This is a genomic window from Pseudomonas sp. NGC7 (genome assembly GCF_047159675.1).
Taxonomy (GTDB): Bacteria; Pseudomonadota; Gammaproteobacteria; order Pseudomonadales; family Pseudomonadaceae; genus Aquipseudomonas; species Aquipseudomonas kermanshahensis.
On record NZ_BAAFZY010000001.1, the window covers coordinates 5,302,492 to 5,356,781 of the forward strand.

Below are 54,290 nucleotides of genomic sequence, written 5' to 3' on the forward strand. Positions count from 1 at the left end.
CTACCTGGACGACCGTATCGACATCGGCCGCTGGACCATCACCCCGGGCGTACGCTACGAGATGATCGACTCCGAACAGAGCAACACGCTCAATGGCCAGCGTTACCAGGGCAGCTACAACACCGCGTTGCCGGCGTTGAACGTGATGTACCACCTCACCGACAGCTGGAACCTGTATGCCAACACCGAGGGTTCGTTCGGCAGCGTGCAGTACAGCCAGATGCCCAACCGCGTCAGCAGCGGTGAAGTAAAACCCGAAAAAGCCCGCACCTGGGAAGTCGGCACCCGCTACGACAATGGCGACGTGCAAGCGGAGATCGGCGCGTTTCTGATCAACTTCGACAACCAGTATGAAAGCAACCAGACCAACGATTCGGTGATTGCACGCGGTGAGACCCGTCACCAAGGCATCGAGACCAGCATCCGCTATGCCCTCGACGGCCTGAGCCCGTCACTGGCCGGCTTCGACGTGCATGCCAGCTACGCGTTCGTCGATGCCACCATCCGCGAAGACGGCCCGAACAAGGGCAATCAGGTGCCGTTCTCTTCACGGCACAAGGGCACCTTGGGCGTCGGCTACACCGAAGGCCCGTGGCAGTTGGACCTGGATAGCAGCTTCCAGAGCAGCCAGTATGCCGACAACGCCAATACCGGCGAGGAAAGTGCCGATGGCAGCACCGGGCGTATCCCCGGCTACATGCTGGTCAGCACCCGCGCCGGGTATGACTTTGGCCCGCAGATGTCGAACCTGAAGGTGGCGGTAGGCGTGAAGAACCTGTTCAACCACGAGTACTACACGCGTTCGTTCGACGACAACAACAAGGGTAAGTATGTGGGTGAACCACGGACCCTGTACGTGCAGACCTCGGTAGCCTTCTGACGAAACCCGGGGGTCGCTGCGCGGCCCTCGCCTTGCAGTTGCAACAAGAAATTTATTTTCAAAAAGGGCTTGAAATCATTCCGCCGTTGCCTGACCTTAGAGTCAAGAGGCGCAGAAATTCCAAGGGTCTCAAGGGCCTAGGCACGCCTCCATGCGAGCAAGCTGAATAAGGATTGAATCATGCAAATCCAGGTCAACAGCAGCAACCATATCGAAGGTAACGCCCGGCTCGACGAGTGGGTCCGCAGTACGCTGGAAAGCTCACTGGAACGTTACGAGGACGACCTCACCCGCATCGAGGTGCACCTGCGCGACGAGAACGGCGCCAAGCCCGGACCGCATGACAAACGTTGCCAAATGGAGGCTCGCCCGAAAGGCCACCAACCGATTTCCGTGACCCACACCGCCACCTCGCTGGACCAGGCGGTCGATGGCGCCGCCACCAAGCTCAACCACGCGCTTGAACACTTCTACGGCAAGTTGCGCAGCAAGCGCGGCGTGCTGGAGCTAAGTGACCCCGACGCCTGAGGGTGGTAACAAAACGCCCGGCCTAGTGCCGGGCGTTTTCGTTTCTGTCGATCAACGGCGCTGAACCAACGCGCGCTCATGCCGGTCAACCCCTGCACTCAATCGCTGCAGAATGCATGACCATGAACAACCCCTTCGCACAGATCAGCGCCGCCTTCGCCCCCGAGTACCGGGTCAACCTGAGCATCGTCGACCTGGATGGCAGCATCATGCTCACCCTTGCCGACGACGCTGGCGTGGTCGCCAAGCGCCTGATCAGCCAGGCTCAGCGTAACGACCCGGTGCGCTTGCAGCGGGTCATCGACAGCATCCGCCTGGGCCTGGCCATCGAACTGAGCCAGAACCCGATGCAAGTGCTCGCCGCACTCACCCGCGATGCGCAGCATGCACCGCGTCATTTCGTGGCCAACTGAGGGCTACTTGCCCTCGTCCACTTCCTTGCCATTGGCATCCAGCACCTTGGTCGAGGGGTAACGGTACGACGCGTAGCGCACCACCAGGATCGAGAACGCCAGCAACAGGATGCCACCGCACAGGTACAACAACCCCTCGTCCGGCGCCTTGTGGTGCGACACATCGCCGATCAGCAGGCGCGTCAGTGCGGTGATCGCCACGTACAGCAAAAAGCGGATGGGCATGTGGTTGGTCTTGAAGTAGATCCCGACCATAGCCCCCAGCTCCAGGTAGATGAACAGCAGCAGGATGTCATCGACACTGACCCCGCCCTTGCCGAGCATGTCCAGGAAGGTCATCACCGCCGCGTAGGCGGTGATGGCGCCAATGCCGAATAGCGCCAGATAATGGAATGCCTCGACGCACAGGTTGCCCAGCGAGTCAGCCGAGCCGTGCAGGCCCTTGCGCAGCTTTTCAGCCCATTTGATGTTCACGATTGTCCCATTCCCCGATACGCCATGAAGGATGATGCGTCACCTGTGTGACGCTTGTGCCATGCAGTTAAAGGGCCAGGCCCTCGCCTTGGAAGGCGACCGATTGCCGCAAGGCACCTGTGGGCTACGCTTTTGCCGGAAGATTCTGGTTGCGCAACGATGCCCAATGCCATTACTGTATAAAGATACAGTAAAACGCAACCCAACCAGCAAAAAGGCATAGAGGTGATGAATGGCCGTCGAAGTGGTGTACCGCAGCAGCCGCGACCCGGAGCGCTTGTTCATGGATAAGGCCGAAGCAGATCGTCACGACAAGATGCTCGAACTGGCCGAGCGCCTGGCAGAAGTGCTGCACAAGGCGGTGCCATCGCTGACTGAGCAACAGGTCGAAGAAGCCGGTATCTACATGGCCAAGAACCGCGACGTGTTCGCACGGGCGTTCAAGAGCCAGCCAGATGCGTTGGCAGAGTTGCTCGAAGGCCAAGCCCAGTAAGAGCAGCCTTGGGCTGCTCCTACAGGGGAAGCGTCAGGCTTAGCCGTAGAGCAGCCGCTCTGCGAGCATCTGCGCCACCCGCGCCGGCGAGCGCTTCTCTGCCTGGGCATGGCCAAACACTTCGGTGAGCCGCGTAGGAATGCGCGCCAGGTGCGCGGTGATGGTCCCCAGGTCTTCGCCCCGATGGGTCAACGCTACGTAGATCAGCCCACCGGCATTGATCACATAGTCGGGCGCATACAGTATCCCGCGCGATTCCAACTGGTCGGCAACCTGCAGGGTGGTCAGCTGGTTGTTCGCCGCCCCCGCCACCGCCGCACAGCGCAGCTGCATCACGCTCTGCCCGTTCAGCACAGGCCCTACGCCACACGGGGCGAAGATGTCACAGGGGGTGCTGATCAAGGCATCGTTGGTCACCGGGTGGGCATTGAACTGCTCGACCGCCAACCGCACCCGCCCGGGGTCCAGGTCGCTCACCAACAGCTCTGCACCCGCCGCGTGCAGTTGCTCGGCCAAGGCATAGCCGACGTTGCCCAGCCCTTGTACGGCCACCCGCAAGCCTTCCAGGTTGTTACTGCCCAGCCGTGCTTTCGACGTGGCGCGGATGCCGGCGAACACACCCATGGCGGCATGGGGCGAAGGGTCCCCCGAGGCTGTTGTGCTGGTCACATGCGGCGTGCTCTGCGCGATGCAGTCCATATCCACCGTCGAGGTACCGCTGTCCACAGCCGTGATGAAGCGCCCCTGCAAGGTATCGACGAAACGGCCGAACGCCTCGAACAGCGCAGCGCGGTTTTCCACATGGGGGTTGCGCATGATCACAGCCTTGCCGCCGCCCAAGGCCAAACCGGCCAGCGCGGCCTTGTAGCTCATGCCCTGGGCCAAACGAATCGCGTCGACCATGGCGCTCTCGTCATCGGCGTAAGGCAGGTAGCGACAACCGCCCATGGCGGGGCCCAGCTGCTCGCTGTGGATCGCCACCACCGCCTTCAGCCCCGTTGGCGGGTCGATGAACAGGTGCAGCGATTGGGTACGGGTGCTTTGCATTAGCGCGAACATCGACGGGCTCCCCAGCGAGGTGCTCCTATCAGTATAGGCAGGCCCAAGTACGGGAAGCCTCGGTCAGACCACTGGACGAAACCGCGCGCCACAGCTAATAGTTAAACGTGTGTGGAGAAGCCCCATGAAGCCACGTCAAGCCTGCCTGGCCTGCCTGGAACGCGAGCCCGTCGCCCTGCTGGAAGCCGCATTGTGGATGGCCGCCGAGCACGACCGTAGTGTCGAGCCCGCGAACAGCCTTGCCCTGCTGCACGACCTGCACCGCGAGATCAGCGCCAACCTGCCGATGCTGCCCCTGTGCGAACTGGCCCAGCCGCTGCTGCGCCAACTCAATGCACTGGGCTTTCAACAAGATGAATATCACCCGTTGCGGCCGCACGCGGCGATGATGGACAAAGTGCTGCAGCGCCGCCGTGGCCAGCCATTGACCTTGGCCATCCTGGCCTTGGAGCTGGCTGGGCGCCTGTCGATCCCGCTTGAAGGCGTTGCATTTCCCGGCCATTTCCTGCTGCGCGTGCCCGGCGCCGACCACCTGCTCGACCCTTGCGGCGGCAGGCGCTTGTACCCCAGTGATTGCCGCGACCTGCTCGCCCGCCAGTTCGGCCCACACGTGCCGCTGAGTGCAGAGCACATGCGCACGGCCAGCCCTCGGCAAATGCTGCAACGCCTGTCACGCAACCTGCGCCAATTGCACATCAGCAACGACAACCACCTGGCTGCGTTGATCGACGCCGAACGGGTAATGCAGCTGGGCCCGGTGCAAGTCAGCGACTACACCACCCGCGCATCGCTCTACCAGTTTCTGGATTGCCCGCAGGCCGAACGCTTCGACTTGGAGCATGCCCTGCTACTCACAGAAGACCCGGTCCAGCGCCTGAAGCTTTCCGAGCGGATCGGCAAACTCCCGACGGTGAACCGTTCGATTCACTGAGCCGGGGTATCCGGCTGCTGCGAAGGATGCGCCTGGATGAACGCCGGGTGTTGGGCTGCCAGGGCGGCGACCCGACGAATGCGCGGGTAACCGCCGAGGTCGATGTTGAACCGCTCGGCAGCGTACACCTGCGGCAGCAAGTAGACATCCGCCAAGCCCGGCGTGTCGCCAAAGCAGAAGCCGTGGTCGCCGATCAGTTGCTCGACCGCCGACAGCCCTTGGCCGATCCAGTGCGCGATCCACTGGTTGACCTGAGGCTCGTCCTGCCCTGCCTGGCGCAGCTGGTTAAGTACGCTGACGTTGTGCAATGGGTGGATATCGCAGCCGATGATCGCTGCCACACCACGCACCTTGGCCCGCGCCTCGGCCGTGTCCGGCAGCAGCGCAGGGTGTGGATAAACCTCTTCCAGGTACTCGATGATCGCCGGTGACTGCACCAACAGCGCACCGCTGTCGGTGCGCAGGGCCGGTACACGGCCCTGCGGGTTCACGGCGACATAGTCCGCACCGCGCTGCTCGCCCTTGAGCAGGTTGACCGGCAAGGACTGGTAACCCAGCCCCTTCAGCGCCAGCGCGATGCGCACCCGGTAGGACGAGGTGGAACGGTAGTAGGTGTACAGCTCCATACCCCTGCCCCCTCAGTTGGCTGCGATGACTGTGCCGCGGCATTCGCCGAAGCCGATGCTGGCCACGCCATCACGCGTGCAACGGGCACGCAGGATGATTTCGTCGCCGTCTTCGAGGAACTTGCGCACCTCACCGCTGGCCAGCTCCACCGGCTGCTTGCCGCCCTCGGTGATCTCTAGCAGGCTGCCAAAAGAGCCTGGCGTTGCCCCCGACAGCGTGCCCGAACCGAACAGGTCGCCCGGTTGCAGTTGGCAACCGTTGACGCTGTGGTGGGCAACCATCTGCGCCACGGTCCAGTACATGCTGCGGGTGTTGCTCAGGGTCAGCCGGTGAGCCGCAATGCCTTGCTCGCGCATGCGCTCGGTCAGCAGCAGCACTTCCAGTTCGATATCGAACGCACCCTTGGCCTGGTCACGTGCATCCATCAGGTAGGACAGCGGCTGCGGATCGCCTTGCGGGCGCGCCGGCTGCGCAGTGCGGAACGGCTCCAGGGCCTCGGCCGTCACCACCCAGGGCGAAATGCTGGTAATGAAACTCTTGGACAAAAACGGCCCCAGTGGCTGGTATTCCCAGGCCTGGATATCACGCGCCGACCAATCGTTGAGCAGGCAGAAGCCGGCGACATGCTCGGCGGCATCACCCACCGGGATCGACTCACCCATGTCGTTGCCCTGGCCAATCCAGATACCCAGCTCCAGCTCGTAGTCCAGTCGCGCGCAGGGCCCGAAGCTTGGCTCGGTGTGCCCGGCCGGCAGGGTTTGGCCTTTGGGGCGGCGCACATCGGTACCGGAGGGGCGAATGGTCGAAGCGCGACCGTGGTAACCGATTGGCACATGCTTGTAGTTGGGCAGCAGCGGGTTGTCCGGGCGGAACAGCTTGCCGACGTTCTTGGCGTGTTCGATGCCGACATAAAAGTCGGTGTAGTCACCGATCTTGGCGGGCACATGCAGTCGGCAATCCGCGGCGGGGTAAAGCGCCGCTTTCAGCGCCGACTGGTGTTCGCTGTGTTCGCCGAGCAGCGCCAGCAGGCGCTCACGCAGGGCGACACGGGCGCCACGGCCGAGGGCGAAGAAGGCGTTCAACGCACCACCGCGGGTAGCCTCCACCGCAGCCTTGGCCTCGCCGTCGAACAACCCCGCAGCGAGCACCGCTTCCAGGTCAAGGATGGCATCGCCGATGGCCACGCCGCAGCGCAGCGCTTCACCCGGCCGACTGAAGATGCCCAACGGCAGGTTCTGCAGCGGGAAATCGCTGTGCCCGTTGGCATGCTCGACCCAGCTACGGGTAATGGCGGTCTGGTTCATGGGTTATCTCCGGTTCGGGTTGAAGGTGCTCGGCAAGGTGGCCCAGCAACTATCGTAGTCGGCCTGCAATTGCGGGCATTCGAGCGCATGGCGGCTCGGGCGCAGCACTTGGCTGGTCTCGAACATGAAGGCCATTGTGTTGTCGATCTTGTGCGGCGCGAGGTCGGCGGCGATGGCCTTGTCGCAAGTCTCGGCGTCGGGGCCATGGGCGCTCATCACCCCGTGCAGCGAAGCCCCGCCCGGCAGGAAACCCTCGGCCTTGGCATCGTAGGCACCCTGGATCAGGCCCATGAACTCGTTCATCAGGTTGCGGTGGAACCATGGCGGACGGAAGGTGTTCTCGGCCACCATCCAGCGTGGCGGGAAAATCACGAAGTCCATGTTGGCCAGGCCATGCACGCTGGTGGGCGACGTCAGCACGGTGAAGATGGACGGGTCCGGGTGGTCGAAGCTGACCGTGCCGATGGTGTTGAAGCGGCGCAGGTCGTATTTGTAGGGCACGTTGCTGCCATGCCAGGCGACCACGTCCAGCGGCGAATGCTGCAGCTCGCAAGCCCAGTGTTCGCCGAGGAACTTCTGCACCAGTTGCACCGGGCCCTCGGCTTCTTCGTAATGTGCGACCGGCGTGAGGAAGTCGCGCGGGTTGGCCAGGCCGTTGCTGCCGATGGGCCCTAGGTCCGGAATGCGCAGCGGCGCGCCGTGGTTTTCGGCCAGGTAACCACGCGCCTGGCCATCGAGCAGCTCGACGCGAAACTTCATGCCCCGTGGGATCACAGCGATTTCCAGCGGCTCGACGTCCATGACCCCAAGCTCGGTAGCGATGCGCAGGCGGCCCTGTTCCGGCACCAGCAGCAGTTCACCGTCGGCATTGAAGAACACCCGCTCCATGGAGCGGTTGGCACTGTAGATGTAGATGCTCACGCCCGCCGGTTTATCTGCGGGCGCGTTGGCCACCATCGGCACCCAGCCTTCGATGAAATCGGTGGGCTCGGCAGGGATGGGTTGCGGGTTCCAGCGCAGGCGGTTTGGGGTGACGGCGCCCAGCGGCCCACTCAGCGGCTGACGTGCCAGGCGCTCGAAGCGTGGGTGCAGTGCAGACGGGCGTATGCGGTACAGCCAGGTGCGGCGCAACTCACTGCGGGTCATGGTGAACGCCGTGCCCGAAAGCAGTTCGGCATACAAGCCGTAGGGGGCTTTCTGCGGCGAGTTCTGCCCGACCGGCAATGCACCTGGCAGTGCTTCGCTGGCGAACTCGTTGCCGAAGCCGCTCAGGTAGTGAAGGTCGGGGGACGTGTCGCGGTTCATCGATGCCTCCGGGCTCTGGCAGAGCCGTTGCTGGCAGCTGGCTGCTGGGGTGGCAGCACGTCTGCATTGTTTTTATCGTAATCAGATTACGAATAACGTAATTTGCTACGGGCAAGGCGTCAAGCTATAAAGGCGCGACTCGACGAATCCGGATACCTATGCCCATGGCCAAAGCCAGCTCACCCACCGATAACGGCAAGCAGAAGGTCCGCTCGGCGGAAGTCGGCACCGATATCCTCAAGGCACTCGCCGAACTCTCCCCTTCCACGTCGCTGTCACGCCTGGCGGAGCATGTGCAGATGCCCGCCAGCAAGGTGCACCGCTACCTGCAGGCGCTCATTGCCAGCGGCTTTGCCGAACAGGATGGGGCCACCAACCACTATGGCCTGGGGCGTGAGGCGTTGCGCGTGGGGTTGGCGGCATTGGGCAGCATCGATGTGCTGAAGATTGCGGCGCTGCCGTTGTCGCAGCTGCGCGATGAGTTGAACGAGAGCTGCTTCATTGCCGTCTGGGGCAATCAGGGTGCGACCGTGGTTAGCATCGAGCCTGCTGTGCGTGCGGTTACGGTGGTTACCCAGATCGGGTCGGTGCTGCCGCTGCTCAGTTCGTCCACCGGCCTGGTGTTCGCCGCCTACCTGCCGGCACGCGAAACTGACGAGTTGCGCGACCGGGAGCTGGCAGCGCTGCAGCACAGCGCCAGCGATTATGCGGCCGTGCTGGAGGGGATCCGTGAACGTGGCCTGCACCATGTGCATGGCCTGTTGATGCCGGGTGTGGATGCGCTGTCTGCACCGGTATTCAACGCTCTGGGGCAGATCGCTGCGGTGATGACCGTGGTCGGCCCGACGTCGATTTTCCATGCCGACGAGCACGGGCCTGCGGCGCAGCGGCTGCTGGCTGCAGCGCGTGATACCAGTTGGCGGATGGGGTACGCGGCTGAAGGGTGAGCGGGTGGCCACTGTTGCCCGAAACGTAAAGGTGAATGTCGTAAGCGGCTATTTTTCCTACAGGATCAAGCGCTTATTCTTAACTCACTGGCCGGCATGAAGGGCACTACCCCCCCCCGCCCTTCAGGCCCGCGAGGTTCACCGACGTAGATTTTGAAGCTCCTTGATCTAACGTCTCGATTGGCCGCTGCGATTGCAGCGGCCTTTTTTTTGCCTAGTGGTTGTTAGGTGATAGCGTTAGGGACGCCGAGGGTATGGCGCTAAAACTCATGCCAGGCACTGCAAAAAACTCAGCGGCTGCTCACGAAAGGCCAGGTAATGCCGCAATACCTGCATCGGTGCTTCGGTATGCGGGTAATGGCCAATACCCTGCAATTGCACGGTATCGGGCTCCGGCACCAGTTGCCGGTAACGCTCGACCATGCGCGCACCGGAAACCGGGTCGACCACGCCGTTGATGAAGCGCAAGGGCACCCCGTCACGTTGCAACGCGCCCACCCAACGCTCGCGGTGCAGGGTGCGCTCCGGCCAGTAGCCGGCCAGCTTGTGCAAAATGCGCGTGCCGCGGTTGGCGGCGATCAGGCTCCAGCAATCGTCCAGTGCGCTTTCACTGGGGTGGGTGCAGGGGCCATAAACCTGGGTCACGTTGCGCACCAGGTCGTCACGCCCGAACGAGCGCCCTACCAACCAGCCCAGGCGGCTGAGCAGCAGCTTCTGGATCAGCAGCATGCGGCAGCTCTCGGGGAACAGCCCACTGTTGAGAAACACGCAGCTGGCGATGTCCGCGCGCTGTTCGTGGTGCCGCGCCAGCAGCTCCTGGGCCACGCTGCCGCCGTAGTCATGGGCCATCAGGTGCACAGGCTGGTTGACCTTAAGGTGGGCGAGCAACGCTTGCTGAAGGTCGGCCTGTTCCATCAGGCTGTAAGCGTGATTGACCGGTTTGGCGGAGTCGCCAAAGCCCAGCATGTCGCAGGCGATCAGCCGAAAACGCTGGGCCAGCGGCGCCCACAGGTAGTGCCAGTCCCAACTGGCAGTGGGGAAGCCATGCAACAGAAGCAGGGGCTCTCCTTGCCCTGCGGTCCAGTAGCGGATGCTCTGGCCCCGGAAGGTAAAACTCTGTCCCCGGGTACGCCAGACGCACAATGGAATCTCGGCCAAAGGCATCAGATCGGTCCCGGTGAAGTTGTGTTGACGGAATAGGGCAAGGCTGCGCTCATTGCATGTCACCTCGGCACTTACATGTGCTCTCTATGTCGAGGCAGAGTCTAGCCAGCCGCCCATGGGCTGAAACTTGCGTTGCCAGCCAGCTTGATGACCTTGCGAGTCAGTGGCACGAACGGTCAGAGGAGCATGGCCAGCAGCGGTGCGGCGAACAGGTTCAGCAGCCCGGTCAGGACCATGACCAAGCCGGCCACGGAGCCTTCTTCGCGGCCCACTTCCTGGGCCCTGCTGACCCCAGCACCATGCGCCCCGACCCCGAACAACGCACCCCGCGCCAAGGGTGTGCGCAAGGGCAACCAACGCAGCAGCACCCCGCCGAACATCGCGCCAAGTACCCCGGTGAACATCACGAATACCGCGGTCAGTTCCGGCACGCCGCCGAGGTCGTGGGCCAGCGGCATGGCGAACGGCGTGGTGATTGAGCGCGGCACCAGCGACAGGCTGATTGCATTGTCCAGCGCCAACAGGTGAGCCAGCCCCCAGGAGCTGGCGATCGAAGCGGTGCTGCCGGCCAGCATACCCATCAGCAATGCCGGCCAGTGGCGCGCCAACATAGCCCGCTGCTGCCAGATTGGCACCGCGAATGCCACGGTGACCGGGCCCAGCACGCCCATCAGCCAATGGGTGTTGCGCGCGTACTCGGCATAAGCGGTGTGCAACGGCACGGCCACCGCCAGCAGCAGCGCAGGGACCAGGATCAGCGGCGACAGCAGGTAGCGCCCGCTGCGCCGGTACAGCCAGCGGCTGCCCAGGTAGGCCAGCAGGGTCAGCGCCAACCAGAACAGCGGCATGGGTTCAAGGCTCATGGCGCAGCCTCCAGCGGCACACCAGTTCGACGGTGAGCGCAGTCACCACCATGACCATCAGCGTGCTCACTGCAATCACCAGCAGGATGCGCCAGCCTTCCTCGCGCACCAGGGTGCCGTAATCGAGCAGGCTCATCAGCGCCGGAATGAAGAACAGCAGCATTTCTGCCATCAGCCAGCCAGCGCCCAGCTGCAACGTGGCCGGCTTGACCACTCCGCTGGCGAACAGCAGCAGAAGCAGCGCCAGCCCCATCACGCCACCGGGGATGGGCCAGCCGAGCCACACAGCCAGCTGGCCACCGAGCAGGAACAGGGCAAACAGGATCGCCAGCTCGACGAGCAGGCGCAGGGCTTTTTTCACTAACGCGGGTTTCATGGGGGTACTTCCTCGACAGGCCCTCATTTTAAGATTTGCCTGCCTAGGCCAGAAGCGAATTGTTAGACTGATCAGCATTCCAAAACGGAATTGCGACCATGGAATTCAAACAACTGCGCAGCTTCATCGAAGTGGTGCACCGCGGGGGCTTTACCCAAGCGGCGCAGACCCTGCACATCAGCCAGTCGGCGGTAAGCAAGCAAGTGGCTCAGCTGGAGCAAGATGTAGGCCAGCCACTGCTTGAGCGGCAGGCTTCGCAGCTGCACCTGACCGCCGCCGGGCGCATCGTGCTAGAGCGCGGCGAAGCGTTGTTGCGCCAGCGCCAGGCATTGCTCAGCGAACTGGATGACCTCGGCCAGATGGCACGCGGCGAATTGCGCCTGGGCTTGCCGATACTGGGCAGTGACGCCTTATTCGCCGGCCTGTTCGCTGAATACCGGCGACGCTACCCCAACATCTCGATTCAATTGCTCGAAGGCGGCAGCCGCAGCGTCGAGCAGGCGGTGCGCAGCGGCGAGCTGGAGCTCGGTGGCAGCCTGACGCCCAGTGACGAAGCGTTCGCGTTCCAGCCCTTTTGCAACGAGCCACTCGATGCCCTGCTACCGGCCGGGCATGCGCTGGCTGGGGAGGCTGGCGTGCATTTGCGGCAACTGGCCGATACGCCTTTTTTGCTGTATCAGCGCAGCTTCGTGCTTAACGACCGGCTGCTCAAGGCCTGCCAGCAGCAGGGTTTTACCCCGAAAGAAGGCGGGCGCAGTGGCCAGGCGGACTTCCTGGTGGCGTTGGTGGCAGCCGGCCAAGGCGTGGTGTTGCTGCCCCGCGTGGTGGCAAAGGCGCTGGAGCGCCCTGGGGTGGTGCGCTTGCCACTGCAGTCGCCGGAGGACCTGCGTTGGGATATCGCATTCATCTGGCGGCGGGGGGCGTACCTGTCACGGGCGGCGCAGGCGTGGCTGGCGTTGTTGCGTGAGCGTGAGGTGCAGCGCTGAAGCGGTAGGAGCGGCCTTGCGCCGCTCCTACAGGCGTCAGGCCTTCAGCGCCTGGGCAAATTCTGCCAACCACGGTTCGGCATCGGCTTCCGGGGTCACCGTTTCGCTGGCATCCAGGCGCAGCATCGGCTGCACTTCACGTACCCCCAACTCAGCGAACAACTCACGCATCTGCTCGCCGCCGCCGCAATAGGTATCGCCATAACTGGCGTCGCCCAACGCAATCACCGCGCCCGGCAGGCCACGCCAGGCGGCGGGCAAGGTATCGCGAAGGGTGCTGTACAGCGGCATGAGGTTGTCCGGCAGCTCGCCCATGCCGGTGGTCGAAGTCACCGCCAGAAAAGCCTGCGGTGCAAAACCTTCAAGGTCCTGCAGGGTGGCACGTGCAGCATGCCAGGCCTCAAAACCTGCGGCCTTGAGCAACGATTCGGCATGACGGGCGACTTCTTCGGCGGTGCCGTATACCGACCCGGAAATAATGGCGACTTTCATCGGGAAGAGGATTCCGAAACTGAGTGAAAACGTAGGATACTAGCATTCAACGCTGGCAAAAGGCCGCCCCTACCTAAGTACCAGCCCCTGCCTCTTCGCCCAATGGCCCGAACATGATCAACGCGCAACTGCTGCAATCCATGGTCGATGCGTCCAATGACGGGATCGTGGTCGCTGAACAGGAAGGCGAAGACACCATCCTGATCTACGTGAACGCCGCCTTCGAACGCCTGACCGGCTACACCCGTGACGACATTCTTTATCAGGATTGCCGCTTCCTGCAGGGCAGTGACCGCGACCAGCTCGGCCGTGCGCGCATTCGCAAAGCCTTGGCCGAAGGCCGGCCATGCCGAGAGGTGCTGCGCAACTACCGCAAAGACGGCAGCGCGTTCTGGAACGAGTTGTCGATCACACCGGTGAAAAGCGACGCCGACCAACGCACCTACTTCATCGGTATCCAGAAGGACGTCAGCCGCCAGGTCGAGCTGGAACGCGAACTGGCCGAAATGTGCGCGCGTCCGAAAAACGACCTACGCTCCTGAACCAAACGCGCTACGCACGGTCAATCCCGTTGAAGAAATCGCCACCTCCGAGTTCGATCATGCAAGCAGATGCGCTCCTGACCCAGGACGAGCTGGATTTCATACAGAACATGCAGCATTCGCCACAACTGAACCTGGCTGACTCGATGTCCAGCCTGCTGGTCAATGGCGACCGCCGGATCCAGACCTTGCTCACCCGTTTGGTGGCCAACGAGCAGGTAACCTTGCAGGCGCAGTTCAACAACCAGCAGATCAGCTTTCCGCTGCAACTGGTGGAAGACGAGTTCCATGCCCTGCATCTGCAGCTGGGTTCACCGGAAATCTACGAAGACGGCCCGATGCTACGCCCATGGCGCTTGTCCATGGACCAACCAAGCGCGTTACTGGATGCACACGATCAGCCGAGCGGCCTGTGGGTTCGCGAAATTTCGTTCAAGGGCGCGCTGGTCGAGATCCGCGACCTGGCGCAAGCCCCTGCACGTTTCGAGTTGCATTTCGCACCGGCCGGCATTGCCCCCATCGAGCTGCACGGGGTGCTGCGCCGACGCATTGGCCCTGACCTGGCAGCCTACGATTTAAGCCGCAGCCCGGTCGAAGAAATCGAGCGCCTGCGCGGCTATATCCTGCAAGCCCATCGTCAGGCGCACCCAGAGCTGCACAGTCAGGTGTCGAGCTGACCGGCCAGAAACTGCCGCAACCGCTGACGCATCACGCTGCTCTCTGCCCCCAGGCAGGCCACCGGGCTGCCTGCCAGGCTGTCCTGGGCCAGTTCGGCCACTTCACCGGCAAGCAATAACGGGCATTCCAGGCCAACCACCAAGCGCTCGAGGCGTTTGCTCAATTCCACGGTGGGCGCCTGATTGGAGAACAACACCAAGGCATCAGGCTTGAGACGCTCGCAGATCAGCGTCAGCTCCTGCAGGGGTTGCCCAGGCGCCAACAAGCTCACCCCCACCTCGTCACTGCCCAGCAACAAGGCGGTTACCAGCAGCTCCAGTTCGTGACACGGCCCCGGCAATGGCGCCAGCAACACCGTGCGGCTGCGGGCCATGCGCGCCAGTTGAAGTCGCACGAACACCCGCCCGCGCAAGAACTGATCCAGAAACAGCCATTCGCTGGCCTGCCCAAAGGCCCGCGGACCGTAACCACCCTGGCCTGCTGCCAGGTCGTGCCACACCGGCATGAAGATATCGCCGAACACTTGATCCAGGGTATGGCCAGCGAACACCTGATCGAACAAACGGTGAAGGCTCGCGCTGTCGAAGCGCTGCACCGCCTCGAGAATCTGCTGCTGCCAGGCCAGGCGCACGTTCATCAGGTCGCTGCTTTGCTGCACCTGCGCCTGGCACCGCACCAGGATGCTACCCACCTTGCTCACCGCCACGCCACGCTCCAGCCAGCCCAGGATGCTGCGGATATCGTCGATATCAGCCTGGGAGTACAGACGATGGCCACTGGCGGTGCGGGTTGGTTGAATGAGGCCGTAGCGACGCTCCCAGGCGCGCAAGGTGACCGGGTTGACGCCTGTCAGTCGGGAGACTTCCCGAATCGGGAACAGCTCCTGATGTTCCAGGCCCGCATCGACTGCCGAGCTACGTCCCTGTTTGTTCATCTGCACTTTGTACCCTGTGTGCCGAAGTTGAACCTGTATGTTACTACGACAGCATAGGCCGCCGGTTAACAACCGTTTGCCAGCCAACACTTGCCGAACACTGCAATATCGCGATAATTCGCGCCCGATTCTTGCATGCACGCTGGCGTCGCCCACCACCCCGGGCGACGCAGCCAAGGGGCCAGCTACCCGCCAGCCCCGTCGTCAGGAGATACACGATGTCTACCCCACCCGTCACCTTGATGGTGTCGCGCCGCGCCGCCCATGGCCGCTACCAGGACCTGCTGACCTGGCTCCATGAAGGCGAGCAACTGGCCACCGACTTCCCCGGCTACCTCGGCTCCGGCATCCTGGCACCACCCCGTGACAGCGATGAATTCCAGATCATCTTCCGCTTCAGCGACGAACCTACCCTGCACGCCTGGGAGCACTCCGCTTCGCGCAAGGCCTGGCTGCAACGTGGCAACGGGCTGTTCGAGCGCCCCAAAGAGGCGCGTGTCAGTGGTATCGATGACTGGTTTGGCACCCATACGGTGCAAAAACCGCCGCGCTGGAAGCAGGCCGTCGCCATCTGGCTGGCCTTTTTCCCCGTGTCGTTGCTGTTCAACCTGCTGTTCGGCCATTGGCTGGCAGGCCTCGACCTGGTACCACGGGTGATGCTCAGTACCCTGGCCCTGACGCCAGTGATGGTCTACCTGTTCATCCCCCTCTCCACCCGCTTGCTGGCCGGCTGGCTGAACCCTGCTGCGCCCACCCCTGCAGCGCTGCGCAGCCGCTGAGGGCTGGTCTACAAGAGGGAAACAGTTCGGGTATGCTGGGCGGCAACGAAAGGACAGACAAGTTGACCGCCCCGAACATGAACAGCCCAATTCTCGTTACCGGAGCCAGCCAGCGCGTCGGGCTGGCCCTTGCCCTCGAACTGGCCCAGGCCGGCCATACTGTGATCAGTGCCAGCCGCAGCTTCCAGCCGCAGTCCGTACACCCCAACATCGTGCAGTTCCAGGCTGACCTGTGCCTGGCCGCCGACCGCCAGGCGCTTATCGACTACCTGCAAGGCAACTACGACGGCTTGCGCGCGATCATTCACAACGCCTCGCTGTGGCTCGACGATGGCCTGGCCAACCTCGACACCATGTTCCGCCTGCACGTCGAAGCGCCCTACCACCTCAACCTTGCCCTGGGCGAGATGCTCGGCAAGGCCGGCAGCGCGGGCAAAGCCGACATCATCCACATCTGCGACGAAACGTCTTCGCGGGGTAGCAAGAGCCACATCGGCTACGCCGCCACCAAAGCCGCGCTGCAGAACATGGTGCTGTCGTTCGCCGAAAAATATGCGCCCCAGGTGCACGTCAACGGTATCCTGCCTGGGCTGCTGATCCTCAAAGAAGGGGGCGATGAAGCCTACCGCCAGCAGACCTTGAAAAAGGCCCTGCTGGAATTCGAACCCGGCGCCGGCCCGCTGATCGAGACGGTCAAATACCTGCTCGAAAGCCAGTACAGTACCGGTAGCCAGGTGGTCATCAACGGTGGCCGCCACCTGAAGAATCGCATGACCTGAGAGAAGCCCATGACCCCGCAACAACAGCTCGAACTCGAAGCCGCCGCGTTCCGGCGCCTGGTCGAACACCTGCAGAAACGAACCGACGTGCAGAACATCGACCTGATGAACCTGTCCGGTTTCTGCCGTAATTGCCTGTCCAAGTGGTACAAGGCCGCGGCCGACGAGCGTCAGGTCGACCTGAGCCTGGATGACGCCCGCGAAGCGGTGTACGGCATGCCCTACGCCGAGTGGAAAGCCCAACACCAGAAAGAAGCCAGCGCCGAACAACAAGCGGCGTTCGAAAAAGGAAAACCTCGTGACTGATCTGAACACCCTGCGCGCCAGCCTGGCCAGCGGCGAACACGTCTTTGCCGACACCTTGGCCTTTATCGCCGCCCACTACAGCTACCAGCCGCAAGCCTTCAACAACGGCGGTGTGGAAAACGCCGCAGGGCAGAACGAAGGCTCGTGCAAGACCCTGGGCCTGGCCCTGCTGGAAGGCTTGAGCGATGAAGAGGCCCTGCTGGCCTTTGGTGAGCATTATCGCGATGTCGTGGCAACGCCAGAGGGCAGTGACCATGGCAATATCCGGGCGCTGATCGAGCATGGCCTGGCGGGTGTGAAATTTACCGCGCAGCCGCTTTCGCGCAAGGCTTGAGATTGCTGGGGCCGCTGTGCGGCCCTTTCGCAGGCAAGCCAGCTCCTACAGGGGCAGCACAGGCCTCAGATATTGCCCAGGCCCTGTGAGGGGCAATCAGCTGATGATCTGCCCCGGCCTGTTCGGCGGCAATTCACCGAACTGCAGCCATGCCAGCGCAATCGGCCACAAGCGCTCGCGAAAGCGGTCATGGAAAAACGCGAAATGGCCTATTTCCTCGACCGAGATATCCACAGGCGCAATGCGCAGGTGCTGGCGCTCGGCCCCCTGCAAATACCCTAGCAACCGCTCTGTCGCCGCCACAGTGCCGAATGGGTCATCGGTGAGGCTGATCGCCAGCGTCGCCGCCCGGACGTGCGCAAACGGCACCCTCTGCAACCTGCGCCCGCTTGGCCGGTGCTCGTAGCGTGGCGTACGGGTAGTCCAGTCGTGCACCACGCCCGCCGGGGTGTCTTCCATCCAGCCCAGGCGCTTGCCGGGGAAGTAGCCGAAGGCGTGGGTCAGCAAGGGCATCACCACATGCCATTTGCCGAACAGGCGCCAGCGCTGATCCGCCGCATAATCGCGCCAGTAGGCGAACTGCGCGCCCACCATCACCACCCGCCTGACCCGGCCAGCAGACGGCGCCAGCCCCACTGCGCAACCGCCAAAACTGTGCCCCACCACATCGATGGGCTGGCCGGGGAATGCCTGTTCGGCGTGTGTCAGCATGGCTTCGAAGTCCAACTGCCCCCAATCGCTCCAGGACGCCTGAAAACCACGCAGTGTTGGCGGCCGAGATTCGCCGATGCCGCGGTAATCGTAGGTGAGCACATCGCAGCCCTGGGCGAACAGGTAGTCGGCAAACCGCGTGTAGTAGCGGCAACGCACCGAAGTGGCGGCGTTGATGATCACCAGCGGGCGCTGGGGATTGGCCTGGGCGTGGCGCCAGCAGAAGCCGCCGAGGCTGTAGCCGTCGGCTGCGGTGTGGCGAAAGGCGATGGCGGGTTGGGTGAGGCTGCTCATGGCGCACATCCTGTTGTTGTGCGCCAACGCTAGCAAAAAAATCGGGGGCTGTACCGGCCTCTTCGCGGGGCAAGCCCGCTCCCACAGGTCTCCACGGCTCTTTGGCTCAGTGGATACCCTGTGGGAGCGGGCTTGCCCCGCGAAGAGGCCGGTACAGCCCCCGACTTTTCAGCCTTGCTTACAGCTCGATGCAGTCGAACTCTACGTCGGTAGCCACGTCTTCGTCGTAGTTGACGTCAGCGCGCTCGAAGCCGAACAGGTTGAGGAACTGCTTCTTGTAACCGGCATAGTCGGTCAGCTCGAACAGGTTCTCGGTGGTGACTTGCGGCCACAGCGCCTTGCAGGCGTTCTGTACGTCGTCACGCAGTTCCCAGTCGTCCAGGCGCAGGCGGCCTTTCTCGTCGACCTCAGCCGCAGCGCCATCGGCGCGGTACAGGCGATCACGGTACATGCGGTCCAGTTGGTCCTGGGTACCTTCGTGCACGCCTTTCTCCTGCATGATCTTGAAGACCATCGACAGGTACAGCGGCATCACCGGAATAGCCGAGCTGGCCTGGGTGACCACCGACTTCAGCACGGCCACGTTGGCGCCGCCTTTGACTTCGCCGGCCAGTTTCTGGTCCAGGCGCAGTGCGGTTTCGTCCAGGTCCTGCTTGGCCTGGCCCAGCGCGCCGTGCCAGTAGATCGGCCAGGTGATGTCGCTGCCGATGTAGCTGAAGGCCACGGTGCGGGCGCCTTTGGCCAGCACGTCGGCACCGGCCAGGGCATCGATCCACAGCTGCCAGTCCTGGCCACCCATGACGGTGACGGTGTCAGCGATTTCCTGCTCGGTAGCCGGCTCGATGCTGGCCTCGATGATGGTGTCCTTGTTGGTGTCGATGGCGGTCGACTTGTACGGCTGGCCAATTGGCTTGAGCGCCGAACGGATCACTTCACCGGTCTTCGGCAGCTTGCGCACCGGGGACGCCAGGGAGTAGATGACCAGGTCGACCTTGCCGCCCATTTCGTTCTTGATCAGCTCGATGACCTTGGCACGGGCTTCATCGGAGAAGGCGTCGCCGTTGATCGACTTGCTGTACAGGCCCTCGGCCTTGGCGAACTTGTCGAACGCGGCAGAGTTGTACCAGCCAGCGGTACCGGCCTTGGTCTCGGTACCTGGTTTTTCGAAGAACACGCCCAGGGTGTCGGCCTTGAAGCCGAACGCTGCGGTAATGCGCGCTGCCAGGCCGTAGCCGCTGGAAGCACCGATCACCAGGACCTTCTTCGGGCCATCCTCGCGCACGCCCAGCTTGCGGGTGGCTTCGATCTGGTCACGGACGTTGAGCTCGCAGCCCTTCGGGTGGGTCGTGGTGCAGATGAAACCGCGGACCTTAGGATGAATGATGGCCAATGTCTGTACCTCGTCAGGTTTATGCCAGGGAAGCGCCGCCACGGGCGATTCCGATTGATCAGAGGGTGAGACTACCCCCGCAGGTTATCGGACACATCTTACGGGGTGATTCGGGGGGATTCAAAAGCGCGCTCGTTGGCATCAGCCTTCAATCTTCGTACTCGGTCTTGATTTCCGGGTCTTGCCAGGTGCTTTTATCGGCTGTGGTGCATTGGGTGGCGGCGAATGCTGTGCTGCTGCCGATCAGGAGAGCGCAAGCGTGCCCGCGTCATTCATTTGTTTTCCAGATCAATCCAAAAGAAAAACAAACTTAACAAATGAACCAAACCCACCGATGCTGACTGCATCCTGCCCTTGCGGCGCTCACCCTTGCACGGAGAACAACAACATGAACGACGTGGTCATCGTCGCCGCCACCCGTACCGCCATCGGCAGCTTCCAGGGCGCCTTGGCAACAGTGCCCGCCGTCGACCTCGGCGCCGCCGTGATCAAGCGGCTGCTGGAACAGACACAACTGGACCCCGCCCAGGTCGACGAGGTCATCCTCGGCCAGGTGCTTACCGCCGGCGCAGGCCAGAACCCGGCGCGCCAGGCCGCGATCAAGGCCGGCCTGCCCTTCAGCGTGCCCGCGCTGACGCTCAATAAGGTCTGCGGCTCGGGCCTGAAAGCCCTGCACCTCGCGGCCCAGGCCATCCGCTGCGGCGACGCCGAGGTGGTGATTGCCGGCGGCCAGGAAAACATGAGCCTGGCCCCCTACGTCATGCCTTCGGCGCGCACGGGCCAGCGCATGGGCCACGGCCAGCTGATCGACAGCATGATTACCGACGGCCTGTGGGATGCCTTCAACGACTACCACATGGGCATTACCGCCGAGAACCTTGTGGATAAGTACGGCCTCAGCCGTGAGCAGCAAGACGCCTTTGCCGCCGAGTCCCAGCGCAAGGCCGTGGCCGCGATTGAGGCGGGCCGTTTCAAGGACGAGATCACCCCCATCGTGATGCCGCAGAAAAAGGGTGAGCCCAAGGTCTTCGAACGCGACGAACAGCCCCGCCCGGACACCACCGCCGAATCGCTGGGCAAGCTGCGCGCGGCCTTCAAAAAAGACGGTAGCGTCACGGCTGGCAATGCTTCCAGCCTTAATGACGGCGCCGCCGCCGTGCTGCTGATGAGCGCCACCAAGGCTAAGGCCCTGGGCCTGCCGGTGCTGGCCAAGATCGCGGCCTATGCCAGTGCTGGCGTAGACCCGGCGATCATGGGCATCGGCCCGGTCTCGGCCACCCAGCGCTGCCTGGACAAGGCTGGCTGGCAGCTGGCGGACCTGGACCTGATCGAAGCCAACGAAGCCTTTGCCGCGCAGGCGCTGGCGGTGGGCAAGGCGCTGGAATGGGATGCGGCACGGGTGAACGTGAATGGTGGGGCGATTGCGCTGGGCCACCCGATTGGGGCATCGGGGTGCCGGGTGCTGGTGACCTTGCTGCACGAGATGATCAAGCGTGATGCGAAGAAAGGGCTGGCCACGTTGTGTATTGGTGGTGGCCAGGGTGTGGCGTTGGCGATCGAGCGCTGATCAGTCATTGATGCCAGCAGGCCCGGCCCCTTCGCGGGGCAAGCCCGCTTGTATGGTTAGACTTGAAGGGGTGGTGGGACTAAATGCCCGATTCTGACTGTTCGCAGCAGTACAGACCGTGGGTCGCGTAGCATTCGCCCTGATGAAAAATCAGGACGAATATGTCACCAAAGCGAGCAAACCGGCTTGCTGAAAACCATAGAATCTCCCACAGGTAAAGCACAAACCTTGAGAGCTGTGCTTAACCTGCGGGAGCCACAGCTAAAGCATAACCTTGAGAGCTTTGCTTAACCTGTGGGAGCCACAGCTAAAGCACAAACCTTGAGAGCTGTGCTTTACCTGTGGGAGCCACAGCTAAAGCACAAACCTTGAGAGCTGTGCTTTACCTGCGGGAGCCACAGCTAAAGCACAACCTTGAGAGCTGTGCTTTACCTGTGGGAGCGGGCTTGCCCCGCGAAGAGGCCAGGCCTGCTTACTCAGAACCGCTCATCGGCAATGGCCGGCAAGGTCAACTCGCGCACATAACTTGATGCCGACAGCTCCAGCATCGTCCGCACCATCAGCACCACATCGTGCAGCGGAATCAACCCGCCCTCCCCCCGCGCCGCAGCGTCGGCAACTGGCACATTTAGGCCATCCTCGGTGTTCAGGTAACCCAAATTCAGGCAAGTCACACCCAGGCGCTGTTCGCGATACCCCTCACGCAAAGCCTCGGCAATCCCGCGCAGGGCGAACTTGGACGCAGCAAACGTCACTTCAGGGCGCCCGCTCTGCGGCAGGCCTGAAGTGGAACCGGTAAGGATGATCCGTGGTTTCTCGCTTTCCAGCAGCATCGGCAGCAAGCGCTTGATCAGCAGGACAGTGGCTGTGATGTTGCAGTCGACCATGCGTTGCAGCTCTGGGTCATGATCGTCCAGGAAGCTGTAGTGTTCTGAAAACGCCTCGGCCTCCCACAGCCCGAGGTTGTAGATGAGGGTATCCACCCCACCCTCGGCCAGCGCCTGGGCAACGGCCTCGACGGCGGCAGCCGGCTGACCGAGGTCGGCCGCAATCCACTGCACCTCAACCCCCTTGCCGACCACCACCCCTTCGGGGCGCGAGCGGGACACACCTATCAGCGTATCGCCCGGCTTGCCCAGCCCTTCCATGAAGGCCTTGCCCAGCCCCTTGCTGGCGCCGACTACCAGAACTCTCATCGCATCACTCCCTGTCGAGTACGTTTCGAGCCGGCATTATAAGCACCTCATCACACGGCAAGGAGGCGTTAGGCAGCCGCCACGTCAAAAGCCTCTGGCGCTTTGACGGCGTTGGCCAGCACGGCCACTTGCTGGCACTTCTGCACGGCCAGGCCCACCGAGCTGTGCAGCAGCGAGCAAGACGGCGCGACCCACAGGCGGTCACCCAGGCGTTCGGCGGCGTGCTGCAGGACGGTAACGGCTTTTTCCAGGTCGCCGGCCGTGTCGTCATAGCCGTTGACCAAGCCCAGCGACAGGACCTTGTAGGCGGGCAGGCGGTCGAGGATGGTGGGGTATTGGTCTGGGGCACGCATCAGGTCGATGTGCAGGCCATCGACTGGCAGGTTGGCCGCCAGGCCGAGGTTTTCTTCCAGGCCACCGAAGTAGGTGGTGATCAGTTTCTTCAGCGGTGCGCGCTGCAGGATGTTGTAGACGCGCTCGTAGGCGTTTTTCCAGTCCTGCGGCAGGTCGAGCACCAGGATCGGCTCGTCGATCTGTACCCACTCGACGCCCTGCGCGGCCAGGCGATTGAAGATTTCGTCGTACAGCGGCAGCAGCCGATCGACCAGTTCCAGCTTGTCGAAGTCGGCGCCTTGGGTGGTGCCCAGCCACAGGTAGGTCAGCGGGCCGATCACCACGGGCTTGACCGCGTGGCCCAGGGCCTTGGCTTCTGCAACCTCTTCGAACAGCTGCTCCCAGCTCAGGGCGAACTGCTGATCGGCGCTGAACTCAGGTGCCAGGTAGTAAGCGTGGGTGTCGAACCACTGGGTCATTTTCTGGCCACGTGCCATGGCGAACAGGGTTTGCAGGGTTGGCTTGGCACCGTCGTGGCTGCGCAAACGCTCGGGCACAACGCCGAAGGTCAACGAGTGGGTGAGCACCTGGTCGCACCAGGCGAAGTCGCCCACGGGCAGCAGGTCGATACCTGCGTCTTTCTGTTCCTGCCAGTGGGTGACACGCAGATCACGGCCTACCGCGCGCAGCCCGGCTTCGTCGAGCTCACCGTTGCAGAAGGCTTCCTGGGCGTTTTTCAGTTCGCGATCGTGGCCGATGCGCGCCAAACCCAGGTTATGTGCCAGTGCCATGTCTTGCCCCTCAGAACGCATAAATGATTAAGGGAAATTTTCCCGGCATCGAGTCTTTGAGACAAACTCATTTAATTTGAGATGAAATCAAGATTTACTCATGTTCATGCAAGGTCTGTAGGAGCAGCCTTGTGCTGCGAAGAGGCCCTTACGGCTAATACATCTCTACCCGGCATACGGGCCTCTTCGCAGCGCAAGGCTGCTCCTACACAGAAGCGCGCGAAAATACCGGTGCAGAGTACGGGGATGTCTTGTTCAGAGCAGCGCGCTACGCATGCGGACATGACCCTCTCGACCATTTGCCGCACAATGCCACCCTGCCCCAATTCGGTGCCCGATCCATGAGCCTGCTGAAAACGGCGCTGCACGAAAAAACCTTCGTCTGCGTCATGGAGTTCGTCCCCAAGCCGTCGTCGGAACGCTTCGCCGCCATGCAAGCGATCATGGCCCGTGGGCACCTGTGTGGCTGGCCGATGACGGTGGCCATTGGTGATCGCGTTGGCAGCCCGCTGGACATGTCGCCCCTCGACGCCCTGGCCAGCTTCAGCTCGCCCGTGCCGGCTTTGCCGCACTTCTCGGGCAAGGACCGCGAACGCCACCACCTGCTCGCGCAACTGCAACGCATGGACGCCGATGGGCTGGACCAGTTACTGCTGCTTACCGGCGACCGCCTGCCCGGCCATCAACCTGGGCAACGCCCAGTGCGCTACCTGGAATCGGTGGCCGCCCTGCAGATCGCGCGCCAAGCCTGCCCGCACTGGCTGCTGGGTGCGGCGCTCAACCCGTTCAAGTACTGCGAGGAAGAAGGGGGGGCGCAGTACTTCAAAGCCGAGAAAAAACTCGCTGCTGGGGCCGATTTTCTGACCCTGCAACTGGGCTTCGATGCCAGCAAGCATCAGGAAGCCCAGGCGTGGATGAACCGTCAGCCCAACCCTAAACCTTTGCTGGCGTGCCTCATGAGCCTTACCCACGGGCGCGCCGCCATGCTCGATCACGTGGCCGGGGTGACGGTCAGCCCGTCCATGCGCGACATGCTCGAAGCCGAGGCCGCCGTGTCCAAGGCGTACGCACAGGCGCGCAGCGTTGACCGTCTGGCCCTGCAGGTCATCGGTGTGAAGTTGATGGGTTACGCCGGTGTGCACCTGTCGGGCATTCACGAACTCAAGCAGTTGCTGGCCCTGGAACAACGCCTCGAACATTGGCAAGCGCAGCTCCATTCGCTGGAGCAGTGGGCGCCCGCCTGGGCCGCAAGCTGGCAGGTGCACGGCCTGCCAGCCGTGGTCTTCCACCCCCCAGCAGCGAGCTGGCGCCAGGGCGAGTCGAAGGTCAGCGCGTCGAGCACAGAAAAAGCGCGCTACCACCTGCTGCACGCCTTCCATGCCCTGCTGTTCAGCCGCAACAACTGGCTGAGCAAGGCATTCGGCTGGGCCGTTCGCCAACCGCTGTGGGCCTCGGCCTCGGGCGCCCGCGTGCTGCACGGGGTGGAACGTGCGGTGAAACGCCCATTGCTGGGATGCGACACCTGCGGCCGCTGCCGCCTCGAAGACACCCTCTACATCTGCCCGGAAACCTGCCCCAAAGGCCTGGCCAACGGCCCCTGCGGCGGTACCTCGCTGAACCGCTGCGAATTCGGCGACCGCGAGTGCATCCACAGCGTCAAATACCGCACCGCCAAGGCCGTGCGGCAAACTGCCGTGCTGACGGAGCGCCTGATCCCGTGCATCGAGGTGCAAACCCGCCACCGCAGTTCATGGCCGGCCTGGTTCGCGGCTCAGGCACCTCAGCGGCTCAAGGCTTGCTCAAAGCCTCGAACCCAGCCCGAATCGTAGCCTCGGGCAGTTCGTCAGCAATGAACACCATCACGCTTTCGCGTGCCTCGCCTGCTGCCCACTCGGCATCCCAGTCGAAGCCGTACAGTTTCAGCACGCCCTGAAACACCAGGCGACGGTCTTCGCCGGCAATGTTCAGCACGCCCTTGTAACGCAGCAACTGCTTGCCATGGGTTTCCAGCAGTTCGTTCATGAAGTCGCTGAGCCGGTCGATGTCCAGCGGGGTGTCGGTGCGCAGCACCAGGGTGGAGATACGGTCGGGGGTGGCCGGTTTGAGCACCGGGCGCAGGGTGGGTTTAAGGCTGGCGCCCAAGTCGGTATTGAGGTTGAAACCGCGCACATCAAGCAGCTCGGCCAAATCGATTCGCCCGTGCTCGACCACACGCACAGCGGCACGGCCGTTGATGCGCGACAGCCGCTCGCGCAAGGCCTCCACCGCCGCAGGCTCGACCAAGTCAGTCTTGCTCAGCAACAGCCGGTCGGCAAAACCCACCTGGGCCTGGGCGATGGCCTGGGTCAGGTGCAGCTCGGCATGGGCGGCATCGACCAGGGTGATGATGCCGTCGAGGATGTAGCGGTCACGCAGGTCCTCGTCGATGAAAAAGGTCTGTGCCACCGGTGCCGGGTCGGCAAGGCCGGTGCACTCGATCACCAAGCGGTCGAAGGCGATCTCGCCAGCGTCCAGGCGTTCCAGCAGCAGGTACAGGGCTCGGGTCAGGTCGCCATGGATGCTGCAGCACACGCAGCCGTTGGCCAGGGTCATGACTTGCACCGGCTCGTCACCCAGCAGTTGGCTGTCGATGCCAGCCTCGCTGAACTCGTTTTCGATCACGGCGATCTTCAGGCCGTGCTCGGCTTTGAGCATGTGTTTGAGCAAGGTGGTCTTGCCGGCACCCAGAAAGCCGGTCAGTACAGTGACGGGGATAGGCGTTTGCACACGATGTACTCCTGAAGCTGAAAATGACTGTGGGAGCCCAGTTGCCCGGGCTCCCACAGGTTCACAGGTGTTGCAGGGTCAACAGCACTTGGGCCCGGACTTGCCACCGTAGCGCGCTTCCTGGCGTTCGCGGAAGAACGCCTCGTAGCTCATCACCGGTTTGTCCGGGTGCTTGTTCTGCATGTGTTCGACATAGTTGTCGTAGTCGGGCATGCCGACCATCAGGCGGGCTGCCTGCCCCAGGTACTTACCCAGTCGACCCAGGTCGTTGAACATAGCTGCAGTCCTCTCGTTTACGCGTCAGGCAGCGCCTGGAACGGGGTTTCCTTATCGGTGCGTTCCTTGCGGCCGAGGGCGGCGTAGCCGACCTTGATGGCGAAGAACAGGATGCTGAAGACCACCAGCAGGAACAGAATAGTCAGGCCCGCGTTGGTGTAGGCGTTGAAGATCACGTGCTGCATCTGGCCGATGTCCTTGGCCGGGGCCAGTACCTGGCCAGCGTCCAGGGCGGTGCTGTACTTCTTGGCCAGGGCCAGGAAGCCCACGGCCGGGTTCGGGTCGAACAGCTTGATCAGGCCCGCGGCAGTGGTGCAGATCAGCAGCCACACAGCCGGCAGCAAGGTCACCCAGATGTAGCGCTGGCGCTTCATCTTGATCAGCACCACGGTACCCAGCATCAAGGCGATACCGGCCAGCATCTGGTTGGAGATGCCGAACAGCGGCCACAAGGTGTTGATGCCACCCAGCGGGTCGATCACGCCTTGGTACAGCAAGTAGCCCCAGAGTGCCACGCAGCCGGCGGTGGCGAGCAGGTTGGCGCCCCACGATTCGGTGCGTTTCAGGGCTGGCACGAAGCTGCCCAGCAGGTCTTGCAGCATGAAGCGGCCGGCACGGGTACCGGCGTCTACGGCGGTCAGGATGAACAACGCTTCGAACAGGATCGCGAAGTGGTACCAGAAGGCCATGGTATTTTCACCCGGCAGCACCTGGTGAAGGATCTGCGCGATACCCACCGCCAAGGTTGGCGCACCACCAGCACGAGCCAGGATGGTGTGCTCGCCGATGTCGCGGGCGACCGCTTCGAGCTGCTCAGGGGTGATCAGGAAGCCCCAACTGCTGACCGTCTGCGCCACCGACGCCACGTCGGCGCCCACCACGGCGGCCGGGCTGTTCATGGCGAAGTACACGCCCGGCTCGATCACCGAGGCGGCGACCATGGCCATGATGGCGACGAACGATTCCATCAGCATGCCGCCGTAGCCGATGTAACGGGCGTTGGTTTCGTTGTCCAGCAGCTTGGGCGTGGTGCCCGAAGAGATCAGCGCATGGAAGCCCGATACTGCACCACACGCAATGGTGATGAACAGGAACGGGAACAGGGTGCCCTTCCAGACCGGGCCGGTACCGTCGGTGAACTGGGTCAGGGCCGGCATTTTCAGCTCAGGCGCGATGATCAGGATACCGATGGCCAGGCCCACGATGGTGCCGATCTTGAGGAAGGTCGACAGGTAGTCACGCGGTGCCAGTACCAGCCAAACCGGCAGTACGGCAGCGACGAAGCCATAACCCACCAGCATCCAGGTGATCTGCACGCCGGTGAAGGTGAACGCCGGGCCCCAGACCGGGTCTGCAGCGATCACGCCGCCAAGCCAGATCGACGCCAGCAGCAGCACTACGCCGACCACCGAGATCTCGCCAATGCGGCCCGGGCGGATATAGCGCATGTAGATGCCCATGAACATCGCGATCGGGATGGTCGCCATCACCGTGAACATGCCCCATGGGCTCTCAGCCAGGGCCTTGACCACGATCAGCGCCAGCACCGCGAGGATGATGATCATGATCAGGAAGCAGCCGAACAAGGCGATGGTACCCGGGATGCGGCCCATTTCCTCGCGCACCATGTCGCCCAGCGAGCGGCCATTGCGGCGGGTGGACATGAACAGGACCATGAAGTCCTGCACCGCACCGGCCAGCACCACACCGGCGATCAGCCAGAGTGTGCCGGGCAGGTAGCCCATCTGCGCGGCGAGTACCGGGCCGACCAGCGGGCCGGCGCCAGCGATGGCGGCGAAGTGGTGGCCGAACAGGATGTGTTTGTTGGTCGGGACGTAGTCCAGGCCATCGTTGTTGAGCACCGCCGGCGTGGCGCGCCGAGGGTCGAGTTGCATCACCTTGGTGGCGATGAACAGGCTGTAGTAGCGATAGGCGACCAAGTAGATGGCCACTGCCGCGACCACGATCCACAAGGCGTTGATCGCCTCACCGCGACGCAGGGCAACCACACCCAGCGCGCAGGCCCCTATGACTGCCAGCGCCAGCCACGGAATATGGCGTAGCAGGCTATTATTGTTGTTCATGGTTTGCTTCCAGCTAGTGGATTGGAAAGACCGCCTATCGAGTCTAGGGCGAGTCATCGCGCATTGCCACACTTGCTTTGGTCTAGAGCCTCTGCGGCCAGATTGCGGTACCTGATGTACCTACCATACTCACTATAGTCAGGTTGTCACCCGGAGAGTCCGCCCATGAGCGATCACGACGAACGCCGCCGTTTTCAACGCATCGAGTTCGATGCAACGACCGAATTGCGCCAAGGCCTGCAGCGCTGGCCGACGAAGTTGCTGGACGTTTCACTCAAAGGCCTGCTGGTGGAGCGGCCGGCGAACTGGGAAGCGGACTTGACCCAGGATTTCGAGGCAATTATCCACCTCGACCCTTCCACGCGGGTAGAGATGCAAGTGGAACTGCGCCACGAAGAACCCTCCCGCCTGGGCTTCGTTTGCCTCTACATCGACATCGATTCGATGACCCATTTGCACCGTCTTGTGGAATTGAACGTGGCCGACAGCACCGAAATGATGCGTGAGCTGCGTGAACTCATCGAATAATGGGATCTTTTAGCTAGCTAACATCCTCCCCACCCCGTGTTTCCTGTCTACCCAGACAGCTTTAAGCCTGGGTAGCAGTGCTTTGTACACACCCCTCTAGTACAGCCTCTGTCGACTTGGTACGCGTTCTGCATTGGGCTCTAGCACACCTTGCGAGCCTGCTTGTTCGCGCTCCGATCAAAATATTGTATACAATTGTTGTGGCAATCATTTGTAGGAAGTGTCTACAGTAGCGGCACAACAATAAACGCAGAGAGCCTGCTCCATGACTACGTCCCCTAGCACGTCTCCCGCCAAGCGCCCCGAGGATGAAAACCTCGGCCTTGGGGCCAACTTGGCCTATGGTCTGCAGCATGTGTTGACCATGTATGGAGGGATTGTCGCGGTACCCCTGATTCTGGGGCAGGCCGCAGGCCTGAACGGTGCCGAGATCGGCATGCTGATCGCCGCCTCGTTGTTTGCCGGTGGCCTGGCCACCTTGCTGCAGACGCTGGGCCTGCCGTTCTTCGGCTGTCAGCTGCCGCTGGTGCAGGGCGTGTCGTTCGCTGGCGTGGCAACCATGGGCGCGATCCTCAGCAGCGAGGGCGGCGGTGGCCTGCCAGGTGTGCTGGGCGCGGTCATGGCGGCCTCGTTCATCGGCTTCCTGATTACCCCCGTGTTTTCGCGCATCACCAAGTTCTTCCCGCCGCTGGTGACCGGCATCGTCATCACCACCATCGGCCTGACCCTGATGCCAGTGGCCGCACGCTGGGTGATGGGCGGCAACAGCGCCTCGCCGGAGTTCGGCAGCATGGCCAACATCGGCCTGGCGGCGCTGACCTTCGCCATCGTCTTGCTGCTGAGCAAGCTGGGCAGCGCGACCATCTCCCGTCTGTCGATTCTGCTGGCCATGGTGGTAGGCACCTTGATCGCCTGGGCGCTGGGCATGACCGATTTCAGCAAGGTCACCCAAGGCCCGATGTTCGCCTTCCCCACGCCGTTCCACTTCGGCATGCCGGAATTCCACATCGCCGCGATCCTGTCGATGTGCATCGTGATCATGGTGACCCTGGTGGAAACCTCGGCCGACATCCTCGCAGTGGGCGACATCATTGAAACCAAGGTCGACTCCAAGCGCCTGGGCAATGGCCTGCGTGCCGACATGGCGTCGAGCATCCTGGCGCCGATCTTCGGCTCGTTCACCCAAAGTGCCTTCGCCCAGAACGTCGGCCTGGTGGCCGTGACCGGGGTCAAGAGCCGTTATGTGGTGGCCACCGGCGGCGTGATCCTGGTGGTGCTCGGCCTGCTGCCGATCATGGGCCGGGTGATTGCCGCGGTACCCACCCCGGTACTGGGTGGCGCGGGCATCGTGCTGTTCGGCACCGTGGCGGCCAGCGGCATCCGGACCCTGTCCAAGGTCAGCTACAAGAACAACGTCAACCTGATCATCGTCGCCGCGTCGCTGGGCTTCGGCATGATCCCGATTGCCGCACCGACCTTCTATCACCACTTCCCGAACTGGTTCGAGACCATCTTCCACTCCGGCATCAGCTCGGCGGCGATCATGGCCATCCTGCTGAACTTGATCTTCAACCACTTCACAGCCGGTAATTCGGACCAGCAGTCGGTGTTCGCTGCGGCCTACGAGCGCACCATCCAGTACTCGGACATCTCTGCACTGCGCGATGGCGACTACTTCAAGGAGGGCAAGCTGTTCGATGCCGAGGGCAATGAAGTGCCGATGATGGAGCTGGACGAGCATGGCAACGAGGCGCCCAGGCGCAGTGCGGTTGCCGAGCATTGACCGCTGATTGAGCGGTTACGCGGGGGGAGCCGATGCGCATCGTCGGCTCCCCTTTTTGTTTGCCTGTGCCGGCCTCTTCGCGGGGCAAGCCCGCTCCCGCAGGGTGTACTTGCCCATAGATCCCCCAAGGGTTGTATTGGTGTCCAACTTCTTGGGGGCAGTCCAGGGAATTACAGGTTTGCAGTCCACCTTGTGGGAGCGGGCTTGCCCCGCGAAGAGGCCGGCACAGGATTACTCGAACAGCGCGTCCAAGGCCTGCTCCAGCCGGGTCACGGCAATCACCTGCAAACCCGCAGGCGGCTCCTTCGGCGCATTGCCCTTGGGCACGATGGCCCGCTTGAAGCCGTGCTTGGCCGCCTCTTTCAACCGCTCCTGGCCGCTGGGCACCGGCCGCACCTCACCCGACAGGCCAATTTCGCCAAACACCAGCAGCCCATGGGCCAACGGCCGGTTGCGCAAGCTGGACATCACCGCAGCCAGCAACGCCAGGTCAGACGCGGTTTCGAGTACCTTCACCCCGCCCACCACGTTAAGGAACACGTCCTGGTCGTGGGTGGGAATGCCGCCGTGGCGGTGCAGCACCGCCAGTAACATGGCCAACCGGTTCTGATCCAGGCCCAGGGTCACCCGGCGCGGGTTGGCCAGGTGGCTGTCATCGACCAGCGCCTGCACCTCTACCAACATCGGCCGCGTGCCCTCCCAGGTAGCCATCACCACACTGCCCGGCACTTCTTCCTGGGTGCGGTTGAGGAAGATCGCCGACGGGTTCGAGACCTCCTTGAGGCCGCGGTCGGTCATGCCGAACACGCCCAGTTCGTTGACCGCGCCAAAACGGTTCTTCACCGCCCGCAGAAGCCGCAGGCGGCCATCGGACTCACCTTCGAAATACAGCACCGTATCGACCATGTGCTCGAGCACGCGAGGCCCGGCCAGCGAGCCTTCCTTGGTGACGTGGCCAACGAGGAAAATCGCCGTGCCGCTCTGCTTGGCGTAGCGCACCAGCAATGCCGTGCTCTCGCGCACCTGGGCCACGCCGCCGGGCGCCGATTGCAGTTGTTCGGTGAAAATGGTCTGGATCGAGTCGATGACCATGACCCGGGGTTTTTCCACCCGGGCCGTGGCGATGATGGTCTCGATGCAGGTTTCGGTCATCACCTTGAGCTGGTCCTGGGGCAGGCCCAGGCGGCGCGAGCGCATGGCCACCTGCTGTTGCGACTCTTCGCCGGTGACGTACAGCGCGGGCATCTGCACCGCGATGTTGCACAACGTCTGCAGCAGGATGGTCGACTTGCCGATGCCTGGGTCACCCCCGATCAGCACCACCGAGCCGTCGACCAAGCCGCCGCCCAGTACGCGGTCCAGTTCGGTGCTGCTGGTGGTAAACCGCGGGATTTCTTCCACACTGACTTCGGCCAGTGTCTTGATCTGCGCCTGCTGCCCGGTCCAGCCGGCACGGCCGCTGCTGGGCGCGGCCGCGCCGCCGCTTTCGATCATGGTTTCGACCAGGGTGTTCCAGGCCCCGCATTCACCGCACTGGCCGGCCCATTTGGGAAAGGTCGCGCCGCACTCGGTGCAGCCATACAAGCGCTTGGCCTTGGCCATGGGCGGAATCTCCTGGAAAAACCGCCATGATAGCCGAGCGAGACGTGTCTCGAACGCTTCGAGATGCGACAAAACTATTCGTTCTAACCACAGTCATTAGGGCTGTACATAACGCATGAAGCGTTTAAGTGGCTTACACTGCGTTTACCTCACCATTTGTTACAAAGGAATCGAACATGGGTATGATCAGTGAGTTCAAGGCCTTCGCGGTCAAAGGCAATGTCGTCGACATGGCGGTCGGTATCATCATCGGCGCGGCCTTCGGCAAGATCGTCTCGTCCTTCGTGGGTGACGTGGTCATGCCGCCACTGGGGCTGTTGATCGGTGGCGTGGACTTCAGTGACCTGGCGATTACCTTGAAAGCTGCAGAAGGTGACATTCCGGCGGTGGTGCTGGCCTACGGCAAGTTCATCCAGACCGTGATCGACTTCGTGATCGTTGCGTTTGCCATCTTCATGGGTGTGAAGGCGATCAACCGCCTGAAGCGCGAAGAAGCCGTGGCACCGAGCGCACCGCCCGTGCCAAGCGCTGAAGAAACGCTGCTGACCGAGATTCGTGACCTGCTCAAGACGCAGAACCAGAATCGCTTGCCCTGAAACGTACTGGGGCCGCATTGCGGCCCCGTACGTTACCAGTAGTTTTCCACCGCCACCTGCCCCGGCCGCTTGCTCAGGCTCAACTGCAGGTCACGCGCCTTGAGCACCTTTCGGGTTTCATCGATCATCTCCGGGTTACCGCAGAGCATGATGCGCGAATGCTCGGGCGACAGTTCCAGCCCCGCCGCCTTCTCCAGCTCGCCATTCTCGATCAACGTGGTAATACGCGCATTCAACGCACCGGGGTGCTGCTCGCGCGTGACCACCGGAATGAACTGCAACTTGCCGGCAAACTCGGCCAGGTAATCACGTTGCTCCAACCCGGCGATGTCGTCCACGTAGGCCAGCTCCTTCGCCTCGCGTACCGAATACACCAGCTTGATGCTGTCAAACCGCTCCCAGGCCTCGAAGTCCTGCAGGATGGACATGAACGGTGCGATGCCGGTGCCGGTGGCCAGCAGCCACAGGTCGCGGCCGCCGATGAAGCGATCGAGGGTCAGAAAACCAAAGGCCTGCCGGTCGATCAGTAAGCTGTCACCTTCGCCCAGCCGGCTCAGTTCGCTGGTGAACTCCCCGCCGGGCACCACGATCGAGAAGAAGTCGAGGTACTCGTCATGGGGTGCGCTGACCATGGAATAGGCGCGCCAGACTACACTGCCATCGGCCTTGGTCACGCCAAGGCGAGCGAACTGGCCCGCACGGAAGCGAAAACCCGAATCGCGCGTGACCCGCAGGCTGAAGAGGTTCGGCGTCAATGGCTGAACATCGAGCAGTGTCTGGCGGGTGAACTTTTCGGCGCTGGCGGTCATATCGGGCTCCAAGGTTGACGTGCGCACAGTGTCGCGCAAAGCGGCCTGGATAAAAACCACCGGTTTGTAAGGCCTCACCACGCCGATGCCGCCGATGACGCAGATAATCCTGATCGCTATAACAAAAAATCCCAACGCTACACTAGGTCTTTTCCTACAATATTCCGGGTATGCAATCGGATTGGATCCTGTTGCCCCTTCGGAGTGTTACGGATGCATCACTGGAAGCCTGAGCATCTTCATCATTTTGTCAGCGAGCGATCCCCACGGAAGCTGTTCGACATCGCTGTGCACCTGGTGCAGGACCTGGGCATGCAACACCTCGGGCTGAACATCCGCATCCAAATCGCCACCCAGTCGCCCCGGGTGTACCTCTACAGCAACTACCCCGCCGAGTGGATCGAGTGCTATCAGCGCGATGAGTTCTACAAGCAAGACCCTGCCGCACGCGTAAGCCATTGCCAGACCACGCCCGTGCTCTGGACTGACGAGCTGTACCGTGAAGCCCCGCACTTTCGCGAAGTAGCCTGCGAACATGGCCTGCGTCATGGCTGGACGCAGTCGCTGCACGACCTGCAACATAACGAGAGCCAGGTGAGCGTCGCCAGGCCGGCGGGCAGGATAGCGATCGACGAACTCTATGAAAAAGGCGGCAGCGTGCAGTGGCTGTGCCACACCCTGCACGCCGTACTGTGCGAGCACCACCTGAACGCCCTCTGCCCACCCCAGCCAAAAATGAGCGAACGGGAACTGGAAGTGCTCAAATGGTCGGCCGCCGGCAAGACCGCCGCTGACGTCGCCTGCATCCTGTCACTGTCGCAAAGCACGGTGAACTTCCACATCCGCAGCGTGATCACCAAGACCAATGCCGCCAACAAGGCCGGCGCCATCGCTATTGCCGCCCTGCGTGGGTGGATCTGACAGCCATTTCTGCGACCATCGGCAAAGCCCTGTAGAATTGCGCGGCAAAGCCCGTGGCGATCCGCAACGGGCAGATTCGTACCCGAGCCAGACGCCATGCCTTTGTTGACCACCCCCTACGCCGTACTCGACCTGATCCGCCAGCCGGACCAGGCCAACGACCCGCTGCAGGCCTTCGATGCCGCCGACGAGTACCTGCTCGCGCAACTGCATGAGCAGGCGCCTGACGCGAACTGCCGGGTACTGGTGCTCAATGACAGCTTCGGCGCCCTGGCCGCCAGCCTCGCCGGGCAGCTTGCGGTGGTCAGCAGCGGTGACTCGCACCTGGCGCACCTGGCCCTGGAAAAAAACCTCGCCCGCAACGGCAAGCCGTTCGACAGCGTGCCGTTCGTGCCGGCCAGTGAGCCGTGGCAGGGCCCGTTCGACCGGGTACTGGTGCGCGTGCCCAAGACCCTGGCCTTGCTCGAAGAACAACTCATCCGCCTGCAGGGCCACCTGGCGCCCGGCGCGCAGGTGATCGCCGGGGCGATGATCAAGCACTTGCCACGCGCGGCGGGTGACCTGATGGAAAAGTACATCGGCCCGGTACAGGCCTCGCTGGCGCAAAAAAAGGCCCGCCTGCTGACGGCCACCGTTGCCGAGCGCCCGACTGCGCGCTCGCCCTACCCTAGCCGCTATCAGCTCGAATCGCCGGCGCTGGAACTGGTCAACCACGCCAATGTGTTCTGCCGCGATGGCCTGGATATCGGCACCCGTGCGTTTCTCCCGCACCTGCCGCGCAACCTGGGCGCTGCCCGTGTCGCAGACCTGGGCTGCGGCAACGGCGTGTTGGCGATTGCCAGCGCCCTGGACAACCCTGAGGCCCATTACACGCTGGTCGACGAATCGTACATGGCGGTGCAATCGGCACGCGAAAACTGGCAGGCAGCGCTGGGCGAGCGCCCAGCAGTGATGCTGGCGGCCGATGGCTTGGCGGGGGTGGAAAAACAATCGCTGGACGTGGTGCTGTGCAACCCGCCGTTCCACCAGCAGCAAGTGGTCGGCGACTTCCTGGCCTGGCGCATGTTCCAGCAGGCCCGCGAGGCATTGGTGGTGGGGGGTGCGCTGTACATCGTCGGTAACCGCCACCTGGGTTACCACAGCAAGCTGGCGCGGCTGTTCCGCGGGGTTGAACAAGTGGCAGCGACGCCGAAGTTCGTGATTCTCAAAGCCCGCAAGTAACACGCTGCGGCTGCCTAAATCCAGGCCTGCGCAACCCAGGTAGGAGCAGCCTTGTGCTGCGAAGAGGCCGGTGACAGCAGCGAAAATCTACGTGCTGCCACTGGCCTCTTCGCAGCACAAGGCTGCTCCTACAAGGAAGGGCTAAACCCTTTTGATCAATGGGTGGTGAGGCCAGCTGCCCCCATGAACAGGCGCATCACATAGGCCGCCACACCCAGGGCCGCCACACTCATTGCCCAGATCAGCACCAGCCAACCCAGGCGCTGCCACAGTGGCTTCTTCTCTTCCAAGCCATGCTTGCCGGTCATCATGCGCGCCTCCTAGTGATAGCCGTCTTCATGGGTCACCTTGCCGCGGAACACGTAGTAGCTCCAGAAGGTGTACCCCAGGATGAACGGCAGGATGAACAACGTACCCACCAGCATGAACCCTTGGCTCTGCGGCGGCGCTGCGGCATCCCAGATCGAGATCGACGGCGGGATGATGTTTGGCCACACACTGATGCCCAAGCCGCTGTAGCCAAGGAAGATCAGCACCAAAGTCAGCAGGAACGGCGTGTAGTTGGCATTGCGCGCGACCGCCTTGAGCAACCCGTAGAAGGTCACCAGCACCAGGATCGGCACCGGCATGAACCAGATCAGGTTAGGCATGCTGAACCAGCGGTCGGCGATTTGCGGGTAGGCGATCGGCGTCCACAGGCTGACGATACCGATCACCACCAGCAGCACCAGCGCCAGCGGCTTGGCCAGGTCATGCATCTGCAATTGCAGCGGCCCTTCGGTCTTCATGATCAGCCACGTGCAGCCCAGCAGGGTGTACGCGACGATCAGGCCCAACCCGCTGAACACGCTGAACGGGGTCAGCCAGTCGAGGGTGCCACCAGCATAGTGGCGGTCGACCACCTTGAAGCCCTCGATGAACGCGCCCAGTGCAACGCCCTGGAAGAAGGTCGCGATCAACGAACCCCAAATGAACGCCTTGTCCCAGATGTGCCGCTTGTCATCCTTGGCCTTGAAACGGAACTCGAAGGCCACGCCGCGGAAGATCAAGCCAATCAGCATGAGAATCAGCGGCAGGTACAAGGCTTCGAGTACCACCGAATAGGCCATCGGGAAGGCCCCGAACAGCCCGGCGCCGCCCAGCACCAGCCAGGTCTCGTTGCCGTCCCACACGGGGGCGACGGTGTTCATCATCACATCACGGTCACGCTCGCCCTTGACGAAGGGGAAGAGCATGCCGATGCCCAGGTCGAAACCATCCATCACCACGTACATCATGACGCCGAAGATGATGATCACGGCCCAGATCAGCGGAAGGTCGATACCCATGGCTCAGTTCCCCTTGCTCAGGCTGACGGTGTTGGCCTCATGGCCATCATCGGCGGCGGACAGCGGCCGCGCCGGCGTGCGTTTCTGGCCTGGGCCACCTGGGTTGGGTTCATCACCCTCGCCCGTCTTCGGCCCTTTGCGCACCAGGCGCATCATGTAGCCGAGGCCGGTACCGAACAGGGCGAAGTACACCACCACGAACGCCACCAAGGTAAAGCCGAGCTGAACGTAGCTGTGGTTGGAGACCCCTTCAGAGGTGCGCATCAGGCCATACACCACCCACGGCTGGCGGCCGATTTCGGTGGTGAACCAGCCGGCGAGGATGGCGATCAGGCCGGAAGGCCCCATCCACAGGGTCAGGTACAGGAACGGCCTGGAGCTGTACAGCGTGCCGCGCTTGCGCAGCCACAGGCTCCACAGGCCCACGAAGATCATCAGGAAGCCAAGCCCGACCATGACCCGGAACGACCAGAACACGATGGTCGAGTTGGGCCGGTCCGCTGCCGGGAATTCCTTCATCGCGGGCACTTGCTTGTCCAGGCTGTGGGTCAGGATCAGGCTGCCGAGGGCGGGGATCTCGACCTTGAAGCGCGTGGTCTCGGCTTTCATGTCAGGGATGCCGAACAGGATCAACGGGGTCGGTTCGCCCGGCACGTTCTCCCAATGGCCCTCGATGGCGGCGATTTTCACCGGCTGGTGCTTGAGCGTGTTGAGCCCGTGGAAGTCACCGATCACCGCTTGGATCGGCGCAACGATCAGCGCCATCCACATGGCCATCGACAGCATCTTGCGCACGGCCGGGTTGTCACGCCCGCGCAGCAAGTGCCAGGCCGCCGAGGCGCCGACGAAGAAGGCAGTGGCGACGAACGCGGCCGTGGCCATGTGCATCAACCGGTAGGGGAACGAGGGGTTGAAGATCACGGCCAGCCAGTCCACCGGTACCACGCGGCCATCGATGATCTCGTGGCCTTGCGGGGTCTGCATCCAGCTGTTGGAGGCCAGGATCCAGAAGGTCGAGACCAGCGTGCCGAGCGCCACCATGACTGTGGCGAAGAAGTGCAGGCCGCGGCCGACACGGTTCCAGCCAAACAGCATGACGCCCAGGAAGCCTGCCTCGAGGAAGAACGCCGTCAGCACCTCATAGGTGAGCAAGGGGCCAGTGACGGCGCCGGCGAAATCGGAGAAGCGGCTCCAGTTGGTGCCGAACTGATAGGCCATGACCAGGCCAGAAACCACGCCCATGCCGAAGTTGACAGCGAAGATTTTCGACCAGAAGTGGTAGAGGTCACGGTAGACCTGGTTGTGGGTCCGCAGCCAAAGGCCTTCGAGGACCGCCAGATAGCTCGCCAAGCCAATGGTGATGGCCGGGAACAGGATGTGAAAGGACACGGTAAATGCAAACTGGATTCGGGCGAGATCTAGGGCCTCTAAACCGAACATAGTGCTTCCTCTTCAGATAATCCGGCGTTTGGGCTCGTGGCCCTCGCGCCTACTGCCCCCACGGTATCGAGTGCGGCGAGTTGGAATTGTTCTGTGCAATCGCAGGGATTCCGGCCCAAAGGCCACATCGTCGGCTGATCGTTGCATTTACAACGATTGATCCAGGTCAACGACTGACTGGAAGCATAGTCCTGAATGGCCAGGCGGGCCGTGTGGTTGATTGCCGCGTGACCCGTTGCCCCACCCTCTTTCATAAACCGTGAAAAAGTGCCGATTACGGCAAACAGTAACTGCTTGTTACAAACAGATGATAATCTGCCGCCCCCTCTACTGCGCCGAGGCCACAGGTTTCCGATGTCCGATTCCGCACCGCAGTTGTTGCGTCATCATCGCCCCTTCATCGCCTTCTGGCTGGCGCGTGTGTTTACCGCCAGCGGCTTCCAGATGCTCACCGTGGCCATCGGTTGGCACCTCTATCAGCTCACCGGCAATGTGCTCGACCTGGGCCTGGTCGGCCTGGTCGAATTCGCCCCGCGCGTGCTGTTCATGCTGCACACCGGGCATGTTGCCGACCGCTATGACCGGCGCAAGGTCGCCGCCCTGTGCCAGAGCCTGCAGGGGTTGATTGCCCTGGCGCTGGCGGTGGGCAGCGCCACCGACAACGTCAGCCGCGAGCTGATTTTCGCCCTGGCCTTCCTGCTGGGCGCGACGCGTTCATTCGAGATGCCGGCGACCCAGGCCCTGCTGCCCAACGTCGTGCCGCCGGGGTTGTTCCCTCGGGCGGTGGCGGCCTCGGCCTCGGCGACCCAGGCCGCCACCATCGTCGCCCCGGCGGTGGGCGGCTTGCTGTATGCCTTTGGCAGCATCTGGGTGTATGGGCCGACCGTAGGGCTGTACGCCATCGCCTGCGTGCTGACCTTGAGCCTGGACGCGCGCCAGCAAGTGGCCCAACGCGGCCGTGCCAGCCTAGAGTCGCTGTTGGCCGGCATCCGCTTTATCCGCAGCCGGCCAGACATTCTCGGGGCCATTTCGCTCGACCTGTTCGCCGTGCTGCTGGGCGGCGCCACCGCGCTGTTGCCGGTGTTCGCCAAGGACATCCTGCTCACCGGCCCCTGGGGCCTGGGCCTGCTGCGCTCTGCGCCGGCGGTGGGCGCGTTGCTGATGTCGCTGTGGCTGGCGCGCTTCCCGTTCGAGCGCAAGGTCGGGCGCACCATGTTCACAGCGGTGGGCGTATTTGGCGTGGCGACCATCGCGTTTGGCCTGTCGACGTCGTTCTGGTTCTCGCTGGCGGTGCTGGTGGTGCTGGGGGCGGCGGACATGATCAGCATGGTCATACGCAGTTCGTTCGTGCAGCTGGAAACGCCAGATGAAATGCGCGGGCGGGTGAGCGCCGTCAACGGCTTGTTCATCGGTGCCTCGAACCAGCTCGGCGAGTTCGAATCGGGGGTCACGGCGCACTGGTTTGGCACAGTGCCGGCGGTGGTGCTCGGTGGCGTGGGCACGCTGGTGGTGACCGGGGTGTGGATAAAACTGTTCCCAACGTTGGCCAAACGCGATCGGTTGCACAGCGGCTGATCACTGGGGAAAACCCATTCCCCAATGGCCATAGGCCCCCGCCATGCATGCTGGTATGATGCGCGGCTTTTTTCCGCCCCAGATAAAACCACGGCAACCGGTACGGTCTGTGCTTTGCTGATGGGGTCGATACAAATCACGGCGCCGGGGGCGCCTTGGGGAGCGGGCATGCTGGAAAGGCTGTTTCAACTAAAAGCACACAACACCAATGTGCGCACCGAGATTCTTGCGGGCGTCACCACCTTCCTGGCCATGGCCTACATCCTGTTCGTCAACCCGAGCATCCTCGGCGAGACCGGCATGGACAAAGGTGCGATCTTCGTCGCCACCTGCCTGGCCGCGGCCATCGGCTCGACGACCATGGGCCTGATCGCCAACTACCCGATCGCCCTGGCGCCGGGCATGGGCCTGAACGCCTTCTTCACCTACACCGTGGTCCTGCACATGGGCCACACCTGGCAGGTCGCGCTGGGCGCGGTGTTCCTGTCGGCGGTAATGTTCTTCCTGCTGTCGATCTTCCGCATCCGCGAATGGATCGTGAACAGCATCCCGCTGCCGCTGCGCTCGGCCATTGCTGCCGGTATCGGCTTGTTCCTGGCACTGATTGCCCTGCATAACGCCGGCATCGTCGTCGATAACCCGGCCACCCTGGTAGGCCTGGGCGACCTCAAGCAGCCGGCGCCGATCCTCGCCACCCTGGGCTTCTTCCTGATCGTCGGCCTCGAATCGCTGAAGGTTCGCGGCGCGGTGCTGATCGGCATTCTGGCCGTGACCATCGCCGCGATCGCGATGGGCGTGACGCCGTTCGCCGGCGTCGTGTCCATGCCGCCATCGCTGGCACCGACCTTCCTCCAGCTGGACATCGCCGGTGCCTTGGATGTGGGCCTGGTCAGCGTCATCTTCGCCTTCCTGTTCGTCGACCTGTTCGACAACTCCGGCACCCTGATCGGCGTGGCCAAACGCGCCGGCCTGATGGGCAAGGACGGCCACATGCCGAAGATGGGCCGCGCCCTGATCGCCGACAGCACCGCCGCCATGGCCGGCTCGCTGCTGGGCACCTCGACCACCACCAGCTACATCGAATCGGCTGCCGGCGTGAGCGCGGGCGGGCGCACCGGCCTGACCGCCATCGTGGTGGCCGTGCTGTTCCTGCTGGCGCTGTTCTTCGCACCGCTGGCCGGTAGCGTACCGGCCTTCGCCACGGCGCCAGCGCTGCTGTTCGTCGCCGTGCTGATGGCCTCGGGCCTGGCGGAAATAAACTGGGACGACGTCACCGAAGCCGCACCTGTGGTGGTGACCGCCCTGGCCATGCCGCTGACCTACTCGATCGCTAACGGCATCGCCTTCGGCTTCATTTCCTGGACCGCCGTCAAGCTGATCTCGGGTCGCCACCGCGACCTGAACCCGGCCCTGGTGATCCTTTCCATCCTGTTCGTCATCAAGCTGGGCTGGTTCAACGCATGAGTGCTGCTTTCGACCCCTCCTCCTACGCCACCCAGCTGGACGCCAAGGTTGCCCGGCTGCGCGCGCTGCTGGCGCCGTTCGGCGCGCCGGAACCGGCTGTTTTCGATTCGCCGCGCGAGCACTATCGCCTGCGCGCCGAGTTCCGCCTGTGGCGCGAGGACGGCCAGCGCCACTACGCGATGTTCGCCCCGGGCGAGAAGCACAAGGCGATCCTGATCGACGACTTCCCCATCGCCAGCGAGCGCATCAATGACTTGATGCCGCGCCTGAAGGCGGCCTGGCAGGCCAGCGAGGCACTGAGCAATCGCCTGTTCCAGGTGGAGTTCCTCACCACCCTGGCCGGCGATGCGATGGTCACGATGTGCTACCACCGCCCGCTGGACGAGGCCTGGGAAGTGGCCGCGCGGCAGCTGGCCGACGAACTGGGGGTAAGCCTGATCGGCCGCTCCAAGGGCAAGCGCCTGGTGATTGGCCGTGATTACGCGGTAGAGAAACTGGACGTGGCGGGCCGTGTGTTCAGCTATCGCCAGCCGGAAGGCGCGTTCACCCAGCCTAACGGCGCGGTGAACCAGAAGATGCTGAGCTGGGCGTTCGACGCCATGGGCGAGCGCGAGGATGACCTGCTGGAGCTGTATTGCGGCAACGGCAACTTCACCCTGCCACTGGCCACCCGTGCGCGCCAAGTGCTGGCCACCGAGATCAGCAAGACCTCGGTCAACGCTGCGCTGAGCAACCTTGATGAGAACGGTGTGGATAACGTGCGCTTGGTGCGGCTGTCGGCTGAAGAGCTGACCCAGGCGCTGAATGACGTGCGCCCGTTCCGTCGGCTGGAAGGGATCGACCTGAAAAGTTACGCGTTCGGTACCGTGTTCGTCGACCCGCCGCGTGCGGGGATGGACCCGGATACCTGCGAGCTGACCCGGCGCTTCGAGCGGATTTTGTACATCTCGTGCAATCCGGAAACGCTGGCGGCGAACATCGAGCAGTTGCAGGACACACACCGCATCGAGCGTTGTGCGTTGTTTGACCAGTTCCCGTATACCCATCACATGGAAAGTGGGGTTCTGCTGGTTCGGCGTTGATTGTTAGACATTGGGGCTGCTTTGCAGCCCATCGCAGGCAAGCCAGCTCCTACAGGTACAGCGTCAACCTCTTGACTGGCGCTGTACCTGTAGGAGCTGGCTTGCCTGCGATGGGCCGCGAAGCGGCCCCAATAACTCAGAAGTCGAAGAACACCGTCTCCCCTTCCCCCTGAATACGGATATCGAAACGATACGCCGTCTTCCCATCCACTTCGCAACGCTTGGCAATCAGCGTCTCACGGCGCTGCGGCTGCTCGATCAGGTTGAGCACCGGGCACTTGGCGTTGGCTTCGGCTTCATCATCAAAATACAGGCGCGTGTGCAGGTGGATGTTGATGCCACGGGCAAACAGGCTGATGTTGATGTGCGGCGCCATCGGCACGCCGGCCGCGTTCTTCACCACACCCGGCTTCACCGTTTGCACGGTCCACTCACCGGCATCGAAAGTGGTAGCGGTGCGGCCGAAGCTGTTGAAGGCGTTTTCCAGGTTGTATGCATCCTGGTACTGGCCGGCGGCATCGGCCTGCCACAGCTCCAGGAACGAATCGCGCACCAAGTGCCCGTTACCGTCATAGACCTGGCCGATCAACAGGATGTGTTCACCCGGCGCCTCAGGCTTGGCGAGGCGGTTCCAGATTTCCTGGTCGCGGGTCGGGTTGCCGGCCGCTTCCAGGGCCAGGCCGATATGCACGTAGGGGCCGGCAGTCTGCGAAGGGGTTTCCGACAGCAGTTCGATTGGCATGGCGGGGTCCTCAGCAGTTTTCGAAGTGGGTCTTGCGCTGGCCGCGCAGCACGATGTCAAAGCGGTACGCCAGGCAGTCCATCGGGTTGGCGTTGCTCATGTCGAGCTTGGCGATCAACTGCTGCACGGCTTCTGGGTTGGCGATCGACTTGACGATCGGGCACATCGGGATCAGCGGGTCACCCTCGAAGTACAGCTGGGTGATCAGCTTGGTCGCAATCGATGGGCCGCTGATGCCGAAGTGGATGTGCGCCGGGCGCCAGTCGTTCGGGCCGTTGCGCCATGGGTAGGGGCCCGGCTTGATGGTGCGGAAGCTGTAGTAGCCGTCGCGGTCGGTCAGGCAACGGCCGACGCCACCGAAGTTAGGGTCCAGCGGTGCCAGGTAGCGGTCGTTCTTGTGGCGGTAGCGGCCGCCAGCGTTGGCCTGCCACATTTCTACCAGGGTATTGGGCACGGGCTTGCCGTACTGGTCGACCACGCGACCGGCAACGATGATGCGCTCACCAATCGGCAGGCCACCGTTGTTGAAGTTCAGCAGCAGGTCATGGTCGTGGGCGCCGAAACCCAAGTGGGTGAAGTCCGGGCCGGTGGTTTCGCTGATCGACTGCGGGATGCTGACCAATGCCTGGCGCGGCGAGCGGGCAATGGAGGTCTTGTAGTCGGGGGTCAGGGCTTTGGGGTGCCAGTTGCGATCACGGATCACGAAGCGGCTGGTGTCCTGGGCGGGCATGCCGTTTTCCTCTCTTGGAATTATCTGGACGCCTTGCAGGGCAGGCGGACTTACAGTTTCAGATAAGCCGCTCGGGATGAATACTGAAATCAGCCCTCACATACATAACCATATGGTTATGGTTTAACACCTTTGTCTGACACCCTCCCCGTTGGTGAACTAATCTTTGTCTTCTTGTTTCACGCTCCGGAGAGCATTCATGGAATGGCGAAAAGGCCGACGCAGCGACAACGTGGTCGATGCCCGAGGTGAAGGTGGCGGTGGTGGCGGCATGCGCTTCGGCGGCGGCAAGGGCCTCGGGCTGGGGGCGATCCTGCTGATCGTGGGCATTGGCTGGCTGACCGGGCAAGACCCGCTGCAGATACTCGGCCAGCTCACCGGGCAGATGACCCAGCAGCAGCAACAGGCGCCCAGTGGCGCAGACGGCAAGGCGCCGCCAGCCAATGACCAGCAGGCCGACTTCGTCGCCTCGGTGCTGGGTGACACGGAAGACACCTGGAAAGCGCTGTTCTCCCAGGCGGGCAAGCAGTACCGCGACCCCAAACTGGTGCTGTTCAGCGGCCAGGTCAACTCGGCCTGCGGCTTCGCTTCGGCGGCCGTCGGCCCGTTCTATTGCCCGGCCGACCAGCGGGTGTACCTGGACATGTCGTTCTTCCGCGAGATGGAAACCCGTTTCGCGGCCGCGGGTGACTTTGCCCAGGCCTATGTCATCGCCCACGAGATCGGCCACCACGTGCAGACCCTGCTCGGCGTGTCGGCCAAGATCGATGCCGCTCGCCGCAATGGCCAGCGCATGGAAGGCGACAACGGCTTGCTGGTGCGCCAGGAGCTGCAGGCCGACTGCCTGGCAGGGGTGTGGGCCTACCAAGCGCAAAAACGCCTGAACTGGCTGGAGCCGGGTGACGTCGAGGAAGCGCTGAACGCGGCCAATGCCATCGGTGATGACCGCCTGCAGCAAAAAGGCCAGGGCCGCGTGGTGCCCGACTCCTTCACCCACGGCACCTCGGCGCAGCGTGTGCGCTGGTTCAAGGCGGGGTTTGCCGAGGGCGAAGTGAACAGCTGCGATACCTTCAGTGCCCGTAACCTCTGACACGCTTGGGGCTGCCTGGCAGCCCCAGCCTCACCCTAACGACAAGTTACAAATCTGCTGAAAAAGCGTTTCAGCTTCCCTGATCATTGCCGATAACCCCTGCACGAATCAGCGGGCATCCAGAACAACAACGCCTTGCGATCGACGATCAAGAGAGCGAAAACAACTTCTGGAGTGCGTGCATGAACAGCTGGTTTGCCAACATCAGCGTCAACCTCAAACTCGGCCTGGGCTTCGGCCTGGTGCTGATCCTCACCGGCCTGCTGGCCCTGACCGGCTGGACCAGCCTGGGCAGCCTGATCGACCGCAGCAACTGGATGAGCGATATCAGCCAGCTCAACAAAGACCTGACTGACCTGCGCATCGCCCGCCTGCAGTACATGATTGCCAACGGCGATGATGCGGCGGCGGCCAACACGCTGAACAAGCTCGATGCCTTCAGTAACCAGCAACAACGCCTGGTCAGCACGTTCAAGAGCCCGGACAACGTCAAGCTGCTGCACGAACTGGGGCAGACCATCAGCCAGTACAAGGTCTCACTGGCCACCATGCGCACGGGCTACAACGCCACCCGGGCCGCGCGTGATGCCATGAATGCATCGGGCGCCAAGGCCGACCAGGCCATGGACGCCCTTAGCCAGGAAGTCATGGCACGCCCCGAAACCGACAGCGTGCGCCTGGCCCAGTATCAGCTGATCAGCAAGGCCCGCCAGCAACTGCTGCAGGTACGCATCGACGTGCGCGGCTACATGGCCGATAACAGCGCGACCAATGAACAGGCCGCCCTGCGCCAGCTCGAAGGGGCGCTGGCCGAGGCCGACAACCTTAAGCGCCGGCTGCCAGCCGCCGACGCGCGTTTGCAGGAGTTCGAACAGTCGGTGCTGGCCTACCGAGACGCCGTGCGCCAGTTCCGTGATGCGCTGGCCAGTATTACCAGCGCGCGCGCTGAAATGACTGTGCAGGGTGCCGACATCGTCAAGACCAGCGACGCGCTGTACAAAATCCAGCTGGAGCGCCGCGACATCGAGAGTACGCAGGCCCGTAGCCTGCAGGCCATCGCGACCTTGCTGGCGTTGCTCGTCGGCGTACTGGCCGCGGTGCTCATTACCCGGCAGATCACCCGCCCGCTGCAAGAAACCTTGCAAGCGGTGGAGCGCATCGCTGGCGGCGACCTGACGCACGACCTGCGCGTCACCCGCCGTGATGAACTGGGCGTATTGCAACAGGGCATCGCCCGCATGGGCACCACCCTGCGCGAGCTGATCAGCGGCATCCGCGACGGTGTCACCCAGATCGCCAGCGCTGCCGAAGAGCTGTCGGCGGTCACCGAGCAAACCAGCGCAGGGGCCAACAGCCAGAAAGTCGAAACCGACCAAGTCGCCACTGCAATGCACGAAATGGCGGCTACGGTTCAGGAAGTCGCGCGCAACGCCGAGCAGGCCTCACATGCCGCCACCGGTGCCGACGACGAAGCCCGCGCGGGTGATCAGGTGGTCGGTGAGGCGATCAGCCAAATCGAACGCCTGGCCGAAGAAATGCACCGCTCCACCGAGGCCATGAACCTGCTGCAACAGGAAAGCCAGAAGATCGGCAGCGTGATGGACGTGATCAAGTCGGTAGCCGACCAGACCAACCTGCTGGCACTCAACGCCGCGATCGAAGCAGCCCGTGCCGGCGAGGCGGGCCGTGGCTTTGCCGTGGTCGCTGACGAGGTGCGTGGGTTGGCCCAGCGCACGCAGAAGTCCACCGAAGAGATCGAAGAGCTGATTGCCAGCCTGCAGCACGGCACCCAGCAAGTGGCGACGGCCATGCAGGGTAGCCGGACCCTGACCGACAGCAGTGTCGAACTGGCGCGCAAGGCCGGCGCCTCGCTGGAAAGCATCACCGGCACGGTGTCTAGCATTCAGTCGATGAACCAGCAGATTGCGGCGGCGGCTGAACAGCAGAGCGCGGTGGCCGAAGAAATCAGCCGGAGCATTCTGAATGTGCGGGATGTGTCCGAGCAGACGGCAGCGGCCAATAACGAGACGGCGGCGTCCAGCGTTGAGCTGGCACGGTTGGGCGGGCAGTTGCAGATGCTGGTGAGCCAGTTCCGCGTCTGACCTTCAGATAGCATTCGCGGGGCAAGCCCGCTTGTATGGTTAGACTTGAAGGGGTGGTGGGACTAAATGCCCGATTCTGACTGTTCGCAGCAGTACAGACCGTGGGACCTGGAAAGGCATCTATGAACAACACCGCAACAGCGGCAAGGCAACGACCCAGGCCCTCGTGATCCTGGCAAGAAAGCTTGCTCGCGTAGCATTGGCCCTGATGAAAAATCAGGACGAATATGTCACCAAAGCGAGCAAACCGGCTTGCTGAAAACCATAGAATCTCCCACAGGGACAGTGCAAATACTGAACGTTGCACAATCCTGTGGGAGCGGGCTTGCCCCGCGAAGAGGCCAGCACTGAGTCAACCGAATTACTTGACGATAATCCCCACCCCACGCCCACGCGGATCGGACGCCGTTTCCAGCTTGTCCCCGTTCACCCGGATCGCCTGGATATCGCCCATCTCCCAGCCCTGGTCCTCCAGCACATAACCCATTTTCTTCAGGTCATCCGCCACCGCCCCGGTCAGCGGTGCATAGCTGTCGAAGTAGATAGTGTCTTTAGGCAGCAACTGATGGTGCACACGCTGCGCCGCTACCGCCTTTTCCAGCGGCATGTCGTAGTCGTACAGGTTGTTCATCACCTGGAAGATCGAGGTGAAGATGCGCGAGCCACCTGGCGTGCCGATCACCAGCTCGACCTTGCCATCGCGGGTCATCAGGCTCGGGCTCATAGATGACAGCATGCGCTTGCCCGGCTCGATGGCGTTGGCATCCCCGCCGACCACACCAAAGGCATTGGCCGCACCCGGCTTGGCGCTGAAGTCGTCCATCTCGTCGTTGAGCAGGAAGCCGGCGCCCTTGACCACGACGCCACTGCCGTAGTCGAGGTTGAGGGTGTAGGTGTTGCTGACCGCGTTGCCCTGTTTGTCGACGATGGAGAAGTGCGTGGTCTGGTGCGGCTCCAGCCCCGGCTTGACGTCATCGGTGACTGAAATGGCCTTGGGGTTGACCTGCGCGGCGCGCTTGGCCAGGTAATCCTTGGCAATCAACTGATCGACCGGCACCTTGGTGAAGGCCGGGTCGCCCAGGTAGTCGGCACGGTCGGCAAACACGCGCTTCTCGATCTCGGCAAGCAGGTGAATGTACTGCGCCGAGTTGTGCGCCACGCCCTTGAAGTCTGCCGCGCGGTCTTCCTTGATGCCCAGCAACTGGGCCAGGGCGACGCCGCCGGAGCTTGGCGGCGGCGCGGTGTAGACCACGTTACCGCGCCAGCTCAAGGCCATCGGCTCACGCCAGACCGCCTTGTAGTCCTTGAGGTCTTGCTTGGTGATCAGGCCTTTGTCGGCCTGCATCTGCGCCACCAGCAGGTCGGCGGTCTTGCCCTGGTAGAACTCGCTTACGCCCTTGTCGGCAATGCGCTCGAGGGTCTGGGCCATTTCTGGCTGCTTGAACAGTTCGCCGACCTTCATGTTGCCGAAGTAGTCATTGAAGTTGGTCGCCGTCTTGAACAGGCCTTGGGCATCGTTGCGGTACTGGTACTGTTTTTCGGCAATCTTGAAACCGTTTTTGGCATAGCCGATGGCCGGCGTCAGCAGCTCGCTCCACGGCAACTTGCCGAACTTCTGGTGCGCCTCCCACAGGCCCATCACCGTGCCGGGTACACCTGCTGCCCGCACACCGACCAGGCTGAGGTTCTCGATCACCTCGCCTTTGTCGTCCAGGTACATGTTGCGGCTGGCTGCCTTTGGCGCCACTTCGCGGTAGTCGAGGAAGTAGGGCTTGCCGTCGACGAACAGGGTCATGAAGCCACCGCCGCCGATGTTGCCGGCTTCTGGGTAGGTCACCGCCAGGGTGAATGCCGTTGCCACGGCGGCGTCCACGGCGTTGCCGCCTTTTTTCAGGATATCGGCGGCAACCTGTGCACCATATTGATCGGGCGCAGCCACCGCGCCACCTTCCAGGGCGGCTGCATAGGCCGAGGAACAGGTCAGGATCGCGGCTCCGAGGGCCATGGTCGGGAACAGGACAATACGCATGACACTTCCTTGGTGTTGTTTTTGTTGATCACTCAGTAAGGCCGAAGCGTGTCGACTGTGCAATCCAACATAGGAAGTTTCGCCGCCTTTGGGCAGGATGTGTCGCGTTCAGGCAACTCAGCAGGCGTACATCGCCAGCTTGCGCTGGATAAAATCGAGGAAGCACTGGATGCGCAGCGCCAACTGAGTGTTGCGGTAGTACACCGCATGGATCGGCTGGCGATAGCCGTTGTTGGCGTCGCCCAGCAGCACCTGCAGGCGGCCGCTGCGGATGTCTTCGTGGGTCATGAAATGCGACAGGCTGACGATGCCCTCCCCGGCCAGCGCCAGCTGGCGCAGGGTTTCGCCGCTGGAGGCGATCAGCGCGGGGCGGATCGCCCAGCGGTCGCCCTGGGCATGGCGCAAGGGCCAGTGGTTGAGCGACTCGGGCTGGCTGAAGCCGAGCAAGCAGTGGTTGGCCAAGTCTTCGACGCGCTGCGGGGTGCCGTGGCGTTCCAGGTAGGCGGGGCTGGCCAGCACCTGCACCGGGCTGCACCCCAGGTTGCGGGCGTGCAGGCTGGAGTCGGCCAGCTCGCCGATACGGATCGCCACATCGGTGCTCTGTTCGAGCAGGTCGATGATCAGGTCGTCGGTGTTGAGCTCAAGCTCGATGCCGGGGTACTGGCGGCGGAACTCGCCGATCCAGGGCAGGATGGCGTGCAGCATGAACGGCGCGGCGGCGTTGATGCGCAGGCGCCCGGTGGCGGTCTGGTGGTTCATCGACAGGCGCTCTTCCATCGCGTCCATCTGTTCCAGGATCAGGCGCGAGCGTTCAAGAAAGAAGCGGCCTTCTTCGGTCAGGTCCATGCGCCGGGTGGTGCGGTTGACCAGGGTGGTGCCAAGCTTGGCCTCTAGGCGCGACAAGGTGCGGCTGACGGCTGACGGGGTCTGGCCCACCTGCTCGGCAGCAGCAGAGATCGAACCGCAGTCGATCACAGCGACGAATACCTGGAGTTCTTCGGATCGGGTTTTCACGCGCTTGGCCTTGGCTGGAGTGTGCCGTGATTCATAGCGGGTCGGTGGGGTCTGTGCAAGGGGGGCCGCTGCGCGGCCCAATCGCTGGCAAGCCAGCTCCCACAGGGTTCGCGTTGTCGTCGAACCGACTGTGGGAGCCGGCTTGCCGGCGATTGGGCTGCGCAGCAGCCCCTTTCACAGGCAACTTACACAGCTTTGCCAAACACCTTGTCCAGGTGCGCTTCATATGCTGCCAACGCCGCTGGCACATCCGGGCGCTTCATCACATCCACCGCCAGGAAGGTCGGCAAGCCGGTCATGCCAAGGAACTGGTTAGCCTTGTGGAACGGGAAATACACGGCGTCCACACCCTTGCCCTCGAAGAAATCGCTGGGGTCGTCAAACGCCTGCTGCGGGGCGTTCCAGGTCAGTGACAACATGTACTGCTTGCCTTGAATCAGGCCACCGCTGCCGTACTTCTGCGAGGCATCCGAACGGGTACGGCCGTCGTTGGCGTACAGGCTGCCATGGCCTTCGGTGAAGACGTCATCGATGTACTTCTTCACCGTCCACGGTGCGCCCATCCACCAACCGGGCATCTGGTAGATCACCACGTCGGCCCAAAGAAATTTCTCGACCTCTTCCCGCACATCGTAGCCGCCATCGATGAAGGTCTGCCGCACGTCGAAACCGGCACGGTCCAGGTGCGCGAGGGCCGCTTCGTGCAGGGTCGCGTTAAGGCGGCCCTCGGAGTGAGCGAACTGTTTACCACCGTTGAGCAGAAGGATGTTTTTCATGCTGGCCTCGATTTGGCGATGTCGATCCGAGGGCGTTCTGCCTCGGTCGAGTCAAATTGGATGACCGGCAGATTAGAGACTCAGCGGCAGGGGAAACAGCGGCCATGAGTCAAAATACAATTGCTTTCAAATCACGAATGGCCAGCTAATTATTGCCTTAGAATCGGTTCATCATTCACCAGCGAGTAGCGATCCATGAGCGAGCAGTACGCTTTTATCCTCAAAGCCAAGACCCGCCCGGAAATGGCCGAAGCCTTCGAAACCCTGTTCCGCGCCTATGTTGAACCCAGCCGCCTGGAACCGGGCTGCATCGAGTACCACATGCTGCGCGACAAGGCCGACCCGAGCCTGTTCGTGTTCTACGAAGTGTGGGCGGACAAAGCTGCACTGGATGTGCACTCGGCCCTGCCGCACATGGTCGCGTTCTTCGAAAAGCGCATGGACTACCTGGAGCGCGAGTTCGATATCCAGTTGATCGACATGCTCAGCGCCTCGTCTGCTAACCGTTGATCAGCAGATGGCCGCCGAGCACGGCCAAGCCAATGAAGAAGCAGCGTTTGAACAGCGCGGCGCTGATGCGCTGACGCAACCACTGCCCCGCCAGCATGCCCACCAGTGCTGGCGCCAGCATCAGCAATGAAGCACCTAGCGCCTGGCCGCCCAAGGCATCTTGCCCGGCCAGGCCCAGGGCCAGCGCCAGGGTCGAGACCGTGAACGACAGGCCCAAAGCCTGGATCATCTCGTCGCGGTTCAGGCCAAGGCTTTGCAGGTACGGCACTGCCGGCATCACGAATACGCCGGTAGCGGCCGTGACTACGCCCGTCACCAAGCCGCACAGCGGCCCCAGCCACCCTTCCCGCGCTTGCGCCACGCGCAACCCTGGGCCCATCAGCCCATACACCGCATACACCAGCAACGCGGCGCCCAGCGCATGCGCGGCCCACGCGCCACTGTTGATGCCCAGCCATGCGCTGCCAAGCAGGGTGCCGACAAAGATCATCACCAGCATCGGCCCCAGGCGACGCAGCAGCACCCGCAGATGACCACCGGCAGCCAGCTGCCAGAGGTTGGTGAGTGTCGACGGCACGATGAGTAAAGCGGCAGCCTGCGCAGGCGGCATAGCCAGGCCCAGCAGGCCCATGGCGATGGTCGGCAAGCCGAGGCCGATGACGCCTTTGACGGTGCCGGCCAGCAGAAAGGTGATGACCACCAGCAGTGTCAGTGCCGGGCCAATGTGTTGATAGAACGCGATCAAGGTATTCATAGTGCCATGATGGCGTGCGCCAGGCTGGCTGGAAATCTGCCATATACTCAGCCTGACTATTGCCAGGACAGAGGCACATGCATTTCGACCTGATCGACCTCGCGCTTTTCCGGCACACCCTGGAATGCGGCAACATCACTGCCGGCGCCCGGCGCAGCCATCTGTCGCTGCCAGCTGCCAGTGCGCGCATCCGCGCGATGGAAGCGTCCCTGGGTACGCAATTGCTAGCGCGCAATCGCCGCGGCGTACAACCGACGCCTGCCGGGCAGGCGCTGTTGCAGCATGCCCGCCTGATCGCGCAGCAAGTGGAGCGCCTGCAATTCGACCTGAGCCAGTACGCCCAGGGGCTGCAGGGCCAGGTGCGGCTGTTGTGCAACACCGCGGCGCTGACCGAGTACCTGCCCGAATTGCTGGCCAGTTATCTGGCACAGAACCCCGGCGTCAGTGTCGATGTCCAAGAGCTGCCAAGCTTGCGCATCGTGCAGTCGATTACCCAAGGCATCGCCGACCTGGGGATCATTTCGACTGCGGCGCCCAGCGAGCATTTGCAGACCCTGCCCTTTCGCGATGACCCACTGGTGTTGGTGACCCCCCTTGCGCATCCGCTGGCGGCACACCCTGCGCCGAGCTTCATCGACAGCCTGGCCCATGGTCATGTCGGGCTGGGAGCAGACAGCGCATTGGCCTTGTACCTGGAGGAACAGGCCCTGCGTGAAGGCTTGCGGATGCGCGTACGGGTACGAGCCGATGGCTTCGATGGGGTGCTGCGCATGGTCGCGGGGGGCGCCGGGGTCGGCGTTGTGCCCTTGGCTTCGGTGCAACGCTGGCAAGGGCTGCTGCCGCTGCACTGGGTGGCGCTTCGCGAGGACTGGGCCAACCGCCAGTTGATGGTGTGCGCGCGGGACTTTGCAGCGTTGCCAGGGTATGCGGCGAACTTGGTCAAGCGCTTGGCAGGCTGAGGCTACATTCGCTCAATGCACGTTTTTTGTAGGAGCGGCCTTGCGTCGCGAAAGGGCTGCGCAGCGGCCCCAGCAATATCTGCAAGGACCCTGAATTCTGGGGCCGCTGCGCGCCCCGTTCGCGACGCAAGGCCGCTCCTACACGAATAGGCGTAAATCTGCTCCGGCGCTTGCGGCCACCGGGGCTCTTTGCCCACAATCACGCTGCACCACGAAAAGGAGTTCCAAGTGCCCTCGATCTACCAGCTCAAGCCCCGCTTCCAGGCCTTGCTCCGGCCCGGCGTCAAGCGCCTCTACGACCGTGGCGTCACGGCCAACCAGGTCACCGTCGCCGCCGCCTTGGTCTCGGTCCTGCTGGGCCTGCTGCTGGCCGGGTTCAGCCACATCACCTGGCTGTTCATCCTGATCCCGCTGTGGATGTTGCTGCGCATGGCGCTCAACGCCGTGGACGGCATGCTCGCGCGGGAATTCGGCCAGCAATCCAGGCTCGGTGCCTACCTCAACGAACTGTGCGACGTGATCGCCGACGCCGCGCTGTACTTGCCATTCGCCCTGCTGGCTGGCGTCTGGCCCAGCTTGGTGGTGCTGGTGGTGCTGAGTGCGACCTTCAGCGAATACGCCGGCGTCATGGGC

Annotated in this window: 55 protein-coding genes and 4 pseudogenes (2 of these 59 only partly in view); 30 read left to right on the forward strand and 29 right to left on the reverse strand. The window is 62.9% G+C overall.

Annotated elements, in window-relative coordinates; all coding sequences use genetic code 11:
- The 3 genes from fecA to ACMCNM_RS23660 form a co-directional block, all read left to right on the forward strand.
- On the forward strand, window positions 1-880 hold the 3' end of the coding sequence (fecA, locus tag ACMCNM_RS23650; RefSeq protein ID WP_412765537.1) for a TonB-dependent Fe(3+) dicitrate receptor FecA. The gene continues 1,445 nt to the left of window position 1, outside the view; only the last 880 of its 2,325 coding nucleotides appear in the window; its start codon lies off the left edge, out of view; its stop codon occupies window positions 878-880.
- Window positions 881-1,060: 180 nt separating this feature from the next.
- The gene (locus ACMCNM_RS23655) at window positions 1,061-1,408 is read left to right on the forward strand and encodes an HPF/RaiA family ribosome-associated protein (protein WP_027595269.1); all 348 of its coding nucleotides are present in this window, start codon (window positions 1,061-1,063) and stop codon (window positions 1,406-1,408) included.
- A gap of 122 nt (window positions 1,409-1,530) precedes the next feature.
- The gene (locus ACMCNM_RS23660; RefSeq protein ID WP_027595268.1) at window positions 1,531-1,821 is read left to right on the forward strand and encodes a DUF3509 domain-containing protein; all 291 of its coding nucleotides are present in this window, start codon (window positions 1,531-1,533) and stop codon (window positions 1,819-1,821) included.
- Window positions 1,822-1,824: 3 nt separating this feature from the next.
- Here the strand turns inward: ACMCNM_RS23660 and ACMCNM_RS23665 are convergent, their stop codons facing one another.
- On the reverse strand, window positions 1,825-2,295 hold the full coding sequence (locus tag ACMCNM_RS23665; RefSeq protein WP_027595267.1) for a phosphate-starvation-inducible protein PsiE: 471 nt from the start codon (window positions 2,293-2,295) through the stop codon (window positions 1,825-1,827).
- A 232-nt stretch (window positions 2,296-2,527) separates the two neighbouring features.
- Between ACMCNM_RS23665 and ACMCNM_RS23670 the strand changes: the two genes are divergently transcribed.
- Entirely contained in the window at window positions 2,528-2,788 is a 261-nt protein-coding gene (locus tag ACMCNM_RS23670) for a YebG family protein (protein ID WP_027595266.1), read from the forward strand.
- 39 nt (window positions 2,789-2,827) lie between these two features.
- Here the strand turns inward: ACMCNM_RS23670 and ACMCNM_RS23675 are convergent, their stop codons facing one another.
- Window positions 2,828-3,847 (reverse strand): Glu/Leu/Phe/Val dehydrogenase family protein, encoded by a 1,020-nt coding sequence (locus ACMCNM_RS23675; RefSeq protein WP_027595265.1) that lies wholly within the window; start codon window positions 3,845-3,847, stop codon window positions 2,828-2,830.
- Window positions 3,848-3,971: 124 nt separating this feature from the next.
- Between ACMCNM_RS23675 and ACMCNM_RS23680 the strand changes: the two genes are divergently transcribed.
- Window positions 3,972-4,778, forward strand: a complete 807-nt coding sequence (locus ACMCNM_RS23680; RefSeq protein ID WP_027595264.1) for a SirB1 family protein — start codon at window positions 3,972-3,974, stop codon at window positions 4,776-4,778.
- Here the strand turns inward: ACMCNM_RS23680 and maiA are convergent.
- From maiA to hmgA, 3 genes are read right to left on the reverse strand one after another with little or no spacing between them, the layout of a single operon-like run.
- Window positions 4,772-5,404, reverse strand: a complete 633-nt coding sequence (gene maiA / locus ACMCNM_RS23685) for a maleylacetoacetate isomerase (RefSeq protein WP_186702482.1) — start codon at window positions 5,402-5,404, stop codon at window positions 4,772-4,774. The two genes, ACMCNM_RS23680 and maiA, sit on opposite strands and share 7 nt — an antisense overlap.
- Before the next feature lie 12 nt (window positions 5,405-5,416).
- On the reverse strand, window positions 5,417-6,709 hold the full coding sequence (gene fahA, locus ACMCNM_RS23690; RefSeq protein WP_412765538.1) for a fumarylacetoacetase: 1,293 nt from the start codon (window positions 6,707-6,709) through the stop codon (window positions 5,417-5,419).
- 3 nt (window positions 6,710-6,712) lie between these two features.
- Complete coding sequence (hmgA, locus tag ACMCNM_RS23695; RefSeq protein WP_085273948.1) at window positions 6,713-8,014, reverse strand: homogentisate 1,2-dioxygenase; 1,302 nt, start codon at window positions 8,012-8,014, stop codon at window positions 6,713-6,715.
- A gap of 164 nt (window positions 8,015-8,178) precedes the next feature.
- Between hmgA and ACMCNM_RS23700 the strand changes: the two genes are divergently transcribed.
- Complete coding sequence (locus ACMCNM_RS23700) at window positions 8,179-8,961, forward strand: IclR family transcriptional regulator (RefSeq protein ID WP_412765539.1); 783 nt, start codon at window positions 8,179-8,181, stop codon at window positions 8,959-8,961.
- A 267-nt stretch (window positions 8,962-9,228) separates the two neighbouring features.
- Here ACMCNM_RS23700 and ACMCNM_RS23705 read toward each other — a convergent pair whose 3' ends face one another.
- From ACMCNM_RS23705 to ACMCNM_RS23715, 3 genes are all read right to left on the reverse strand, one after another.
- Window positions 9,229-10,125 carry an alpha/beta fold hydrolase gene (locus ACMCNM_RS23705; RefSeq protein WP_186702481.1) on the reverse strand — a complete coding sequence of 299 codons (897 nt, stop codon included), beginning with the start codon at window positions 10,123-10,125 and terminating at the stop codon, window positions 9,229-9,231.
- A 176-nt stretch (window positions 10,126-10,301) separates the two neighbouring features.
- Window positions 10,302-10,988 (reverse strand): LrgB family protein, encoded by a 687-nt coding sequence (locus tag ACMCNM_RS23710; protein ID WP_027595258.1) that lies wholly within the window; start codon window positions 10,986-10,988, stop codon window positions 10,302-10,304.
- A complete protein-coding gene (locus tag ACMCNM_RS23715) occupies window positions 10,978-11,364 on the reverse strand; it encodes a CidA/LrgA family protein (protein WP_186702479.1) in 387 nt (128 codons plus the stop codon). The genes ACMCNM_RS23710 and ACMCNM_RS23715 overlap by 11 nt, the downstream gene beginning before the upstream one ends.
- 98 nt (window positions 11,365-11,462) lie before the next feature.
- Here ACMCNM_RS23715 and ACMCNM_RS23720 point away from each other — a divergent pair, with 98 nt between their 5' ends.
- Window positions 11,463-12,350, forward strand: a complete 888-nt coding sequence (locus tag ACMCNM_RS23720) for a LysR family transcriptional regulator (protein ID WP_238209652.1) — start codon at window positions 11,463-11,465, stop codon at window positions 12,348-12,350.
- Between the two features lie 36 nt (window positions 12,351-12,386).
- Here the strand turns inward: ACMCNM_RS23720 and ACMCNM_RS23725 are convergent, their stop codons facing one another.
- Window positions 12,387-12,842, reverse strand: a complete 456-nt coding sequence (locus tag ACMCNM_RS23725; RefSeq protein ID WP_186677899.1) for a flavodoxin — start codon at window positions 12,840-12,842, stop codon at window positions 12,387-12,389.
- 113 nt (window positions 12,843-12,955) lie between these two features.
- Between ACMCNM_RS23725 and ACMCNM_RS23730 the strand changes: the two genes are divergently transcribed.
- The gene (locus ACMCNM_RS23730; protein ID WP_027595254.1) at window positions 12,956-13,384 is read left to right on the forward strand and encodes a PAS domain S-box protein; all 429 of its coding nucleotides are present in this window, start codon (window positions 12,956-12,958) and stop codon (window positions 13,382-13,384) included.
- Window positions 13,385-13,443: 59 nt separating this feature from the next.
- Complete coding sequence (locus tag ACMCNM_RS23735; RefSeq protein WP_412765540.1) at window positions 13,444-14,061, forward strand: hypothetical protein; 618 nt, start codon at window positions 13,444-13,446, stop codon at window positions 14,059-14,061.
- Here ACMCNM_RS23735 and ACMCNM_RS23740 read toward each other — a convergent pair.
- Complete coding sequence (locus tag ACMCNM_RS23740) at window positions 14,046-14,996, reverse strand: MerR family transcriptional regulator (protein WP_412765541.1); 951 nt, start codon at window positions 14,994-14,996, stop codon at window positions 14,046-14,048. The genes ACMCNM_RS23735 and ACMCNM_RS23740 overlap by 16 nt on opposite strands.
- Before the next feature lie 218 nt (window positions 14,997-15,214).
- On the opposite strand from ACMCNM_RS23740, the gene ACMCNM_RS23745 reads away from it, so the two are divergent.
- From ACMCNM_RS23745 to ACMCNM_RS23760, 4 genes are read left to right on the forward strand one after another with little or no spacing between them, the layout of a single operon-like run.
- Window positions 15,215-15,775, forward strand: coding sequence for an antibiotic biosynthesis monooxygenase (locus ACMCNM_RS23745; protein ID WP_027595251.1), 561 nt, complete (start codon window positions 15,215-15,217; stop codon window positions 15,773-15,775).
- Window positions 15,776-15,807: 32 nt separating this feature from the next.
- Window positions 15,808-16,554 carry a dihydromonapterin reductase gene (gene folM, locus ACMCNM_RS23750; protein ID WP_412765542.1) on the forward strand — a complete coding sequence of 249 codons (747 nt, stop codon included), beginning with the start codon at window positions 15,808-15,810 and terminating at the stop codon, window positions 16,552-16,554.
- A gap of 9 nt (window positions 16,555-16,563) precedes the next feature.
- Window positions 16,564-16,860, forward strand: coding sequence for a DUF1244 domain-containing protein (locus tag ACMCNM_RS23755; RefSeq protein WP_027595249.1), 297 nt, complete (start codon window positions 16,564-16,566; stop codon window positions 16,858-16,860).
- Entirely contained in the window at window positions 16,853-17,194 is a 342-nt protein-coding gene (locus ACMCNM_RS23760; protein ID WP_027595248.1) for a HopJ type III effector protein, read from the forward strand. The genes ACMCNM_RS23755 and ACMCNM_RS23760 overlap by 8 nt, the downstream gene beginning before the upstream one ends.
- 96 nt (window positions 17,195-17,290) lie before the next feature.
- Here the strand turns inward: ACMCNM_RS23760 and ACMCNM_RS23765 are convergent, their stop codons facing one another.
- The 3 genes and pseudogenes from ACMCNM_RS23765 to ACMCNM_RS23775 form a co-directional block, all read right to left on the reverse strand.
- Window positions 17,291-18,199 carry an alpha/beta fold hydrolase gene (locus ACMCNM_RS23765; RefSeq protein WP_412765543.1) on the reverse strand — a complete coding sequence of 303 codons (909 nt, stop codon included), beginning with the start codon at window positions 18,197-18,199 and terminating at the stop codon, window positions 17,291-17,293.
- Between the two features lie 178 nt (window positions 18,200-18,377).
- Window positions 18,378-19,589 carry an enoyl-ACP reductase FabV gene (gene fabV / locus ACMCNM_RS23770; RefSeq protein ID WP_412765544.1) on the reverse strand — a complete coding sequence of 404 codons (1,212 nt, stop codon included), beginning with the start codon at window positions 19,587-19,589 and terminating at the stop codon, window positions 18,378-18,380.
- A gap of 172 nt (window positions 19,590-19,761) precedes the next feature.
- Window positions 19,762-19,836 (reverse strand): annotated as a pseudogene (locus ACMCNM_RS23775) (PepSY domain-containing protein); the annotation flags it as partial.
- Window positions 19,837-19,977: 141 nt separating this feature from the next.
- On the opposite strand from ACMCNM_RS23775, the gene ACMCNM_RS23780 reads away from it, so the two are divergent.
- A complete protein-coding gene (locus tag ACMCNM_RS23780; protein WP_186677912.1) occupies window positions 19,978-21,156 on the forward strand; it encodes an acetyl-CoA C-acetyltransferase in 1,179 nt (392 codons plus the stop codon).
- Between the two features lie 476 nt (window positions 21,157-21,632).
- On the opposite strand, the gene ACMCNM_RS23785 is transcribed toward ACMCNM_RS23780, so the two are convergent.
- Together ACMCNM_RS23785 and ACMCNM_RS23790 are read right to left on the reverse strand one after the other, a co-directional pair.
- Window positions 21,633-22,352, reverse strand: a complete 720-nt coding sequence (locus tag ACMCNM_RS23785; RefSeq protein WP_412765545.1) for an SDR family NAD(P)-dependent oxidoreductase — start codon at window positions 22,350-22,352, stop codon at window positions 21,633-21,635.
- 71 nt (window positions 22,353-22,423) lie between these two features.
- Window positions 22,424-23,476: pseudogene (locus ACMCNM_RS23790) on the reverse strand (5-methyltetrahydropteroyltriglutamate--homocysteine S-methyltransferase); the annotation flags it as partial.
- Window positions 23,477-23,817: 341 nt separating this feature from the next.
- On the opposite strand from ACMCNM_RS23790, the gene ACMCNM_RS23795 reads away from it, so the two are divergent.
- Window positions 23,818-25,305 carry a methylenetetrahydrofolate reductase C-terminal domain-containing protein gene (locus tag ACMCNM_RS23795; protein WP_412765546.1) on the forward strand — a complete coding sequence of 496 codons (1,488 nt, stop codon included), beginning with the start codon at window positions 23,818-23,820 and terminating at the stop codon, window positions 25,303-25,305.
- Here the strand turns inward: ACMCNM_RS23795 and yjiA are convergent.
- The 3 genes from yjiA to ACMCNM_RS23810 form a co-directional block, all read right to left on the reverse strand.
- Window positions 25,265-26,242: a GTPase gene (gene yjiA, locus ACMCNM_RS23800; RefSeq protein ID WP_027595235.1), complete on the reverse strand. Its 978-nt coding sequence runs from the start codon at window positions 26,240-26,242 to the stop codon at window positions 25,265-25,267. The genes ACMCNM_RS23795 and yjiA overlap by 41 nt on opposite strands.
- A gap of 78 nt (window positions 26,243-26,320) precedes the next feature.
- The gene (locus ACMCNM_RS23805) at window positions 26,321-26,518 is read right to left on the reverse strand and encodes a YbdD/YjiX family protein (protein WP_027595234.1); all 198 of its coding nucleotides are present in this window, start codon (window positions 26,516-26,518) and stop codon (window positions 26,321-26,323) included.
- Between the two features lie 17 nt (window positions 26,519-26,535).
- Window positions 26,536-28,602, reverse strand: a complete 2,067-nt coding sequence (locus ACMCNM_RS23810) for a carbon starvation CstA family protein (protein ID WP_012274172.1) — start codon at window positions 28,600-28,602, stop codon at window positions 26,536-26,538.
- 165 nt (window positions 28,603-28,767) lie between these two features.
- On the opposite strand from ACMCNM_RS23810, the gene ACMCNM_RS23815 reads away from it, so the two are divergent.
- Both ACMCNM_RS23815 and ACMCNM_RS23820 read left to right on the forward strand, forming a co-directional pair.
- Window positions 28,768-29,130, forward strand: a complete 363-nt coding sequence (locus ACMCNM_RS23815) for a PilZ domain-containing protein (RefSeq protein WP_099455305.1) — start codon at window positions 28,768-28,770, stop codon at window positions 29,128-29,130.
- A gap of 265 nt (window positions 29,131-29,395) precedes the next feature.
- Entirely contained in the window at window positions 29,396-30,913 is a 1,518-nt protein-coding gene (locus tag ACMCNM_RS23820; protein ID WP_033694267.1) for a nucleobase:cation symporter-2 family protein, read from the forward strand.
- Window positions 30,914-31,144: 231 nt separating this feature from the next.
- Here the strand turns inward: ACMCNM_RS23820 and radA are convergent, their stop codons facing one another.
- Window positions 31,145-32,515, reverse strand: a complete 1,371-nt coding sequence (gene radA / locus ACMCNM_RS23825) for a DNA repair protein RadA (RefSeq protein ID WP_027595231.1) — start codon at window positions 32,513-32,515, stop codon at window positions 31,145-31,147.
- A gap of 176 nt (window positions 32,516-32,691) precedes the next feature.
- On the opposite strand from radA, the gene mscL reads away from it, so the two are divergent.
- Window positions 32,692-33,111 (forward strand): large-conductance mechanosensitive channel protein MscL, encoded by a 420-nt coding sequence (gene mscL, locus ACMCNM_RS23830; protein ID WP_027595230.1) that lies wholly within the window; start codon window positions 32,692-32,694, stop codon window positions 33,109-33,111.
- 32 nt (window positions 33,112-33,143) lie between these two features.
- Here mscL and ACMCNM_RS23835 read toward each other — a convergent pair whose 3' ends face one another.
- Window positions 33,144-33,920 carry a ferredoxin--NADP reductase gene (locus ACMCNM_RS23835; RefSeq protein ID WP_027595229.1) on the reverse strand — a complete coding sequence of 259 codons (777 nt, stop codon included), beginning with the start codon at window positions 33,918-33,920 and terminating at the stop codon, window positions 33,144-33,146.
- A 213-nt stretch (window positions 33,921-34,133) separates the two neighbouring features.
- Between ACMCNM_RS23835 and ACMCNM_RS23840 the strand changes: the two genes are divergently transcribed.
- On the forward strand, window positions 34,134-34,841 hold the full coding sequence (locus ACMCNM_RS23840; RefSeq protein ID WP_027595432.1) for an autoinducer binding domain-containing protein: 708 nt from the start codon (window positions 34,134-34,136) through the stop codon (window positions 34,839-34,841).
- Window positions 34,842-34,937: 96 nt separating this feature from the next.
- Window positions 34,938-36,062 carry a methyltransferase gene (locus ACMCNM_RS23845; protein WP_412765547.1) on the forward strand — a complete coding sequence of 375 codons (1,125 nt, stop codon included), beginning with the start codon at window positions 34,938-34,940 and terminating at the stop codon, window positions 36,060-36,062.
- A gap of 155 nt (window positions 36,063-36,217) precedes the next feature.
- On the opposite strand, the gene ACMCNM_RS23850 is transcribed toward ACMCNM_RS23845, so the two are convergent.
- From ACMCNM_RS23850 to ACMCNM_RS23860, 3 genes are read right to left on the reverse strand one after another with little or no spacing between them, the layout of a single operon-like run.
- On the reverse strand, window positions 36,218-36,373 hold the full coding sequence (locus ACMCNM_RS23850) for a DUF2474 domain-containing protein (RefSeq protein ID WP_081717522.1): 156 nt from the start codon (window positions 36,371-36,373) through the stop codon (window positions 36,218-36,220).
- 9 nt (window positions 36,374-36,382) lie between these two features.
- A complete protein-coding gene (gene cydB / locus ACMCNM_RS23855; RefSeq protein WP_027595434.1) occupies window positions 36,383-37,390 on the reverse strand; it encodes a cytochrome d ubiquinol oxidase subunit II in 1,008 nt (335 codons plus the stop codon).
- A 3-nt stretch (window positions 37,391-37,393) separates the two neighbouring features.
- Window positions 37,394-38,830 (reverse strand): cytochrome ubiquinol oxidase subunit I, encoded by a 1,437-nt coding sequence (locus tag ACMCNM_RS23860; protein ID WP_027595435.1) that lies wholly within the window; start codon window positions 38,828-38,830, stop codon window positions 37,394-37,396.
- A gap of 354 nt (window positions 38,831-39,184) precedes the next feature.
- On the opposite strand from ACMCNM_RS23860, the gene ACMCNM_RS23865 reads away from it, so the two are divergent.
- The 3 genes from ACMCNM_RS23865 (at window position 39,185) to trmA (ending at window position 42,951) form a co-directional block, all read left to right on the forward strand.
- Window positions 39,185-40,405: an MFS transporter gene (locus ACMCNM_RS23865; RefSeq protein WP_027595436.1), complete on the forward strand. Its 1,221-nt coding sequence runs from the start codon at window positions 39,185-39,187 to the stop codon at window positions 40,403-40,405.
- Window positions 40,406-40,573: 168 nt separating this feature from the next.
- Window positions 40,574-41,869: an NCS2 family permease gene (locus ACMCNM_RS23870; protein ID WP_085273929.1), complete on the forward strand. Its 1,296-nt coding sequence runs from the start codon at window positions 40,574-40,576 to the stop codon at window positions 41,867-41,869.
- Entirely contained in the window at window positions 41,866-42,951 is a 1,086-nt protein-coding gene (gene trmA, locus ACMCNM_RS23875; protein ID WP_186677938.1) for a tRNA (uridine(54)-C5)-methyltransferase TrmA, read from the forward strand. Before ACMCNM_RS23870 ends, trmA begins: the two co-directional genes overlap by 4 nt.
- 136 nt (window positions 42,952-43,087) lie before the next feature.
- Here the strand turns inward: trmA and pcaG are convergent, their stop codons facing one another.
- The gene (gene pcaG / locus ACMCNM_RS23880; protein WP_412765548.1) at window positions 43,088-43,693 is read right to left on the reverse strand and encodes a protocatechuate 3,4-dioxygenase subunit alpha; all 606 of its coding nucleotides are present in this window, start codon (window positions 43,691-43,693) and stop codon (window positions 43,088-43,090) included.
- A gap of 10 nt (window positions 43,694-43,703) precedes the next feature.
- Entirely contained in the window at window positions 43,704-44,423 is a 720-nt protein-coding gene (gene pcaH / locus ACMCNM_RS23885) for a protocatechuate 3,4-dioxygenase subunit beta (protein WP_027595440.1), read from the reverse strand.
- 199 nt (window positions 44,424-44,622) lie between these two features.
- On the opposite strand from pcaH, the gene ACMCNM_RS23890 reads away from it, so the two are divergent.
- From ACMCNM_RS23890 to ACMCNM_RS23905, 4 genes and pseudogenes are all read left to right on the forward strand, one after another.
- Window positions 44,623-45,513 carry a neutral zinc metallopeptidase gene (locus tag ACMCNM_RS23890; RefSeq protein ID WP_186677941.1) on the forward strand — a complete coding sequence of 297 codons (891 nt, stop codon included), beginning with the start codon at window positions 44,623-44,625 and terminating at the stop codon, window positions 45,511-45,513.
- A gap of 317 nt (window positions 45,514-45,830) precedes the next feature.
- Window positions 45,831-46,760 (forward strand): annotated as a pseudogene (locus ACMCNM_RS23895) (methyl-accepting chemotaxis protein); the annotation flags it as partial.
- Entirely contained in the window at window positions 46,752-47,615 is an 864-nt protein-coding gene (locus ACMCNM_RS23900; protein WP_371918164.1) for a methyl-accepting chemotaxis protein, read from the forward strand. The pseudogene ACMCNM_RS23895 and the gene ACMCNM_RS23900, both read left to right, overlap by 9 nt.
- A 109-nt stretch (window positions 47,616-47,724) precedes the next feature.
- Window positions 47,725-47,874, forward strand: a pseudogene (locus ACMCNM_RS23905) (IS110 family transposase); the annotation flags it as partial.
- 102 nt (window positions 47,875-47,976) lie between these two features.
- Here the strand turns inward: ACMCNM_RS23905 and ggt are convergent.
- From ggt to ACMCNM_RS23920, 3 genes are all read right to left on the reverse strand, one after another.
- Window positions 47,977-49,644, reverse strand: coding sequence for a gamma-glutamyltransferase (gene ggt / locus ACMCNM_RS23910; RefSeq protein WP_274888360.1), 1,668 nt, complete (start codon window positions 49,642-49,644; stop codon window positions 47,977-47,979).
- Between the two features lie 117 nt (window positions 49,645-49,761).
- Window positions 49,762-50,658 (reverse strand): LysR family transcriptional regulator, encoded by an 897-nt coding sequence (locus tag ACMCNM_RS23915; RefSeq protein ID WP_027595444.1) that lies wholly within the window; start codon window positions 50,656-50,658, stop codon window positions 49,762-49,764.
- 185 nt (window positions 50,659-50,843) lie between these two features.
- On the reverse strand, window positions 50,844-51,434 hold the full coding sequence (locus ACMCNM_RS23920; protein ID WP_412765549.1) for an NAD(P)H-dependent oxidoreductase: 591 nt from the start codon (window positions 51,432-51,434) through the stop codon (window positions 50,844-50,846).
- Between the two features lie 195 nt (window positions 51,435-51,629).
- On the opposite strand from ACMCNM_RS23920, the gene ACMCNM_RS23925 reads away from it, so the two are divergent.
- On the forward strand, window positions 51,630-51,944 hold the full coding sequence (locus ACMCNM_RS23925; RefSeq protein ID WP_274888361.1) for a putative quinol monooxygenase: 315 nt from the start codon (window positions 51,630-51,632) through the stop codon (window positions 51,942-51,944).
- Here ACMCNM_RS23925 and ACMCNM_RS23930 read toward each other — a convergent pair.
- The gene (locus ACMCNM_RS23930) at window positions 51,934-52,698 is read right to left on the reverse strand and encodes a sulfite exporter TauE/SafE family protein (RefSeq protein WP_186677956.1); all 765 of its coding nucleotides are present in this window, start codon (window positions 52,696-52,698) and stop codon (window positions 51,934-51,936) included. The genes ACMCNM_RS23925 and ACMCNM_RS23930 overlap by 11 nt on opposite strands.
- Window positions 52,699-52,775: 77 nt before the next feature.
- Between ACMCNM_RS23930 and ACMCNM_RS23935 the strand changes: the two genes are divergently transcribed.
- Together ACMCNM_RS23935 and ACMCNM_RS23940 are read left to right on the forward strand one after the other, a co-directional pair.
- The gene (locus tag ACMCNM_RS23935; protein ID WP_412765550.1) at window positions 52,776-53,657 is read left to right on the forward strand and encodes a LysR substrate-binding domain-containing protein; all 882 of its coding nucleotides are present in this window, start codon (window positions 52,776-52,778) and stop codon (window positions 53,655-53,657) included.
- 228 nt (window positions 53,658-53,885) lie between these two features.
- Window positions 53,886-54,290, forward strand: the 5' portion of a protein-coding gene (locus ACMCNM_RS23940; protein WP_027595449.1) for a CDP-alcohol phosphatidyltransferase family protein. Its footprint extends 201 nt past the window's final position; the window shows 405 of its 606 coding nt (coding positions 1-405); it begins with the start codon at window positions 53,886-53,888; the stop codon falls past the right edge of the window.

Bases quoted from the DNA above. Each gene is read 5' to 3' on its own strand.
- ACMCNM_RS23870 (WP_085273929.1), top strand. From the start codon at position 40,574: ATGCTGGAAAGGCTGTTTCAACTAAAAGCACACAACACCAATGTGCGC.
- ACMCNM_RS23860 (WP_027595435.1), bottom strand. From the start codon at position 38,830: ATGTTCGGTTTAGAGGCCCTAGATCTCGCCCGAATCCAGTTTGCATTT.
- pcaH (WP_027595440.1), bottom strand. From the start codon at position 44,423: ATGCCCGCCCAGGACACCAGCCGCTTCGTGATCCGTGATCGCAACTGG.
- ACMCNM_RS23930 (WP_186677956.1), bottom strand. From the start codon at position 52,698: ATGAATACCTTGATCGCGTTCTATCAACACATTGGCCCGGCACTGACA.
- pcaG (WP_412765548.1), bottom strand. From the start codon at position 43,693: ATGCCAATCGAACTGCTGTCGGAAACCCCTTCGCAGACTGCCGGCCCC.
- ACMCNM_RS23780 (WP_186677912.1), top strand. From the start codon at position 19,978: ATGAACGACGTGGTCATCGTCGCCGCCACCCGTACCGCCATCGGCAGC.
- ACMCNM_RS23850 (WP_081717522.1), bottom strand. From the start codon at position 36,373: ATGATGACCGGCAAGCATGGCTTGGAAGAGAAGAAGCCACTGTGGCAG.
- ACMCNM_RS23795 (WP_412765546.1), top strand. From the start codon at position 23,818: ATGAGCCTGCTGAAAACGGCGCTGCACGAAAAAACCTTCGTCTGCGTC.
- ACMCNM_RS23845 (WP_412765547.1), top strand. From the start codon at position 34,938: ATGCCTTTGTTGACCACCCCCTACGCCGTACTCGACCTGATCCGCCAG.
- ACMCNM_RS23675 (WP_027595265.1), bottom strand. From the start codon at position 3,847: ATGTTCGCGCTAATGCAAAGCACCCGTACCCAATCGCTGCACCTGTTC.
- ACMCNM_RS23715 (WP_186702479.1), bottom strand. From the start codon at position 11,364: ATGAAACCCGCGTTAGTGAAAAAAGCCCTGCGCCTGCTCGTCGAGCTG.
- ACMCNM_RS23660 (WP_027595268.1), top strand. From the start codon at position 1,531: ATGAACAACCCCTTCGCACAGATCAGCGCCGCCTTCGCCCCCGAGTAC.
- ACMCNM_RS23820 (WP_033694267.1), top strand. From the start codon at position 29,396: ATGACTACGTCCCCTAGCACGTCTCCCGCCAAGCGCCCCGAGGATGAA.
- ACMCNM_RS23835 (WP_027595229.1), bottom strand. From the start codon at position 33,920: ATGACCGCCAGCGCCGAAAAGTTCACCCGCCAGACACTGCTCGATGTT.
- ACMCNM_RS23935 (WP_412765550.1), top strand. From the start codon at position 52,776: ATGCATTTCGACCTGATCGACCTCGCGCTTTTCCGGCACACCCTGGAA.
- ACMCNM_RS23670 (WP_027595266.1), top strand. From the start codon at position 2,528: ATGGCCGTCGAAGTGGTGTACCGCAGCAGCCGCGACCCGGAGCGCTTG.
- ACMCNM_RS23655 (WP_027595269.1), top strand. From the start codon at position 1,061: ATGCAAATCCAGGTCAACAGCAGCAACCATATCGAAGGTAACGCCCGG.
- mscL (WP_027595230.1), top strand. From the start codon at position 32,692: ATGGGTATGATCAGTGAGTTCAAGGCCTTCGCGGTCAAAGGCAATGTC.
- ACMCNM_RS23890 (WP_186677941.1), top strand. From the start codon at position 44,623: ATGGAATGGCGAAAAGGCCGACGCAGCGACAACGTGGTCGATGCCCGA.
- fahA (WP_412765538.1), bottom strand. From the start codon at position 6,709: ATGAACCAGACCGCCATTACCCGTAGCTGGGTCGAGCATGCCAACGGG.
- ACMCNM_RS23725 (WP_186677899.1), bottom strand. From the start codon at position 12,842: ATGAAAGTCGCCATTATTTCCGGGTCGGTATACGGCACCGCCGAAGAA.
- trmA (WP_186677938.1), top strand. From the start codon at position 41,866: ATGAGTGCTGCTTTCGACCCCTCCTCCTACGCCACCCAGCTGGACGCC.
- folM (WP_412765542.1), top strand. From the start codon at position 15,808: ATGCTGGGCGGCAACGAAAGGACAGACAAGTTGACCGCCCCGAACATG.
- ACMCNM_RS23700 (WP_412765539.1), top strand. From the start codon at position 8,179: ATGGCCAAAGCCAGCTCACCCACCGATAACGGCAAGCAGAAGGTCCGC.
- ACMCNM_RS23785 (WP_412765545.1), bottom strand. From the start codon at position 22,352: ATGAGAGTTCTGGTAGTCGGCGCCAGCAAGGGGCTGGGCAAGGCCTTC.
- radA (WP_027595231.1), bottom strand. From the start codon at position 32,515: ATGGCCAAGGCCAAGCGCTTGTATGGCTGCACCGAGTGCGGCGCGACC.
- maiA (WP_186702482.1), bottom strand. From the start codon at position 5,404: ATGGAGCTGTACACCTACTACCGTTCCACCTCGTCCTACCGGGTGCGC.
- ACMCNM_RS23705 (WP_186702481.1), bottom strand. From the start codon at position 10,125: ATGCCTTTGGCCGAGATTCCATTGTGCGTCTGGCGTACCCGGGGACAG.
- ACMCNM_RS23925 (WP_274888361.1), top strand. From the start codon at position 51,630: ATGAGCGAGCAGTACGCTTTTATCCTCAAAGCCAAGACCCGCCCGGAA.
- cydB (WP_027595434.1), bottom strand. From the start codon at position 37,390: ATGGGTATCGACCTTCCGCTGATCTGGGCCGTGATCATCATCTTCGGC.
- ACMCNM_RS23810 (WP_012274172.1), bottom strand. From the start codon at position 28,602: ATGAACAACAATAATAGCCTGCTACGCCATATTCCGTGGCTGGCGCTG.
- ACMCNM_RS23920 (WP_412765549.1), bottom strand. From the start codon at position 51,434: ATGAAAAACATCCTTCTGCTCAACGGTGGTAAACAGTTCGCTCACTCC.
- ACMCNM_RS23765 (WP_412765543.1), bottom strand. From the start codon at position 18,199: ATGAGCAGCCTCACCCAACCCGCCATCGCCTTTCGCCACACCGCAGCC.
- ACMCNM_RS23730 (WP_027595254.1), top strand. From the start codon at position 12,956: ATGATCAACGCGCAACTGCTGCAATCCATGGTCGATGCGTCCAATGAC.
- ACMCNM_RS23680 (WP_027595264.1), top strand. From the start codon at position 3,972: ATGAAGCCACGTCAAGCCTGCCTGGCCTGCCTGGAACGCGAGCCCGTC.
- ACMCNM_RS23805 (WP_027595234.1), bottom strand. From the start codon at position 26,518: ATGTTCAACGACCTGGGTCGACTGGGTAAGTACCTGGGGCAGGCAGCC.
- ACMCNM_RS23865 (WP_027595436.1), top strand. From the start codon at position 39,185: ATGTCCGATTCCGCACCGCAGTTGTTGCGTCATCATCGCCCCTTCATC.
- ACMCNM_RS23755 (WP_027595249.1), top strand. From the start codon at position 16,564: ATGACCCCGCAACAACAGCTCGAACTCGAAGCCGCCGCGTTCCGGCGC.
- ggt (WP_274888360.1), bottom strand. From the start codon at position 49,644: ATGCGTATTGTCCTGTTCCCGACCATGGCCCTCGGAGCCGCGATCCTG.
- ACMCNM_RS23735 (WP_412765540.1), top strand. From the start codon at position 13,444: ATGCAAGCAGATGCGCTCCTGACCCAGGACGAGCTGGATTTCATACAG.
- ACMCNM_RS23740 (WP_412765541.1), bottom strand. From the start codon at position 14,996: ATGAACAAACAGGGACGTAGCTCGGCAGTCGATGCGGGCCTGGAACAT.
- ACMCNM_RS23720 (WP_238209652.1), top strand. From the start codon at position 11,463: ATGGAATTCAAACAACTGCGCAGCTTCATCGAAGTGGTGCACCGCGGG.
- ACMCNM_RS23745 (WP_027595251.1), top strand. From the start codon at position 15,215: ATGTCTACCCCACCCGTCACCTTGATGGTGTCGCGCCGCGCCGCCCAT.
- ACMCNM_RS23900 (WP_371918164.1), top strand. From the start codon at position 46,752: ATGGGCACCACCCTGCGCGAGCTGATCAGCGGCATCCGCGACGGTGTC.
- ACMCNM_RS23710 (WP_027595258.1), bottom strand. From the start codon at position 10,988: ATGAGCCTTGAACCCATGCCGCTGTTCTGGTTGGCGCTGACCCTGCTG.
- ACMCNM_RS23840 (WP_027595432.1), top strand. From the start codon at position 34,134: ATGCATCACTGGAAGCCTGAGCATCTTCATCATTTTGTCAGCGAGCGA.
- ACMCNM_RS23815 (WP_099455305.1), top strand. From the start codon at position 28,768: ATGAGCGATCACGACGAACGCCGCCGTTTTCAACGCATCGAGTTCGAT.
- hmgA (WP_085273948.1), bottom strand. From the start codon at position 8,014: ATGAACCGCGACACGTCCCCCGACCTTCACTACCTGAGCGGCTTCGGC.